At 59.4% G+C, this 57671-nt stretch carries 48 protein-coding genes and 3 pseudogenes (1 of these 51 running past the window's edge); 22 read left to right on the forward strand and 29 right to left on the reverse strand.

Annotated features, from left to right (window positions below; genetic code table 11):
* From ACWGXF_RS18255 to ACWGXF_RS18265, 3 genes and pseudogenes are all read right to left on the reverse strand, one after another.
* The coding region (locus ACWGXF_RS18255; protein ID WP_452102251.1) for a winged helix-turn-helix transcriptional regulator at positions 1–167 on the reverse strand (167 nt) is incomplete at its 3' end.
* An 88-nt stretch (positions 168–255) separates the two neighbouring features.
* Positions 256–797: pseudogene (locus ACWGXF_RS18260) on the reverse strand (transposase); the annotation flags it as partial.
* A 195-nt stretch (positions 798–992) separates the two neighbouring features.
* Positions 993–1943 carry a LysR family transcriptional regulator gene (locus tag ACWGXF_RS18265; protein WP_452102234.1) on the reverse strand — a complete coding sequence of 317 codons (951 nt, stop codon included), beginning with the start codon at positions 1941–1943 and terminating at the stop codon, positions 993–995.
* 142 nt (positions 1944–2085) lie between these two features.
* Here ACWGXF_RS18265 and ACWGXF_RS18270 point away from each other — a divergent pair, with 142 nt between their 5' ends.
* The 4 genes and pseudogenes from ACWGXF_RS18270 to ACWGXF_RS18285 all read left to right on the forward strand — a co-directional run.
* Positions 2086–2610 (forward strand): carboxymuconolactone decarboxylase family protein, encoded by a 525-nt coding sequence (locus tag ACWGXF_RS18270; RefSeq protein ID WP_452102235.1) that lies wholly within the window; start codon positions 2086–2088, stop codon positions 2608–2610.
* 32 nt (positions 2611–2642) lie between these two features.
* Complete coding sequence (locus ACWGXF_RS18275; RefSeq protein ID WP_452102236.1) at positions 2643–3692, forward strand: Bug family tripartite tricarboxylate transporter substrate binding protein; 1050 nt, start codon at positions 2643–2645, stop codon at positions 3690–3692.
* 13 nt (positions 3693–3705) lie between these two features.
* A pseudogene (locus ACWGXF_RS18280) lies at positions 3706–3860 on the forward strand (IS21 family transposase); the annotation flags it as partial.
* A gap of 39 nt (positions 3861–3899) precedes the next feature.
* Positions 3900–4348, forward strand: a pseudogene (locus ACWGXF_RS18285) (transposase); the annotation flags it as partial.
* A gap of 165 nt (positions 4349–4513) precedes the next feature.
* Here ACWGXF_RS18285 and ACWGXF_RS18290 read toward each other — a convergent pair.
* The 11 genes from ACWGXF_RS18290 to dsrO all read right to left on the reverse strand — a co-directional run bounded on the left by ACWGXF_RS18290 (position 4514) and on the right by dsrO (position 19889).
* Positions 4514–5278: an SDR family oxidoreductase gene (locus ACWGXF_RS18290; RefSeq protein ID WP_452102237.1), complete on the reverse strand. Its 765-nt coding sequence runs from the start codon at positions 5276–5278 to the stop codon at positions 4514–4516.
* 221 nt (positions 5279–5499) lie between these two features.
* Positions 5500–5892 carry a hypothetical protein gene (locus ACWGXF_RS18295; RefSeq protein ID WP_452102238.1) on the reverse strand — a complete coding sequence of 131 codons (393 nt, stop codon included), beginning with the start codon at positions 5890–5892 and terminating at the stop codon, positions 5500–5502.
* A gap of 86 nt (positions 5893–5978) precedes the next feature.
* Entirely contained in the window at positions 5979–8024 is a 2046-nt protein-coding gene (locus tag ACWGXF_RS18300) for a tyrosine-type recombinase/integrase (RefSeq protein ID WP_452102239.1), read from the reverse strand.
* Entirely contained in the window at positions 8017–10002 is a 1986-nt protein-coding gene (locus ACWGXF_RS18305) for a hypothetical protein (protein WP_452102240.1), read from the reverse strand. The genes ACWGXF_RS18300 and ACWGXF_RS18305 overlap by 8 nt, the downstream gene beginning before the upstream one ends.
* Positions 10002–11348 (reverse strand): hypothetical protein, encoded by a 1347-nt coding sequence (locus ACWGXF_RS18310; protein ID WP_452102241.1) that lies wholly within the window; start codon positions 11346–11348, stop codon positions 10002–10004. The genes ACWGXF_RS18305 and ACWGXF_RS18310 overlap by 1 nt, the downstream gene beginning before the upstream one ends.
* A gap of 289 nt (positions 11349–11637) precedes the next feature.
* Positions 11638–12177, reverse strand: a complete 540-nt coding sequence (locus ACWGXF_RS18315; protein WP_087863646.1) for a DUF1697 domain-containing protein — start codon at positions 12175–12177, stop codon at positions 11638–11640.
* Between the two features lie 333 nt (positions 12178–12510).
* Positions 12511–13218 carry a hypothetical protein gene (locus tag ACWGXF_RS18320; protein ID WP_452102242.1) on the reverse strand — a complete coding sequence of 236 codons (708 nt, stop codon included), beginning with the start codon at positions 13216–13218 and terminating at the stop codon, positions 12511–12513.
* Positions 13219–13297: 79 nt separating this feature from the next.
* A complete protein-coding gene (locus ACWGXF_RS18325; protein WP_004340813.1) occupies positions 13298–13972 on the reverse strand; it encodes a hypothetical protein in 675 nt (224 codons plus the stop codon).
* Positions 13973–14698: 726 nt separating this feature from the next.
* A complete protein-coding gene (locus ACWGXF_RS18330; protein WP_452102243.1) occupies positions 14699–17878 on the reverse strand; it encodes a molybdopterin dinucleotide binding domain-containing protein in 3180 nt (1059 codons plus the stop codon).
* 108 nt (positions 17879–17986) lie between these two features.
* Positions 17987–19027: an NrfD/PsrC family molybdoenzyme membrane anchor subunit gene (gene nrfD / locus ACWGXF_RS18335; RefSeq protein ID WP_256630435.1), complete on the reverse strand. Its 1041-nt coding sequence runs from the start codon at positions 19025–19027 to the stop codon at positions 17987–17989.
* A 13-nt stretch (positions 19028–19040) separates the two neighbouring features.
* Complete coding sequence (dsrO, locus tag ACWGXF_RS18340; RefSeq protein WP_034355836.1) at positions 19041–19889, reverse strand: sulfate reduction electron transfer complex DsrMKJOP subunit DsrO; 849 nt, start codon at positions 19887–19889, stop codon at positions 19041–19043.
* Between the two features lie 593 nt (positions 19890–20482).
* On the opposite strand from dsrO, the gene ACWGXF_RS18345 reads away from it, so the two are divergent.
* The 3 genes from ACWGXF_RS18345 to ACWGXF_RS18355 are packed head-to-tail and all read left to right on the forward strand — an operon-like array spanning position 20483 to position 21597.
* The gene (locus ACWGXF_RS18345) at positions 20483–20794 is read left to right on the forward strand and encodes a DUF883 domain-containing protein (protein ID WP_004340823.1); all 312 of its coding nucleotides are present in this window, start codon (positions 20483–20485) and stop codon (positions 20792–20794) included.
* Positions 20795–20819: 25 nt separating this feature from the next.
* Entirely contained in the window at positions 20820–21221 is a 402-nt protein-coding gene (locus ACWGXF_RS18350) for a phage holin family protein (RefSeq protein ID WP_012838300.1), read from the forward strand.
* Position 21222: 1 nt separating this feature from the next.
* Entirely contained in the window at positions 21223–21597 is a 375-nt protein-coding gene (locus ACWGXF_RS18355) for a hypothetical protein (protein WP_039051047.1), read from the forward strand.
* Between the two features lie 79 nt (positions 21598–21676).
* On the opposite strand, the gene ACWGXF_RS18360 is transcribed toward ACWGXF_RS18355, so the two are convergent.
* Positions 21677–22723, reverse strand: a complete 1047-nt coding sequence (locus tag ACWGXF_RS18360; protein ID WP_452102244.1) for a quinone-dependent dihydroorotate dehydrogenase — start codon at positions 22721–22723, stop codon at positions 21677–21679.
* 34 nt (positions 22724–22757) lie between these two features.
* On the opposite strand from ACWGXF_RS18360, the gene rpiA reads away from it, so the two are divergent.
* Positions 22758–23456, forward strand: coding sequence for a ribose-5-phosphate isomerase RpiA (gene rpiA / locus ACWGXF_RS18365; protein ID WP_054074229.1), 699 nt, complete (start codon positions 22758–22760; stop codon positions 23454–23456).
* Between the two features lie 121 nt (positions 23457–23577).
* Here the strand turns inward: rpiA and ACWGXF_RS18370 are convergent, their stop codons facing one another.
* The 5 genes from ACWGXF_RS18370 to ACWGXF_RS18390 all read right to left on the reverse strand — a co-directional run bounded on the left by ACWGXF_RS18370 (position 23578) and on the right by ACWGXF_RS18390 (position 30962).
* The gene (locus ACWGXF_RS18370) at positions 23578–24273 is read right to left on the reverse strand and encodes a glutaredoxin family protein (protein WP_452102245.1); all 696 of its coding nucleotides are present in this window, start codon (positions 24271–24273) and stop codon (positions 23578–23580) included.
* A 217-nt stretch (positions 24274–24490) separates the two neighbouring features.
* Positions 24491–26542: a M3 family metallopeptidase gene (locus tag ACWGXF_RS18375; protein WP_012838305.1), complete on the reverse strand. Its 2052-nt coding sequence runs from the start codon at positions 26540–26542 to the stop codon at positions 24491–24493.
* A 199-nt stretch (positions 26543–26741) separates the two neighbouring features.
* On the reverse strand, positions 26742–27596 hold the full coding sequence (gene folD, locus ACWGXF_RS18380) for a bifunctional methylenetetrahydrofolate dehydrogenase/methenyltetrahydrofolate cyclohydrolase FolD (RefSeq protein ID WP_039051043.1): 855 nt from the start codon (positions 27594–27596) through the stop codon (positions 26742–26744).
* Positions 27597–27744: 148 nt separating this feature from the next.
* The gene (locus tag ACWGXF_RS18385; protein ID WP_003055354.1) at positions 27745–28398 is read right to left on the reverse strand and encodes a response regulator transcription factor; all 654 of its coding nucleotides are present in this window, start codon (positions 28396–28398) and stop codon (positions 27745–27747) included.
* Positions 28395–30962: a PAS domain-containing sensor histidine kinase gene (locus ACWGXF_RS18390; protein WP_012838307.1), complete on the reverse strand. Its 2568-nt coding sequence runs from the start codon at positions 30960–30962 to the stop codon at positions 28395–28397. The genes ACWGXF_RS18385 and ACWGXF_RS18390 overlap by 4 nt, the downstream gene beginning before the upstream one ends.
* Before the next feature lie 309 nt (positions 30963–31271).
* On the opposite strand from ACWGXF_RS18390, the gene aceE reads away from it, so the two are divergent.
* The 8 genes from aceE to ACWGXF_RS18430 all read left to right on the forward strand — a co-directional run bounded on the left by aceE (position 31272) and on the right by ACWGXF_RS18430 (position 41359).
* Positions 31272–33986 (forward strand): pyruvate dehydrogenase (acetyl-transferring), homodimeric type, encoded by a 2715-nt coding sequence (gene aceE, locus ACWGXF_RS18395; RefSeq protein ID WP_054074231.1) that lies wholly within the window; start codon positions 31272–31274, stop codon positions 33984–33986.
* An 18-nt stretch (positions 33987–34004) separates the two neighbouring features.
* Complete coding sequence (gene aceF, locus ACWGXF_RS18400) at positions 34005–35696, forward strand: dihydrolipoyllysine-residue acetyltransferase (protein WP_004340842.1); 1692 nt, start codon at positions 34005–34007, stop codon at positions 35694–35696.
* A 115-nt stretch (positions 35697–35811) separates the two neighbouring features.
* Positions 35812–36687: a hypothetical protein gene (locus ACWGXF_RS18405; RefSeq protein WP_452102246.1), complete on the forward strand. Its 876-nt coding sequence runs from the start codon at positions 35812–35814 to the stop codon at positions 36685–36687.
* Positions 36688–36779: 92 nt separating this feature from the next.
* Positions 36780–38618 carry a dihydrolipoyl dehydrogenase gene (gene lpdA / locus ACWGXF_RS18410; protein WP_256630439.1) on the forward strand — a complete coding sequence of 613 codons (1839 nt, stop codon included), beginning with the start codon at positions 36780–36782 and terminating at the stop codon, positions 38616–38618.
* Positions 38619–38782: 164 nt separating this feature from the next.
* Positions 38783–38941: a hypothetical protein gene (locus ACWGXF_RS18415; protein WP_041744108.1), complete on the forward strand. Its 159-nt coding sequence runs from the start codon at positions 38783–38785 to the stop codon at positions 38939–38941.
* A gap of 171 nt (positions 38942–39112) precedes the next feature.
* Positions 39113–39361: a helix-turn-helix transcriptional regulator gene (locus ACWGXF_RS18420; RefSeq protein WP_012838313.1), complete on the forward strand. Its 249-nt coding sequence runs from the start codon at positions 39113–39115 to the stop codon at positions 39359–39361.
* On the forward strand, positions 39351–40649 hold the full coding sequence (locus tag ACWGXF_RS18425; protein WP_256630440.1) for a type II toxin-antitoxin system HipA family toxin: 1299 nt from the start codon (positions 39351–39353) through the stop codon (positions 40647–40649). The genes ACWGXF_RS18420 and ACWGXF_RS18425 overlap by 11 nt, the downstream gene beginning before the upstream one ends.
* Positions 40650–40882: 233 nt before the next feature.
* The gene (locus tag ACWGXF_RS18430) at positions 40883–41359 is read left to right on the forward strand and encodes a GFA family protein (RefSeq protein WP_080692925.1); all 477 of its coding nucleotides are present in this window, start codon (positions 40883–40885) and stop codon (positions 41357–41359) included.
* Positions 41360–41491: 132 nt separating this feature from the next.
* On the opposite strand, the gene ACWGXF_RS18435 is transcribed toward ACWGXF_RS18430, so the two are convergent.
* The 5 genes from ACWGXF_RS18435 to ACWGXF_RS18455 form a co-directional block, all read right to left on the reverse strand.
* A complete protein-coding gene (locus ACWGXF_RS18435; RefSeq protein WP_012838316.1) occupies positions 41492–42862 on the reverse strand; it encodes an MFS transporter in 1371 nt (456 codons plus the stop codon).
* A gap of 769 nt (positions 42863–43631) precedes the next feature.
* Positions 43632–43988 carry a zinc ribbon domain-containing protein YjdM gene (locus ACWGXF_RS18440; RefSeq protein ID WP_034362530.1) on the reverse strand — a complete coding sequence of 119 codons (357 nt, stop codon included), beginning with the start codon at positions 43986–43988 and terminating at the stop codon, positions 43632–43634.
* A gap of 130 nt (positions 43989–44118) precedes the next feature.
* Entirely contained in the window at positions 44119–45975 is a 1857-nt protein-coding gene (locus ACWGXF_RS18445) for a vWA domain-containing protein (protein WP_256630441.1), read from the reverse strand.
* Positions 45975–47042, reverse strand: a complete 1068-nt coding sequence (locus ACWGXF_RS18450) for an AAA family ATPase (RefSeq protein ID WP_452102247.1) — start codon at positions 47040–47042, stop codon at positions 45975–45977. Before ACWGXF_RS18450 ends, ACWGXF_RS18445 begins: the two co-directional genes overlap by 1 nt.
* 80 nt (positions 47043–47122) lie before the next feature.
* Entirely contained in the window at positions 47123–48034 is a 912-nt protein-coding gene (locus ACWGXF_RS18455; RefSeq protein WP_039051035.1) for a LysR family transcriptional regulator, read from the reverse strand.
* Between the two features lie 204 nt (positions 48035–48238).
* Here ACWGXF_RS18455 and ACWGXF_RS18460 point away from each other — a divergent pair, with 204 nt between their 5' ends.
* The 4 genes from ACWGXF_RS18460 (at position 48239) to ACWGXF_RS18475 (ending at position 53601) form a co-directional block, all read left to right on the forward strand.
* Positions 48239–49582 (forward strand): DUF3100 domain-containing protein, encoded by a 1344-nt coding sequence (locus ACWGXF_RS18460; RefSeq protein ID WP_256630444.1) that lies wholly within the window; start codon positions 48239–48241, stop codon positions 49580–49582.
* 15 nt (positions 49583–49597) lie between these two features.
* Complete coding sequence (locus ACWGXF_RS18465; RefSeq protein WP_046462437.1) at positions 49598–50773, forward strand: M20 aminoacylase family protein; 1176 nt, start codon at positions 49598–49600, stop codon at positions 50771–50773.
* Positions 50774–51173: 400 nt separating this feature from the next.
* Positions 51174–52457 (forward strand): cation:proton antiporter, encoded by a 1284-nt coding sequence (locus tag ACWGXF_RS18470; protein ID WP_004340874.1) that lies wholly within the window; start codon positions 51174–51176, stop codon positions 52455–52457.
* Positions 52447–53601 (forward strand): YbdK family carboxylate-amine ligase, encoded by a 1155-nt coding sequence (locus ACWGXF_RS18475; protein WP_004340876.1) that lies wholly within the window; start codon positions 52447–52449, stop codon positions 53599–53601. Before ACWGXF_RS18470 ends, ACWGXF_RS18475 begins: the two co-directional genes overlap by 11 nt.
* Before the next feature lie 151 nt (positions 53602–53752).
* On the opposite strand, the gene ACWGXF_RS18480 is transcribed toward ACWGXF_RS18475, so the two are convergent.
* Entirely contained in the window at positions 53753–53977 is a 225-nt protein-coding gene (locus tag ACWGXF_RS18480) for a hypothetical protein (protein WP_241781331.1), read from the reverse strand.
* Between ACWGXF_RS18480 and ACWGXF_RS18485 the strand changes: the two genes are divergently transcribed.
* Positions 53960–55003, forward strand: a complete 1044-nt coding sequence (locus tag ACWGXF_RS18485) for a GGDEF domain-containing protein (RefSeq protein ID WP_347611927.1) — start codon at positions 53960–53962, stop codon at positions 55001–55003. The genes ACWGXF_RS18480 and ACWGXF_RS18485 overlap by 18 nt on opposite strands.
* Positions 55004–55009: 6 nt before the next feature.
* On the opposite strand, the gene ACWGXF_RS18490 is transcribed toward ACWGXF_RS18485, so the two are convergent.
* The 3 genes from ACWGXF_RS18490 to ACWGXF_RS18500 form a co-directional block, all read right to left on the reverse strand.
* The gene (locus tag ACWGXF_RS18490; RefSeq protein WP_039051033.1) at positions 55010–55324 is read right to left on the reverse strand and encodes a DUF2322 family protein; all 315 of its coding nucleotides are present in this window, start codon (positions 55322–55324) and stop codon (positions 55010–55012) included.
* Between the two features lie 61 nt (positions 55325–55385).
* A complete protein-coding gene (locus tag ACWGXF_RS18495; protein WP_256630445.1) occupies positions 55386–56138 on the reverse strand; it encodes a hypothetical protein in 753 nt (250 codons plus the stop codon).
* A gap of 88 nt (positions 56139–56226) precedes the next feature.
* On the reverse strand, positions 56227–57078 hold the full coding sequence (locus ACWGXF_RS18500; protein WP_004340885.1) for a DUF2167 domain-containing protein: 852 nt from the start codon (positions 57076–57078) through the stop codon (positions 56227–56229).
* A 200-nt stretch (positions 57079–57278) separates the two neighbouring features.
* Between ACWGXF_RS18500 and ACWGXF_RS18505 the strand changes: the two genes are divergently transcribed.
* On the forward strand, positions 57279–57671 hold the start of the coding sequence (locus ACWGXF_RS18505; protein WP_256630446.1) for an aldo/keto reductase. The gene runs 462 nt beyond the window's last position; the window shows 393 of its 855 coding nt (coding positions 1–393); it begins with the start codon at positions 57279–57281; the stop codon falls past the right edge of the window.

Genomic DNA, 57671 nt, shown 5'->3' on the forward strand with positions numbered 1-57671 from the left:
TTGGTGGCAATGGTGCGCTGTGCAAGTTGAGGTTGCACAACGTCGGAGCGCAAATACTTGCGGATGGTATTGCGAGAGAGCCCAGTTCTGCGGGCGATCTCTCGGATGGACAGGTGCTCACGCAGAGCCCAGCGCCGGATGACACTCAAAGTGGCCACGTCAATCACTCCTGGTCTCCTGCTGCACAAGAAAGCAGCAGGCTAGGCTTAATGCGTGGGTCAGATTGAGATGGAAAAACCGGGGGCTAGTGGGTCACTTCTGGGTGGAAATCAACAGCAGCCCAAAGACTGCAAACCATCCGTGTGTTCTCTCCTTGACCCAGCGATGTTTGTCCAGCTTTCGCTGCTCTCGAATGCACTTCTCGAACATCATGGAGTCGTGCCTGTTGGCACCGCTTACGCGGAGCACAAACGGGATACCTCTCGCATCTACGACGAGGTGTCGTTTGGGACGAGCTTGCCTCTGTCTATGGGATTGGGCCCGCTTCCTAGTCCCCCGGGGGCTTGGTGCTGATGTGCCATCGATGCTGGCCCGGCTCCAATCAATTTGGTTATTTTCGGGCAGTGTTGCCATCATCGCCAGATGCAATTTCTGCCAGACGCCGTTGACATTTCAATCACGTAAGCGCTGCCAGCAAGTCATGCCGCTGCCGTAGCCTAAGGCCTGGGGGAGTTCTTCCCAAGGACTGCCTGTTTGCAGCATAAACAGGATACCGTTGAGAACTGCCTCATCTCAAACGGTGAGCTGGCGTGCGCCACCTTTGACGGAGGGTTTGAAGGCGGGATCAAGGGCTGCAATTGTCGCTACAGCTCTTTGTTAGCGGGTTGTCTTGCAATGAAGGCATGATGCATAAATGCTTCATGCCGCTCTCAAAGGGGCGTAGTGTTAGCGGCTCTAAGCCAGCGCCGCTTTATGGTCCTAGTACGCCGCTGAGGGGGTAGATTGTTTTAATGCGCTTTTGAAGATCTCAAAAGCCGTCTGTTGAGATTGGTTCAGTGCTTTTGGCGCTGAGGGGGCGAAGCAGGCAAAACCCAGCTCGAGTGTCTGGCTATAAGCTCCTGGCATATAGATTGAACTTCTTCCATGGCGGCTGTCGCTATGGTTGTGGGCTTTCCCATGCGCCTGGTCACGATGCCGACTGAGCGTAGCGGACCGTCCACGATTTCCGACATTTGCATGCTGCGAGCTTCGAGAATTGGCAAAACTCCAAGGTACGGCAGAACCGCCACACCTACTTCTTTTTTTACAAGTCCCGCTACCGTCGCGACCTGATCGACTTGCATCTTCGGACGGTACTCGATGCCGCGCTGCAGGTAGGCAGCGCTCATGTAACGCATCGCCGTGCTTGCATCTGTCAGGGTGATCAGAGGCAACTCCAGTAGGTCTTTGAGGCGCAGGCTTTCGGGCAGTTGCTTGCGCCATGCGCCGCTGGCCAGGAGAACGAAGCGGTCGCGCATCAACTCTTGGCACTGCAGTTCCGGATGTGACGGAGCGACCGAGGCGAGCGCAAAGTCCGCTTGGTAGTTCAGCACGCGCTGCAGACAGGCGCTGTTGGCGCAGTCATTCACTGAGATCTGAGGCCCTTCGAAGCGCTGCTCTAGCTCTGTGCACAGCCGAGGCAACACCACATACGCTAGCGAAGGCCAAGCAGCTATCGAGAGCTGCAAGGCTTCACGCTGCGCAGTAGACATCATTCGCATCAGGCCAGCGTCGTACTCGCCAACCACGGTTCGAGCGATGGATACCAGGCGCTGTCCTCCGGGTGTCAGGTGCACGCTGCGCGTGGTTCTTTCGAACAGAGGTAGGCCCAGCGAAGTCTCTAGGTCCTGTATGGCCTTGCTCAGCGACGGCTGCGTCATGAACAGTTGTTCAGCGGTCTTGCTGAAGTTCAAAGATTCGGCAAGGGCCAGAAACATTCGTAGGTGTCTGGGCGGAATATTCATTCTATTAATTCATAAATGCATAGAAACAAAGAATTTCAAAAATATATACCAGATCTTTAGGATTTGCGAAGTCCAGTGGCGGATGTGCTCACAAGTGCAGCAGCTTCGGATCGAACACCTTAGAAACCAGGAGTAAAAAAGTATGGCGCGTATTCCCTATGCAGGTGCCAACTGCAACGAGGTTCGTGCATTGACCGAGCGCATCGTGTCTGAGCGCGGCAGTGTTTTGCACCTCTACCAGATGCTGATGCACAGCACTCCTGTGGCAGAGGGATGGCTTAACTACCTGACGGCCATCAGACAAAAAACATCCATATCCGGTGCGATGCGCGAGCTGATCATCATGCGAGTGGCTCTCCTGAACAACGCTCCCTATGAGGCTGACCAGCATGCGCCGATCGCGCTGAAAGAGGGCATATCGCAGGACAAGCTCGACGCTCTAGTTGATTGGAAAAGCTGCCTATTGTTCGATGAGCATGAATGTGCAGTGCTGGCTTACACAGACGCTATGACCCGCCAGATTCAGGTTCCAGACGAGGTGTTCGGCTCAGTTTCGGCGCTGTTTGGGCCGGCACAACTCGTAGAGATTACCGCCACCATTGCAGCCTACAACATGGTCTCGCGCTTCTTGGAAGCGTTGCAGATTCACTCCCACGACGCGCGCTGATTTCCAAACAACTAGATCCAGGAGACAAACAGATGACAAATAATTCCGACCGCACCCACTCCAAGCGTTTTAGCAACGGTCTAGACTGGGTTCACCAACGCTTGCCCTTGAGCAAGCCGGTAGCGACAAAGTTGGCTCTGATTGCTGCATTGCTGTTGCCGTTTGGTGCCACGGCACAGGAGGTCTGGCCAAGTAAGCCGATCACGTTCGTGGTTCCTTTTCCTCCTGGTGGGCCAACTGACCTGATGGCACGGCTTATCGCTCAACCTTTGTCGAAGCGGCTGAATGTGCCAGTGGTGGTTGAGAACCGTGCAGGCGCAAGCGGAAACATCGGAACCGGGCAGGTGGTCAAGGCTAAGCCCGATGGCTACACCATTCTTTTGGCGGCCAGCGGCAATTTGTCGGCAAACCAGTATCTCTACAGCAAGCTCAGCTATGACCCTATCAAGGATCTAGCCCCTGTCATGCAGATATCTAAATTTCCGTTGGTTCTGGAGGTGTCTGACAAGAGTCCAATCAAAAACTTTCAGGACTACTTGAGCCAGGCCAAGAAGCCAGACAGTCGCGTGACATTCGGTTCTGCCAGCAACGGCACCCCTCAGCATCTCGGCGGCGAGCTGTTTAAGGCCAGAGCTAACGTAGAGATTTCGCACATTCCATACAAGGGTGCAGGTCCTGCCATCGTCGACTTGATGGGGGGGCAGATTACGAGCATGTTCGATATCCTGGGCAGCTCGATGCAGCATATAAAGTCAGGCAAGCTTCGCCCGCTGGCGGTGACTACGAAAAGTCGTTCAGCGCTTCTGCCGGATGTGCCGGCCATCAGCGAGCTCGGTTACCCGGATTTTGAATACTACGCATGGCATGGAGTTTCAACCACTGCCGGCACTCCCAAAGCGGTTGTGATGCGCCTGAATACTGAGTTGCGTGGCATCTTCAACGATCACGACTTTAAGGAAAAGTGGCAGGAGATGGGTTCGGAGGTGGTATCGGGTACGCCTGAACAGTTCGACAGCTTCATTCGCAGCGAGGCCCGCAAGATGGAGACTTTGATCAAAGGTCTAAAGATCCAGCTCGACTAATTTCGAGGCGGTTGGCGCATTGCGCAACGGCGCGCCGTTTGCCGAGTTGTCAGACGCGCTCAAACGGCCGCAAGCTTTGCGCCTCAGCTGCCAGGCGCCGATCGCGAGATGGTGGAAGTTCTTGCCTTGGCGTTGCAACACGATGAGCAAGCCGTCCTGGCCGCTGTCTAGTTGGCATTGGAGGATGGCGCACCTGTATCTTGGGTGGAAGGTGAATGGAAAGCCAAGAATCATGGCGCCGAGCGTCGGCACCATTGGCGCAAGGTGCAACTGGGTATAGACGTACAGACACTGCAGATATGAGCCATCGTTGTGACCACTATCGAAGTGTGTGATTCGTCAGTAGCGGCTGAGCGCTTTGTCCAAATGCCTAACCCTAAAAAACTTAGCCCGCTTCACGGGCGGCGGTGCAGATGACATACAAGATATGCATGCAGCATGTGACGACCGTAGCGGAATCCCAATCATCCCGCTATGTAAAGGAGCAAGACGGGGTAAAGGGGCCTTTACGCATCGCAACGAGGCCGCTAAGGCGTGCAAGCGACTGAGCCGCACTGCCTGGAAGCTCTGGAGTGGCTACCACCGCAGAAGCTTGGTGGCAACAAAGATGAATTGCTTTAAACGCCAGAGGAGAGAAGGTGATGGTCAGGAGCTTTGGCTAATCGTAGCTTTCGTCGCTGTTGTATTTGCCTAGCGTATCTTGGGCTGGCGAGTGAGCAGTTTGATGCCGACGGATCTCTTGTTCGATACGTCGGCGCGAGCTCTATACGTGGCAGCCAGAACGTGATGGAGTTTCGCCTGATTCCATCACGGATGGTCTACTAACCTCTGCCCACAAAAGGCATCTTGGTGGCCATGATGGTGTGGAACAACACATTGGCCTCAAGCGGTAGATTGGCCATGTAGAGCACGGATTGACCAACGATGCCGACGTCGATGAGGGGCTCCACGGCTATTTCGCCATTAGCCTGAGGCACACCATTGGCCATGCGAGATGCTAGGTCGGTCATGGCATTGCCGATGTCGATTTGGCCCACGGCGATGTCCCAGGCTCTGCCGTCTAAGGCTGCAGTCTTGGTGAGGCCCATGACTGCATGTTTGGTAGCGGTGTAGGCAATGGAGTTAGGTCGCGGTGCATGTGCTGAGATTGAGCCGTTGTTGATGATGCGCCCACCGCGCGGTGACTGCTCGCGCATCACACGAAATGCCTGCTGTAGACAATAGAACATGCCGTTGAGATTGACGTCGACGACCTCGCGCCATTGGGCGGGGGTCCAGTCTAGGAAGCTGCCTGGAGGGTTGCCACGTCCAGCATTGTTGAATAGCAGATCTACACGACCAAAATGCTGCACCGCTTGGGCAAACAGTTGCTCCACGGCCACTGGGTCACTCACATCGGTTGGTACGCACAGCACCCGGTCGCCGGCACCGTGGCGCTCTTGCGCCAGGGCCTGGACGTCTTCAAGCAAGCCTGCCCGCCTGCCTGCTAGCACCACGCTATACCCGTCGGCAAGCAGAGCCAACGCCACTGCTTTGCCAATACCCGATCCCGCTCCGGTGATGATCGCTACCTTCTTTACAGACACTTTGGAACTCCTTTCTCGCTGACTTGCTTGGAGCTTTTCCCGCTCCCACTAAATGTCGATTTGACAATGTACTTTGTCGAGACTGAAGCTTATCGATTGATCTGCGGAAATAGCCCATTCCGAGAAAGCCTGGAGCCCTGGAAGCCTGAGCAAGGCAATTGTCCGGATTGCCACGTAGTTCAGTACTGGGCTGATGCATACTTAGGCACGAATCGACGTTCTCATCTTGGTTTTGGCGCAAGGGTCAGGCGGGATGCTAATTGTTTGCGAAGTGTGTCTCTCTCGATAGTTACTTCAGCCAGCTGCCGCCTTAGAGAAATGAGTTCCAGTTGGTCTTCGTGATAGGCCTGCGCAATCGCTTCTAGTTCAGACTTCCATGCCTCTGCGCGATCGGTGACAGCCTTCCGCACATTTTTCTTACCTTTAGCGATTCCTTTTGTGAGCCGTGCAACCCACTCGTCCACCTCGACTTTAGTCGTCTGCTTGTGTTGAACACCTTGTAGTGTCACTTTGCTTACGTGTGCTCTCCTGCACACCTCAGCCTGGGTAAGCCGGCCTTTGTTGAAGGGGTACAAGCCTTCGTGTTCTTCGATCTCCTGCTCAATGGTGGACATGGCCTTTCGCAACTTCATTACGACGTCTGTGCTGCGCTGACGGGCAGTATCCAGCAATTGAACTGGTGGAGCTTTTCCTATGGGCGTCATACCGAGTCACTCGTTCGCTCTTGTTGGAGCAGCGCTGCAACTATGGGGTGAGCGCTCCAACGTTTTTCGAGATCTGGGAACCGACGTAGATTTGCTAAAACTTGGCCCCGCCAAAGCTCGGCAGTGATTTCATCGCCTTCGAGTTCTGCACGCTCCAAGTGAACTACCGATTCATTCAAGAGTCGATTCACATCGTCGTGTATGGCAGCCGTTTCCAGTCTGTGGTCACAGTTCCCACGGCATCGTGATGGCTCTGGATGTCCAACTCGCTTGTTGCAAGGGCCAGATTGCTGAGGCCCCTTTGTGCAAATCACTCCTGGTCGAACCAGACTCCATATCTTCCCGCTGAAAGTAAAGGTCTGAGCTAACATGTGGATGTCGTTTTCGCCGAATTGCTCTCCTCGACGGGCTCGCTCTTTTGCAACCGCCTTACGGATGCCAGTGGCGGCAGGGCCGCCATTGCTGTCTGCATTTTCGATCGCGTTCTCTGCAAGCATGATGATCTGGGCCTTGGCGACTTCTTCCATCTCCGAGCGAATGGCTGGGTCGGAGAGGATGTAGTACAGCGCCGCCTCAATTTTCTCGTGTCCGAACAAGTCCATAAGAATTTTCGGAGCACCGGCGACAATAGCTAAGGCTATAAGTCGTGCGATCGACTTCCGGAAGCGATGTGGATGAAGGGACATGTCATCCATCGCCTCAGTCAGGCCTAGCGATTTAACCATCCTCCTAAGGTGATTTAGGTAGCTTGCCGTCATTGGATGTCCTTTTGACCTTATCGTCATCCAAAGGGGGGGGGCATCTAAAGGTGCTAGATTGTTCTCCGCGCTATCTTCGTCATCAATGGAATAAAGAGGGCCCGTCCGGTCAAGTACTGCTGCTAATTCCTCTTGTTGTCGGAGTGCTGTGCCGCAAATAGAAGGAATTGGCCAGTCTCGCTCCTGCCCGTTATTAGTGAATACAAGCTTGTACGTGCGTCCCTGGATTCTTGTGACCTCGTCCTTCACCTCAGCAATACACCCACGTCGTAGGCTCAATGCCTCGCTAATGCGACCGCCGGTGCTCAGCAGGAAAACAAAGAGATGCGCCGTCTGTAATAGCGTGAGCAATTCGATGATATCGCTAGGGCGCTTTGGAGGCCATTCATTAGATTTAAATCGCCGACCTAGTTGAATATGAAACGGAATTTTAGTCAGCAGATTTCCCGATGGATCAATCCATTGCCGAGAGGCAAGAAAATCTCTTATCGCGCCGTCTCGCCGCAACCTCTGCATCTCATAGGAGTTTGCGGTCAGAGGCGTGCGATCCATGACTTCGAGCATTGAGCGGCCGCATTTAAGTAAGTCGGGGCCCAACTGCTCAACCAGCCAGATGACCCGCCATCCTGCCTGAGCAACGAAAGCGTCGGGCAGAGGCTGAAAGCCGATTCCTTGATATTTATGATTTTGTGGGCGTTCTTCGCCTTTCCGGTCAGCCTCAAAATAATCTTGAGCCGTGGTCAGGTTAGGAAGGTCGTACCAACCATATTGGAGGCTGAAGTGCTTCAGCTTCGACAATACCCCGTTAATTCTTCTTCCACGATTGATAGTGGCAAGGTCTTCCGGACTTAGGTGTGAAAGTACACAGCCCGATGTGCTACCGGGCTTGTTTAGTCCAGCCTGTGCCATCAACGCCACAATGCGCAAGTTGTCTTTCCAGGTCACCGGAGCCGCGAGAATACGTCCTTTTTGCGATGGCGTAGCGGCAAGGAAGTAAAGCAAGCCGAACCTCGTGACCTGAAGGACAGCCAGATCTTGTGCCTCAGGCGAGGCCCCAGTGGATGCGAACCGATCCGCGAGTTTCAGAAAGCGATTGTTCTGCGCTACGCCAGGGGGCATCCATGCGTGTGGTAATTCTATCCTGCCCCATTTGTTGCCAAGACCGAGCAGGTGCTGAATTTCCAAGCAGCGCTCTTTGGATGCAGTTATTAGGTCCTTTGGCGCGTAATTATTCAACACCACAGCTCGGTGATAAGCGGGCTCTTTTATGGCAGTGTCATTCATAAATCCCCTCAAATTGCAGAACAACGTGGCGACCATCCTGAATTTCACGGAGCCAGAATTTCTTTACGGCATCGACTTTGTTAGGTTCAAACAACTCCAAGGTTGTCTTGGTTGCTTCGACTTCTTCGGGAAAGGTCGACTGATACCAAGCTGTGAGCGGTACTTGGCCCTGAAGGAACTCAAGCTCAGCCATGCGCCTAGCGAGGTGTTCCAAACTATCTTCAAAGACGATGGCATGGGGGCAAAGGGTGCATCGTTGAACCCGGCACCCACAACCTTTGACATGCTCGGGTGAGATTTGGACCGGGGGATTTTGAAAATCCTTGCAGCCGGTGCCGACTCGCGTGCGGTCCTTATGAGCGGACCACCGCAGGCGTTGAACTTCAGTAACGACTCCACGTTCAACCAGGCCGCGCAGAATGGCTGGGTCCACGATCCTCCTGCTTCGGATTTCACTCCACATGGCCTCCTGGAAGCTGGCAACTTTGCGTTCCCCGTAGGCTTTCCATTGGCGTTTCCGTAAATAAGTCTTTAATGACTCGATGCTCGTGTGACCGGCAGCTAGCTTCGCTACCAGCCAGTTGTAGCCAGAGCCTTCGTAGCTGAACGCAATGAAAGCCTCTCGAAAATCAGAAATAGTAATAGACTCCGGGATAAGATAGACTTTTTTATCAATCTGTTTTGAAGCCAGAGACTGTTCTCGCTCGTTTCGCTCACGAATCCATTGTCGAAGAACGGGCTCGTGACTAATCGTACGATACGTATTGAGATCTAGTGCAAGTATGGAGTTCTCACGCGTGCAATCGACAAACAGCCACGGGGATTGAGCCAAACGACGCAACTTCGCAACCTCGATATGTTGCTCATCAGATTGAATCTTTTGAAGTTTTTGCTGTTCAGTGTCCAACTGTGCCTCTATAAATGCTCTTAATGGACGTGTTCTTTCAATGAGTCTCTGCACGATACGGCCAGGAGACAGCTCAGATTTCTCCAGGCCGACAGCGATCTGCTCGGTGTTGCCACGACTCTTGATGCTCACCACGAGATGGTGTTGTGGAGAGGTTGGATGAGGGCGAATCCATGAACCTTTTACGTCCAAGTCAATTGCCGTCTGAGCGTTCCAGCCAGTTTTTATCAGGAACAGCAATAGTGCGGCTTGGACATCAGCCTTCCGAGGGTAAAGACCAAATACAGGTAGTGCTAGGCTATTAAGTTGCGATGTGTGCTTTCGAGAAAGACGTAGCCCCGGAACGTTGATAGACAAGTGCTTTCCGGATGCTTCCAGATACGCTCGATAAGTTGCATGTACGTCACCTTCCGAGATATTTGTTTCTGCTGCTTCTAATGGAGCTAATACTCGACCGGAGGCGGCAAGAATATCCGCTGTTTCAAAACGGGAAAAGCATGCTCTAAGCCGAAATTTGAGGTCTTGGTAGATTGCAGCGATTGCCTTCTTGTCTGGCAAGCTGTTCTGAACCGGAGGATCCTTGGGAAACTCAACATGCAAATCAGGCAGTCCAGCGTCATTGCGCACGAGATTTAGTGGGCGTAGTAGACATTGGAGATATCTCCTGTCAATTCCTTCGCGCACTGCAAGAGCAGCGTGGAGCTCGTTGATGTGTGCCGCTTCAGAGACTGGCGCAAGGTCTTGGAGACGGTCGAAAAGCCGCCACCATTGTCTGAGTGCATGCAGAGTACCGTTGACCGTTTTCTTTGGAGCCGTCGCGAGTAAGACTCGGTAGTAAGGCGCCAGCTCGGCCACCAGTATGGGGCGGCCCTTAAAGCCAACACCATTTCGCGGATGACTGGCCACCCTGTTCAATGTGCCCACGGCAAACTCGTTCAAATCCAATATGCCGGGCCTGGTCAAATGCGATGTCACAATTCTCAGATTGGAAGCGGGAGGTGGGTTGCCGTCGACTAGGTCGAGTCCCACGGGCGTCGTGGCTTGGCGCTTTTTACGAGTGGGATCAACCATTAGGCATTGCTCTCTTGGCTGGAATGCAACATCGCTTCTAGACTTTGTTCGTAGGCGCAATGTAGGCTGCAAAGAATAAAAGTACGCTCAACCCAAACGAGATACAGCCTGCTAGTTTCTGGACTGAGATGCCCTAGCTGAGGTGTTATCACAAGGTTCAATGTGTCGGTGGCTGAATCGGAAATCCAACCACTAGGTAATAGGTCGTGGGCAAGTGCCATTGTTTTGGTACGGCACTCTAGGGCTTTGAGAAGTGTCTTGCATGCCCAATAATGCCGCCCAGCGTGTGGCGACCACCCCTTGTAGGGCAGTGCTTTGACTGCGGTCCATGCTTCATATATCACCTGTGGGGTGTACGGCAGACCAGTAGCATCTGAAAGGAACAGCTCTTTCAGCTTCTCTCTCTGGCGTTTGCGACGTTCCTCCTGAGTCTTTGCATTGCGCACATATTGCGCTCTGGCTTTGGGTCGACGTAGTTCTCTGTACGCATGAAGTCGTTCGGCGACGGAAATAGGCATTGCAATTTTGCGAGGAGGCCCTTCCTCTCCATCGGGACCTGGGTACTTGGGTCCCTTGGTGCCGTATTTGATAAGTACTTGCACCTGATCTCCAATGACCTCCCAGTCGGAACGGCTTAGGGGCAAGGTATCTACCCTCCACTGGATAAGTTCTTCTCGTCTGATAGCGGTGGATAGCACCAACTCGCACATGAGCGCTTTAGTGGCTCCGCGTTCGATTCGAACACTTGTGAGCCATTTACCTACTTCTTGGTCGGTGGGAATGCGAAGCGAGGCAGGAGACTCCCGAACTGCACCAGCTCGGGCTTGAGCCTGGAGGGGCCGATGTCCGCTAGCACCCATGCTCGAATTTGCGCGGACAAATGTAGACGATGCTATGACATTAAACGGAGATCTCAGTCCTCTATCTCCTGCCCAGCGAAGGAAGTAGCAAGCTTGCGATATTCGCTGATTTACGGTCGATCCTTTGAGCGGATGGCCTTTAATAGCCCACTCGCCTTTAAGCATCTCGGCCTGATATCCCTGGATCAGGTCCTCTGTGTATTTAAGTTTGCGCCAATCTTTGGCTCGATGTTCACACCATTCAATGAAGTTGATCAGCGCATTTGCGATGGTGCCCAGGGACTTTTCGGTGAGGTACTTTTTTCGCACAACGCGGAAGCTGGAGTTCGGTGAGGGGCTCCACTCGGCCAATCCGCGTTCACGAAGGTAGCGACTGGCTTCTGCGTGGTATCTCCAATTCGACGCAAAAATGACTGGAACGTGCGATACAGAAGCGTATCCCTTGGCTACCAATTGCTCTTTATCGGGCCAAAAAAGGTGAGCCATACGCTAAGAGTCCTTCACCTGTTGTGCTCCGCCGCACAGCGGTGCTGATACGTTTTTATATGCCAAGGCGGGCGCTGCGGCAAGCCTCTGGCCCTGAGCGCTCCGAGTGCAGTAACGCTCCTTCAGGACTCAGTCCCCATACAAAAGCGATGGGTTGTTGTAACAGCAGAACACTATGCATTCATGAGCAAGAGTGGATAGAAGGAGCCTGCCTGAGCCAAGACAAAGGATGAGATGTCAGGTGGCTGTGCCGCTTTCACCGCCTGCGTGCGACAGGCTCAAGCGGGTATCAGCGCTTTTTCCGTGTCGCAACTTCATGGCGTGCTGCCGCCATTTCAACCAATTGGGCAATCGTGTTGATATTTCTGGCCGTACCTTGAGCAGCTGCTGCAATCCTGAGCTTGGAACTGCCCATTCCAGCACCATAAGCCACATAGATCTCGCGCCGTCCCAACTGCAGTTGTTCGTCGTTGCGGCCTTTGATCTGGGTCAGCGCGTCTGTTGGTGGTGCTTCATCGAGAAAGATGGCAACAGTGCGGTTGCCCGGGGATTCGGGAAAGGGGTTGTTGGCCAGCACCTCCGTCATCTCCCGGGCCGTGCGCACGATGACATCCACGGGCTTACCCGCATAACTGGCCAGGCGTCGCTCCAATGCCGACTTGAGTTGCTGCTCGGTGCAATCTGCATCCAGCACCACATTGCCGCTGGCAATATAGGTCTGTACCTGCGCAAACCCTTCGGCCTCGCACATGGACTTCAACTCCGCCATGGGGAGTTTGCCGGTTCCGCCGACATTGACGGCCCGTAGCAGAGCGACATAGATGGGCATGACTGATAAATGGAGCGGATCTCGAAGGGGCAGGCGGAGAAATCCCACACGATGTGACGGAGCACCAAGGCGCAAAGAGGATGCTAGCGTATCGCAACAGCCCGCGAGATTAGGTTTGCCTGGATGGAGAGGGTTCAGGAGGACTTGCAGTCCACAATGGATCAGGCTGAGATGGATTTTCCCTTCCACGAGACAGAGATTCCACAGCAGCACCAACCGTGTTTGGCTTGGACCAGAGCCCTGGTCATTGCACGGATTGCTGCTGCATTTCACAGAATTCGCCCAGGCTCAGGCTGCCCTTGTGCCGCCCGCCAGGATTGGCCTGAGCGCTCGTCAGTTCGGATAGAGGCTTGCCGTTTGCCTGGACTCGATTGCCTGCTCGAGACTGGTGCCAGAAACGGCCTGCATGGTAGACGGTGCAGGACTGCCTTGTGCCGAAGCATCCGGCCCGTAGTTGTTGCGGCGCTCGTCTGCGGTCATGGATTGCGGGCATTTAGAACCCGTGATCTCCAGTGCCACGCGAGCGGCGGGATCCATGCAGTCCATTGCCAGAGAAGCTGCCTTCATGCCCTTGTTCCAGAGCTCACGGCTCATTTTCAGGCGTTTGCAATGCTCGTCCGTCCAGGTTGTGCCGAAGCTCACGCCAAAGCCAGGGCCATTGGCACTGCCGCTGCTGCTGCCCATGCAGGTGTCATTGCTGGTCGTGAGATTGGGGCCGTTCACGCTGGGAACGTTCTTCACGGTGTAAGTACCGCTGTACTCGACGATGTTCCTGGATGTCCCGGATACCGTGTTGTTCAGATTCTGGGTGGTGGTTCCGCTGGTCGTGATGTTTTGATCCGAGCTTGAGGTCGACCTGCTTTCGATGCTGGATACTGATCGGCTGTCCGCCGCGGCAACCGGATTCACGATGGTGATGGATTGATTCTGTTGTGCTCCCACTGACGAGGAGCTGGAGAGGCTTTGTGCACTGCTATCGGCATTCTGCGCAAAGCTGCACAAAGGGACACAAAGGCTTAGCAAGGCTATTGAGGCTTTCATGCTGTTTCTCCTTTGTCCCCGAGTCTTGACTTGGGACGCCTCAACTCGGGGGCAATACAACTGAGTTCACGGACTTTATCTAGTTGGCGGCCGAGTTCGCCCATCCATAAGCATTGCCCGAAGTTCCACCACCATTGGAGCCTCCGAAGGCTGTGCCCAGGCTGAAGCCGGTAGTTGTCGCGTTGCCGACAGAGGAGGCGCCGGAGTTATTGCTGGTCGAGGTTCCTCCCGGGCCCGAGATCGCCTGCGAGTTCCCGCCAAAGTTGGAGTTGGTATGGGCAGTGCTGTTCACCACCGCAATGCCGTTGCCGATGGATGCAGTTCCAGCCACATTGTTGGTGCTCGAGTTGGCGTAGCCTCCGGCGCCACCGCTGACCAACTTGCCGGGAGCGTGGCCGAGGTAATTGCTACCTACGTCCGAATGTGCGTTGGCGTTGGTGGTTCCGTAGCCGCCGGCAACGCCGCCTCCGCTGGTCGCAGCAAGACTGCTGACGGTTCCTGTGGTGGAGGCGCTTCCGCCGACACTCGATTGCCCCGAGGCCACAGGCCCCCAAGAGCCGGTGGTGCCGGTGCTGGTTCCAAAGCCGCTTGCTTGAGCGCTGGCCGTCGCACTATTGAAGCTCACAGCGCTGCCTGTGCCGGAGCTGGCAACCGAGGAATAAGTTCCTGAGGACGCATTGGTCCCCGTATTGGTCGCAGCAGATGCCACACCAGCCAAGGCAGCAACCGCCATGACAATCAAAGACTTTTTCATGATCATTCCTTTGAATAGCGAGTTCTCAAACCACGGGGATGAATTCAGGCGAAAGACCATTTGCCAGTGCACAATGATCAATGCCAACCGGAGTTGCGTTTTGGCTTCGCAGATGCCTGTTCCAAAACGTTCTTTCGGTTAATGGCAGTTTCAATAAGCCGGATGAAAACAGAAATACCTTGTTTGGGCACGAACTAGGATTCTGTTGATCTGCTATCGTTATTTGTGCAATTTATTGAAATATAGAACTGCATTGCTATCAACAATGAAGCGAAATCAGATGATTCCATTATTGTTTTTAAGTGTAAATTTCAAAACAATATAATTGTCTATATTTAGATGGCTGTATACGAATATTTTCCGAGAAGAAAGCAATCTTGTTCTTTTCGATTTTTAATACCAATATCCAGTGGTTTTTAATTGTAAATAATGTACTGTCCCATTTGATTGAATAGTATTTCGTGGATTTATTACCTTTTTTGAGTTTTCGGAGAAGCTGAAAGACGATCACTCAGGAGCGGTGCTTGTGGTTTGTCATGTCCGATGTCAGGGCGAGCCTAATCCGGCCCAGATTCTTGTTGCAAGCCAATGGCCGGCAATACGGTTGCTCCTTGCTAGGTTCAAGATATCGCCGCAAGTTGTTGGCAGTCGTTTCAATGCCATCCCTCGTAGGCGCGAGCGACGGGACTTTCCATCCCGATCGCCCGCCAGAGCTTTAGGCCCTTATCAAGCCTTTCTCACTCTCACTGGCAGCCCTTGCCTGACCACTGCCCCCGATACCCAGTCGATCCAGACATTGTCCTTGGCAGGTCGGGTCGGATCGACAAAGCCCAGAGCATTGAGATTCACGCCATTGCCGTGCTGTGGGTTGGCATGGGTGGGCTGGCCGTCAACCTTGTGGGCCACGGTGCCCAGTTGCTTGTGACCGTAGCCGTGCTCAATGGCGATCGCACCGGGCGCGATACCAGCGCGTACCAAGGCCACGCCTTGGAGTTTACCGCCAGGGGTGCTGAGTTCGATGTGGTCGCCATTGGCGATGCCCAGCTTTGCCGCATCGGCCTTGTTGATGCTCACAGGATTGTGCGGATGCACCTGGCGCAGGCGTGAGGCGGCGATGGACATGCTGCTCATCAAGTTGGACTTGTAGCTGGTCATGGTCAGCGGCCAGTCTTGCTCGGAAAACACTTGGCGCATGTCCGAGCCATCGGCCAGGCGCGTGGGGTACCAGGTGGGGCAGCCGCTGTAACGCTCGCCGGTCATGGAGTGGCGCATTCTGGACAGACCATCGTGCCAGAACGTGGCCGGGAACTTGGCCTGCAGCTTGAGCTGGTCGCCCTTCCAGGCGTCTTCGACCTTGTCGAAGCGACCGCCACGGCTCATGACCATGGCGACGCGGCGCACTTCCTCAGGGGCGACACGCTTTTGCAGCGACGGCATCCACTTCTCGAGGCCGGTGATTGCGATGTCGTCATCGCTGGCTTCGGGCACGGACTTGCCCGCCTGGTAGGCGATATTGCAGATGCCGCGCAGATAGAAGTCTTCGGCGTTTTCCAGATCGAGCGGCTCGCCGTCTTTGGTGGACATGGCATTCTTGCCAAAACCAGGCAGACCCAGTTGCTTGGCAACGGCAAAGACAAAGCTCTCGAAGCTGATGGGCTGACCGTCGGCCGTTTTAGCGGTAGCGGCATCGACGGTGGGCCAGCGCACCGTGCTGCTTTTAGCCACCACGTCGGCCCATGGCGCGCCAATGCCCCAGCTCTCATAGGTGACGGTGTCTGGCACGATGTAGTCAGCCAGCGCCGAGGTCTCGTTGATGAAAGGATCCACCGAGACAAACAGCGGCAGCTTTTTCACGTCCTTGACCGAGTCGGCCAGCGCATTCTCGAAACCGCACATGGAGTAGATGGGGTTGCTGATGTGGTTGATCCAGGCCTTGACCGGGTAGGGGTAGCCCAGCATTCCGGCGGCCAGCATCTCGCTGGAAAGGCCGCCGGGCGCGGGGTACCAGGGCGCCTTGGCGGGGTAGGGATTCTGGCCCGCTTCTTTCTTGCGTCGGAACTCGCTGGTCTTCTCGTAGGGGAACTTGGTGCGGGACAGGCTCACGCCCTTGGGTTTGACGGCACCTTCAAACTGCGCAAAGTTGTAGCGTGGGCCGGGGCCGAAGGGGCCAAATGGCCCTGCGTCCATCACCCAGCCGCCGCGTACGTTCAAGTTGCCGATCAGGTTGTTGAGCATGGCGATGGCGTAGGCGGTGTAAAAGCCGGAGCCATTCATGGTGCCGCCGTGGGAGTTGGCCACGGCCTGTTTGCCATGACTGGTGAACTCGCGCGCCAGGTCTTCGATCTCCTTTACGGGCACGGCGCAAAGAGCAGCGTATTCCTCCAGCGTCTTTTTGTGCGCTTCAGTGCGCAGTTTGACGAAGGCGGTGCAGACAGCAATCGGAGTGGGTTCTTCGGTCGCATCCGCAGCCTTGCGGGGAGTGAATTCACGCTCCACGATCAGCTCGGCGCTCTGGGCCACGGTGTGCGCGGCCAGCGATCCATCGGCCAGTTGCACTACAAACACGTCTTCGGCGGGTGTTTTTTCGTCCACTGGCTCCGGCATGGGCAGGCCAATGTCCGCGCCGCGCAAGAACTGGCCAAAGCGGGGGTGCTTGGGTTCGTTGATGAGCAAGTGCGTGGCGTTACTCCACGAGGCCTCGCCCACTGCTGCCATGGCGGTGGGGCCGGGCTGGGTCAGAAACTGCTTGTCATAGCGCTCGTTGTCGATGATCCAGCGGATCAGACCCATGGCCAGCGCCAGGTCGCTGCCTGGTTTGACGGGCAGCCAGCGGTTGTTGTCACCTGCCGCATGGCTGGACGAAGTGGGCAGCATGGGTGAAACCACTACATATTTATAGGTGTTCTCGCTACGCGAACGGGCTTCTGCCAGCTCGCGGCCCACGCGCTGGAACGGGTTGCCGGACTGGGCCGGCGAGGTGCCAATGAACAGGCCAAATCGCGAATTCTTCCAGTCAGGCTTGCCGTGGGGCATGCCGGCCATATCGCCCAGCGCCGCGCCCGTGCCCACACGGTAGGTCTGGCCGCAGTAGGAGCCGTGGTTGGACACATTGATGGTGCCGAACGATTGTTTGGCAAAGCGGTTGACCAGCGGGGTGCGACCTTCGTTGGCGGCCTCCGTCACCAGCAGCTGGTTGGACTTGGGGCCGTATTCGGGATTGGCTTCATCGATCAGCGTGTTGACGTCGCGGATGGCGCGCAGACCGTCCACATGGCCTTCGCCGAAGAGATCGCCGCCTTCGCAGATTTCCTGAACCAGCTCTTCGAGCGTGATGCTTTTCCACTGGCCGGAGCCACGTGGGCCCACGCGCTTGAGCGGCTTGAGCACGCGGTGGGGAGCTTTTTGGTGCTCGAGCATGGCCGAGCCGCGGGCGCAACTGGTGGCACGGCCTTCCAGGCCGTTGTCACCGCCCAGCATGGCATAGACCTCGCGCACCGGCGTTTCCATGGGCGCGGGGTGGGTTGTGGCCAGCGGGTGATAGGGGTTGCCGGCGATACGGATGATACGGTTGTCGGCGGTGTCGACGCGCACACGCACGCCGCACTGTGTCCAGCAGCCCAGACATGAGGAGGGGCTGACCACCTGTCCGGGCTGGGTCGTCAGCTTGCCGCTGGCGGGGTCGATACGGAATTCGGGCGTCAGCGAGTTGCCGCGCGTGGCGCTCTGGGTGGTTTTACCCGAGCTGCCGGAGATCAGCCCTTTGGCTCCCTTGGCCACGGTTTCGCCATAGCCTGCGGCAAAAGCCGCCAGGCCGCCAGCCACGGCGCCGCCGCGCAGCAGCAGGCGGCGACGGGCGACATTGGCGTCATCTTGAGATTGTTCAGGGGAGAGTTTCTTGTCTGTCATGGTCTTGCCCTTTGTGCTAGGGAAGGGCAAGCGCTGCAGCGTTTCTATGGTTTTGATAGCTGCTGGCGCCTGCGGGAATTGCGGTAGAGGCCTATTTAGCTTGAAGTGTTAGGCTGTGGCGAGGGGCTTGCGAGCGGGGAACAGCTCCAGCGCCCAGGTGGCCAGCGCAACCAGTGCCACGCATAGGCCTGCCATGCCCAGCATGCCCATCAGGCCCTCACCGCCCAGAGGCATGCTGTACAGATACAGGCCTGCTCCAAACTTGGGCACGCCCTGCACGCCCATGAACAGTGCCCAGCGGAAGGCCCAGGCCGATGCCGCCAGGCCGGTGCCCAGCACCAGGGTGTAGCCCTTGGCTGCCAGACGATGCTCGCCGCGCAGCAGGGCCATCACCACGACTGCGCCAAACACGGCCGAGCCCAGCATGGAGATGCGCCAGACAGGGAACTCATTGAACAGGCGCACAGCCATGTCAAATGAAGGGCTCTGGCCCGCGATGCCGGCAATTCCCCAGGTCAGGGCACTGGCAATCAGGCCGGTGGCCAGCCACAGGCCCAGATTGCGCAGCCCTTGCAGGGCTGCAGCATCGGGCTGCAAGGCTCGGGGCAGGAAGCGGTAGAGCACAAAGCCCATGCCCACAGTGGCCAGCCAGCCGCTGAGTGCCAGATTGATCGGTACCCACAGTGTGTTCCACAGTGGGCGCGAGCGGATGACCATGATTTCGGCTCCCGTATAGACCAAGATGCTGAGCGTGGACAGCACCAGTACAGGCACCAGCAGGCGCATCAAACGCTGCTTGCCAAGCCACCACAGCACGCACATCAACACGCACAGCCCGACAAACGTGGGCATGAGCACGGCACCCAGGCTCATCCACGACCAGGGCGTGAGGTGGGCATAGAAATGCCAGAAGCGCGCAGGCTGGTGCAGGTCGGCCAGCAGGGCCACAGGTGCGGCAATCGCACTCATGGCCAGCACCAGCACCGCTGTGGGCAGTAGACGCTGGAGCAAGCCTTGGGCCGGGCCGAACGCACAGGCCGAAGTCAGCAGTGCGGCCCCCGTGGCCATGCCGACCAGAAAGAAATACTGCACGGCCCATGGCAGCCATGCCGCTTCGTAGGCCGGGGTCAGGAGTTCAATGATTTGCATGAGGGCACTCCTTTCACAGATGTTCGGCAACAAGGCGAACCGTGGCCTGACCATCGACACCGTTCACAAACTCATCGGGCAGACCGATGTAGAAGACGTGCGGCTTGGTCTTCATGCCGGGCTTGAGGACCTTGATATCGTCCTTGTGAGCATTGATGCGCTGGTTGATTTCGCTGTGTGCGTCGTTCAGATCGCCAATCACGCGCGCGCCACCCACGCAGCTTTCCACGCAGGCGGGCAGCAGACCGGCTTCCAGGCGGTGTTCGCAGAAGGTGCATTTGTCGGCAGTCTGCGTTTCGTGATTGATGAAGCGCGCGTCGTAGGGGCAGGCCTGCACGCAATAGCCGCAGCCCACGCAGCGCTCGTTATCGACAAGAACGATCCCGTCGGTGCGCTGAAATGTGGCTTGCACCGGGCAGACGGGCACGCAAGGCGGTTCGTCGCAGTGGTTGCATAGCCGCGGCAGACTGACCATGGCGGCAGCCGTGTCGCCGGCCTGGTCGATTTCGTATTGCAGCACCGTGGTGCGGAACTGGCCGATGGGGGGCTGGTTTTCGACCGAGCAGCTCACTGTGCAGGCCTGGCAGCCAATGCATTTGCGCATATCGACCAGCATGCCGAAGCGCTTGCCTTGCATGCCGGGTCGGCGCAGGGGCTGGAAGCTGGGGTCGCCGGGCAGCGCTGCGCGGGCGCTGCCCGCAACACCGAGGCTGGCGGCCATGGCAATCAAATCCTGCAAAAAACCGCGCTTGGTGGGCGCAGTCACTGCCTGCTGAGGTGCCTGGGTAATGGATGGAGTGCTGCAGGTGCAGGCCGAACTGCTGGTTGCGCAGTCGGAGAGTTCTCGTTTCTGAAGTGGCATGGCCCTTCCTTTCATCGTCGCACTGGCACCAGAAAACCCTGATGCTTTAAACATAAAAGAGTATTAAATTAATATCTTTTATGTCTAATTGACTATATGAAAGTTGCCGTTTGCGCCACTTGATTTGAGTCAAGTCTTCGCTTGCTTAAGCGTTTTTTGAATGGAACTCCCGCAAGCAGATGACTTGTTGCCGAGCATGCAGCCACTTTATTAATGAACTGTTAAGCAATCAGTGTGTTGCCGTATGTAATCCGCTTTGCTTGGCGGCAGATGCTGGAGGTCAAGCTATGCATGCACGGCATGCCTGAGCTCGGGCTGAGGTCGCTCTGCTGCGCCAACGTAAAGGCTGCTGCAGCAAACAGATTGGTTTGGAGCCTTGAACGGCTTTATATTCCTTGACATGCGGCAGTTTCGTTGCTGTCCGACAGTGCCGCAGGCCCGTGAGTTTCTTGGAGACGGTGCGTTTTCTGTAAGATGTTCACATGCTGCAGGTTTTATGAGCGGTCGGCCCTGATGCTTGCTGTCTCGCAGCTATCTTGGTGCACTGCCAAGTGCATGCGATATTCCAATTTCGTCACATTGAAAGGATCGATATGTCACGCTCTGTTTCCGACGCCGTTTCCACCGCCCAAGACGATCTGGAAAAACTGGTCAGCGATCTGCGCGGTCTGCTGTCTGCCCGTGAACTGGACAAGCTTCCTGAAATCAGCGTGCTTCGTCAGCGCATCGACGACGGCATGGCCAACGTGCGCGAGTCTGCCGTGCGTGCGGCTCAGGACGCCGCTCGTCAGGCGCGCGAAGCTGCCGATGTGGCGGATCGTTATGCCCACGACGAACCCTGGCGCGTCGCCGGTGCCGCGCTGGCAGTGGGTGCACTGCTGGGTTTCATGCTGGGCCGTCGCTAAGCATTGCTGAGCTGCAAAAGGACAAGTGCCTGTGAATTTGATTTCACTACTAGGTCTTGATTCCCTGCTGGAGCGCTGGCGTGCCAATCTCAACGAGGCCGCGATCGCGGCCGAAGATCGTGTTGATCTTGCGCAGCTTGAGTGGCAACAGCACAAGCGCAGCATGCAAACGCTGGCGGTGCTGGCCATTGTGCTCGGCGCACTTACCGTGGTTGTGCTCATTGTCCTGTCCATGGCTGTGCTCGTGCAGTTCTGGGATAGCGAGCATCGTCAGCTGGTGGCGTGGCTGCTGGTCGGTGGCTGGGTTCTGGTCTGGGGCCTGGGGCTGTGGCGACTGCTGGCAGCTGTCAATCAACTCTCCAGTCCATTCAGGCTCACGCGGCGCGAGCTCAAATCGGATTGGCAGGCGATGAAGGAGAGGATTTAGCATGAACAGCATCTCTCCCGATTCGCGATCCACAGAGTTGGAGCCCGTCAAGCCCGCAGGCATGGATGCTCGGCTCTGGGATGAAGCGACCGCCGAGCAAAAGCTGGTGCTGTCGCGCATTGCCAAGCAACGCGCGCGCATCAAGGCCCGAGCCGCTGCCAAGGCGCAGGCGCTGGCCTTGCGCAGCACGCAGCCTGCGCATGTGGACGCCGATGCTCCCCTGCCCGAACGCCTGCTGTCTTTTGTGCGTCTGCATCCGCTGGCAACGGCGGCAGCGGGGGGCTTGCTCATGGTTCTCGGGCCGCGCAAGCTGATTCGCTGGGGCAGCGCAGCACTGCCCTGGATTCTCAAGCTGCAGCAGCGCGCACGCGGCTGAAGGGGGCCCAAAAAAACAGCCCGTCAAGCTCAGGCATGACGGGCTGTTTCTTTGTGCGCAGCCAGGCCACGCGTCAAGTTCAGTGCATATGGGCGATGGCCTGGGCGGCTTCGGTCACAAGATCGGGGCCGCGATAGATCAGGCCGCTGTAGATCTGCACCACATCAGCACCTGCGCGGATCTTGCTCACGGCGTCGGCGCCGCTCAGGATGCCGCCCACGCCAATAATGGGAAAGCGGCTGCCAAGGGCTGAGCGCAGCTGGCGAATGATCTGGTTGCTGGCTTCGAGCACGGGCGCGCCGGACAGTCCGCCAGCTTCTTCGGCATGCTGCAGACCCTTGACGGCATCGCGGCTGATGGTGGTGTTGGTGGCAATCACGCCATCCATGCCGTGGCGCTCCAGCGTTGCCGCAATCACGCCGACCTGCTCTTCATCGAGGTCGGGAGCGATCTTCACGAATACCGGCGTGCGCTTGCCATGCTGGCTGGAAAGCTGTTCGCGGCGATTGGCAATCGCACCCAGCAGAGCATCCAGCGCCTCGTCGCTTTGCAGGGCACGCAGATTCTTGGTGTTGGGTGAGCTGATGTTGACCGTCACATAGTCGGCATGAGGGTACACGCCGTCCAGCGCCTTGATGTAGTCGCTGGTGGCCTCTTCGATGGGGGTTGTGGCATTCTTGCCGATGTTCAGGCCCAGCAGCATGGCGCTGCCATTGGCGCGCACTTGCGAGCGACGCACATTGGCCAGAAATGCATCCAGGCCTTCGTTGTTGAAGCCCAGACGGTTGATCAGTGCATTCTTTTCGGGAATGCGGAACATGCGGGGCTTGGGATTGCCGGGCTGGGGGCGGGGCGTGACAGTACCCACTTCCACAAAGCCGAAACCCATGGCGGCCAGCGCATCGATGCAGCGCGCATTCTTGTCCAGGCCTGCGGCCATGCCCACACGGTTCGGGAACTTGAGGCCCGCCAGCTCGATGGGGTCGTTGATCAGAGGGCGCGCCCAGGCCTTTTGGAGCAGGGTATTTTGACCCTTGGCCATGAAATTCATGGTGAGGTCGTGGGCCGCTTCGGGGTCCATGCCGAAAAGAATAGGACGCGTCAGTGAGTAAGGAATAAGAGACATGGGGATAATCGCAGGATTACCTGGATTTTCCCTCATGACGACATCTGCTGCACCTCTTTCTCAAGATGAACTGAAAACTTTGGTCGGACAAGCTGCCCTGAAATATGTGGTCGCCGGTGAAATTGTGGGCGTGGGCACAGGCTCCACGGTCAACAAATTCATTGATGCACTGGCCACTATCAAGGATCAGATTCCTGGCGCCGTCTCCAGCTCCGTGGCCAGTACCGAGCGCCTGAAGGCCCTGGGCATCAAGGTGTTCGATGCCAATGAAGTCACCAGTCTGGCTGTCTATATCGACGGTGCCGACGAGATCGACGGCAAGGGCCATATGGTCAAGGGCGGTGGTGCGGCGCTGACGCGCGAGAAGATCGTGGCTGCGCTGGCTCAGCGTTTTGTCTGCATTGCCGATGAGTCCAAGCGCGTGCCGGTGCTGGGTAATTTTCCGCTGCCCGTGGAGGTCATTCCCATGGCAGCGGCCCAGATCGCTCGTCGCTTTGAAGCCATGGGCGCTGACGTGACGGCGCATATTCGCATGAAGGATGGTGCGCCGCTGGTGACCGACAACGGCCAGCATATTCTGGATGTCCGTGGTCTGAAGATCGCCGAGCCGCTGGCCTTCGAGTCCGAAGTCAACCAGTGGCCCGGCGTCGTGACCGTCGGCGTGTTTGCCCACCAGAAGGCTGCGGTGTGCCTGCTGGGAACCGCACAAGGCGTGCAGACGCTGGAATACTAAGCAGCAATCTGCGGCCGGAAAGCCATCTGCTTGTGCAGGTGGCTTTTTTTTGTGAAATTGATAGCTGCTAATGCCTTATGGGTAAGCGTTAGAGGCTGATTTAATTGAAAGTTTCTGCCCCCTAGAAGCGCAGGCCTGCGGGGTTTTCGGGCGTGGGCGCGCCAGGGGGCGGGGCTGCTGGCGCCGTGATGCGTGCAGGACGCTCGGCGGGCTTGGCTGCTTCGGCAGCGGCTGCTGCCGGCGCGGTCAGGGGCCTGGCTGCGGGAGCTTTGTAGCTCTTCGGCAACTGGGGCTGCTTGGGGTAGCCGGCCGCGCTCAGATACTGGTCCCAGCTGTCGGCGCCAAAACCCTTGAGGTGCTGGTTGCCGATGGTGGCAAAGGGCAGGCTGTCCTGCCCGCTGAGCTTTCTGAGCGCCGCCACATCGCTGCTGGTATCTATGCTGCGCTCGTTGAACGGGATGCCGCGGTTTTGTAGATGAGACCGGGCCTCGTCGCAGGGCTCGCAGTCCTTGCCCGTATAGATCGTGACGGGATAGCGGTTGGCAGTCTGGCGCAAGTCGTAAGGCAGTTGCGCGTTGGCCGAAGACGCCGGGCCATCGGCGTTGCTCACGGCTTCGGCACTGGGCTTGGCGTTGGGGCCGATGGCCCGGTCGGAATAGGTGACCCGCCCGTCAGGGCCCACGCTGCGGTAGAGATTCTGAGCCAGGCTGACTCCGCTCGCCAATGCGGCAAAGGTGGCTACAAGCATTGTCAGCAGCAGGGCGTTGCCGGAGGTCGGCTTCTCGGCCGAAGGCCGGGCAATGAAAGATCGTGACATCTCAATCTTGGTCAATGAAGTGGTTTGAGGGTGCAAGCGCCAATGGGCAGAGCATAGCTTGCATGGAGGACTGTCTGCTCCCATGCTCAGGCTTGTCTTGATCTGACCTCGTTGCGTGAGTCAGCTTGCGTCAGTCTTGGGTCTCTCTTATCGGGGCAATGGCAGGCATGAAAAAGCGCCCGGGCAGGGCGCTTTTGGGCAGGAGGCAGCAGAAGGCTCAGGCGGCCTGGCTCATGCCTTGGTGGCGAAGCAGGGCGTCAATCTGCGGCTCGCGGCCACGGAAGGCCTTGAAGGACTCCATGGCAGGGCGGCTGCCGCCGGCTTCCAGAATCGACTCGCGGTACTTGCGGCCGGTCTCGGGGTTGGGCGAGCCATCGGCCAACATGGTTTCTTCAAAAGCCGCATAGGCGTCCGCGCTCAGCACCTCGGCCCATTTGTAGCTGTAGTAACCGGCGGCATAGCCGCCGGCAAAGATATGGCTGAAAGTGTGTGCCATGCGGTTGTAGGCTGGCGATTGCAGCACGGACACCTCGGCGCGCACCTGGTTCAGCAGCGCCATGAAGTCGTCTGCCGGATTGTGCTCGGTGTGCAGGAGCATGTCGAACAGCGCGAACTCGATCTGGCGCAGGGTCTGCATGCCGGACTGGAAGTTCTTGGCCGCAATCATCTTGTCGTACAGCGCGCGGGGCAAGGCCTCGCCCGTGTCCACATGGGCAGTCATGTGCTTGAGCACATCCCACTCCCAGCAGAAATTTTCCATGAACTGGCTGGGCAGCTCGACGGCATCCCATTCCACGCCGGCAATACCCGAGACATCGCGTTCGTTGACCTGCGTGAGCATGTGGTGCAAACCGTGGCCGGTTTCGTGGAACAGGGTGATCACGTCATCGTGCGTGAGCAGCGCGGGTTTGCCGTCTACGCCGGATGCGAAATTGCAGACCAGATGGGCCACGGGCGTTTGCAGCTGATGGGTGTCGGGGCGCAGCCAACGCGTGCGCACATCGTCCATCCAGGCGCCGCCGCGCTTGCCCTTGCGCGCCTGCGGGTCCAGATAGAACTGGCCGACCAACTGTGGGCCTTGTGCGCTGGAGCGCTCGATGCGGTAGAACTCCACGCAGGGGTTCCAGACCGGAGCTTCATCGCGGCGGATGGATACTTCGAACAGGGTCTCGACAATCTTGAACAGGCCGGCCAGCACCTTGGGGGCTGGAAAATATTGCTTGAGCTCCTGCTCGCTGAAGGAATAGCGAGCTTCCTTGAGTTTTTCGCCGATGAAGGCCCAGTCCCAGGGTTGGGGGTCGGCAATGCCGAGCTCAGTCCTGGCAAAAGTGCGCAGATCGGCCACGTCCTTTTCGGCATAGGGGCGGGCGCGTTGCGCCAGATCGCGCAGAAAGTCTATGACCTGCTGGGGCGAATCGGCCATCTTGGGCACGATCGAGACTTCGCCGAAATTGCTGTAGCCCAGCAACTGGGACTCTTCCAGGCGCAGGGCGAGAATTTCCTTCATCACGGCGGTGTTGTCAAAGCGCTTGCCGTCGCCCTCGGCCTGGTCGGAGGCCCGGGTCACATAAGCCTGATAGATCTTTTCGCGCAGTGCGCTGCTCTTGGCAAACTGCATCACCGGCAGATAGCTGGGCATCTTAAGCGTCAGCTTGTAGCCTTCCTTGCCATCGGCTTCGGCGCCGGCCTTGGCCGCAGCGATCACATCGGCCGGAACGCCGTCCAGCTCGTCAATCCTGGCGTAATAGGCAAAGGCATCGGTGGCGTCCAGCGCGTTCTCGCTGAATTTCTGGGCCAGCTCGGCCGAGCGGGCCTGAATCTGCGCAAAGCGTTCCTTGGCAGCGCCCTGCAGTTCGGCGCCCGAGAGCACAAAGCCGCGCATGGCATGGTCCCAGGCGGCGCGCTGCTCCTTGTTGAGGCTGGCCGGGTCAATGGCCTTGTACTTGGCGTACAGGCGTTCATCGGCGCCCAGATTGGTCCAGAACTCGGTGACCTTGGGCAGGGCTTCGTTATAGGCAGCGCGCAACTCCGGGGTGTCGGCAACGCTGTTGAGGTGATTGATGGCCGACCAGGCTGTGCCCAGCTTTTCAGTCGCCACGTCCAGCACGGCAGAGATGGCCTCCCACTGTGCGGGGAAGTCCGGTGCAACCACGGTCTCCAGCGCCTCGCTGGCACGGGCCAGCAAAGTGTCGATGGCGGGTGCCACATCCGCAGGCTGAATGCGGTCAAACAAGGGCAGGGAGGAGGATTCGAGAAGTGGATTGCTCATGCTGTATTAAGTGCCGGCAAGGTCGGGAAAATCAAGCGCTCTCAGGGTATTTATTGCTATCGCCTTCATAGCGTCAGCCTGTGGTCAGAAGCGTGCTCGCGCCAGGACTGCGTGCAAGCGCCACCGCGCAGCAAAGCTGTCGTCCCCCTCATGCGATCAGAGCCAGAGAGGGAGAGGCCGCGGGGCGGCTCGGAGGGCGTCAGCCTGCGGCGCGCTCTGCCGATTCCATGGTGTTGACCAGCAGCATGGTAATTGTCATGGGGCCGACACCACCGGGCACAGGGGTGATGTAGCCAGCAACTTCCTTGACGCCGTTGAAGTCGACGTCGCCGCAGAGCTTGCCTTCGGCATTGCGGTTCATGCCTACGTCGATGACCACGGCACCGGGCTTGACCATGTCGGCGGTCAGCACATCCACCTTGCCCACGGCCGCGACGATGATGTCGGCCTGGCGTGTCATGGCAGCCAGATCGGCGGTGCCGCTATGGGTGACGGTGACCGTGGCATTGGCGGCCAGCAGCATCATGGCCATGGGCTTGCCCACGATGTTGGAGCGGCCGATGACCACGGCGTGCTTGCCGCGCAGATCCTTCATGCCGATGGATTCCAGCATCTTCATGCAGCCATAGGGCGTGCAGGCCTTGAAGCCGACTTCGCCGACCATCAGTGCGCCGGCGCTGGCCACGTGGAAGCCATCCACGTCCTTGGCGGGGGAGATGGTTTCGATGACCTTGTGGTCGTCGATGTGCTTGGGCAGGGGCAACTGCACCAGGATGCCGTGAATGCTGGGGTCGTTGTTCAGCGCTTCGACACGTGCCAGCAGTTCGGCTTCGGTCATGGAGGCATCGTACTTTTCCAGCACCGAGTGGAAGCCCACGTCTTCGCAGGCCTTGACCTTGTTACGCACGTAGACCTGGGAAGCCTGGTTGTCGCCCACCAGAACTACGGCCAGCCCGGGCGTGACGCCCTTGGCCTTGAGCGCTGCCGCGCGGGTGGCGACTTCCTTGCGCAGTTGTTCGGAGAGGGCTTTGCCGTCGATGAGTTGGGCTGTCATTGCTGGAGTACCAATAAAAAATGCTGCTAGCCCTTGATGAACAAGCACTAGCAGCTATCAGAATAGGAGTTGGCTAAAGCGCGAGGCCTGGCCAGTGCTCCTTGGATTATCTCGCGATTGGAGTGGCTTCCGATTTCGCGGGGAGCACTTAATTGACGGCAGCCGCCGCTTTGGCCGCAGCGCTGGTCTGGCCCTGGCCCAGTGCGATCTTGAGCAGATCGGCCACAGTGTTGGCGTTGAGCTTTTCCATGATGTTGGCGCGGTGGGCTTCCACGGTCTTGATGGAGATGCCCAGATCGTCGGCGATCTGCTTGTTCAGGCGGCCGGCAACGATGCGCTCGAGCACCTGGGCTTCGCGGCCCGTGAGCTTGGCCAGCAGCGCATCGCGGCTGGCGGCCTGCTGGTGGCCGGTAAAGGCTTCGCGGGCGTGATCCAGCATGCGCTCGACCAGACCCAGCAGCTCTTCTTCGTTGAAAGGCTTCTGGATGAAGTCCAGCGCGCCTTTCTTCATGGTGTTCACGGCCATGGGCACATCGCCGTGGCCGGTGATGAAGACGATGGGCAGAGGAGACTTGCGCTCAATCAGTCGGTCCTGCAGTTCCAGGCCGGTCATGCCGCCCATGCGGATGTCGACGATCAGGCAGGCCACTTCACGCGGGTCGTAGCGCGACAAAAAGGTCTCGGCGGAGTCAAAGCAACGCACGCGGTAGTCCTTGCCTTCCAGCAGCCATTGCAGCGAATCACGGACTGCTTCGTCGTCGTCAACTACGTAAACAGTGCCTTTTTTGGGAATCAAACTCATGCAATCGTCCTCTTTATGGGTTCGCTTGTCGTGGTGAGTGTTGTCGTCTCCACACCCGTTGCCAACGGTAGCCAGAATGAGAACCGGCAACCAGTGACTTCGCTTCCATTGTAGAGGTTCTCGGCATGCATTCGACCCTGATGTGATTCGACAATCGAGCGGCAAAGGTTCAGGCCTATGCCCATGCCTTCGCTCTTGGTGGAGAAGAAGGCTTCGAACAAGTGTTCCAACACTTCCGGCGGCAGGCCCTTGCCCGTGTCTTCCACGGTGAACTCCACACCCGGCAGGCTTTCAAAGACCTGAGGGCGCACGCGCAGTTCCACATTGCGTTGACCCAGCGGGCGGTCGGACATATCAATGGACTCAGCACTGTTTTTCATCAAATTAATGAGAACCTGCTCGATGAGGATGGCATCGGCCATTACTGGCGGCATGCGTTCGGCAATATGCGAGGTCAGCTGCACATTGCGGCGGCGCAGCTCGATACCGGCCAGCTCCAGCGCCTCGTTCACCATCTCGCCTACCTGGGCCAGCATGCGATTGGGCTCGCTCTTTTTCACGAAGGAGCGGATGCGCTGAATGATCTGCCCAGCACGCTGTGCCTGATGTGCTGTCTTTTCCAGTGCGAACTTCATCTGTTCGGGTGTGAGCGTGCCGTTTTCCAGGCGCGTCAGCATGCCGGAGCTGTAATTGCTGATGGCGGTCAGGGGCTGGTTGAGCTCGTGCGCCACGCTGGATGCCATCTCTCCCATGGTGATGAGGCGGCTGGCGGTCTGGGCCTTTTCAGCCTGAGCCGCAGCCTGTTCCTCGGCCAGGCGGCGCTGGGTGATGTCGGTGGCAATCACCATCTGGGCCAGGCGGCCGTCCACCCAACTCAGATAGCGCGAGCGGACTTCCAGCCATTTGCCCAGGCTGGGCACGAAGATCTCGGCGTTCTCGCTGCGTGCGGCAGTCAGCGTGTCCGTGGGCAAGCCCATGAGGCCGTCTTCGTTCTCGGCTTCGGGCTGGTGGCGAACCGGTAGCTTGCCAGCCTGGGCGACCAGTTGCAGATGTCCTTCGGTGTGCGAGCCAAACCACTGGCGGTACAGCTTGTTGGCAAATAGCAGTTCGGCACTTCCAAGAGGGGCCACGGAAACAGAGGCATCCAGCGCCTCCAGCACAATGGTGAAGCGCTCGTATGAGGCAGACAGCTGTTCGCGAATCCGGTTGGGCTCGGTAATGTCCGTCATGGACGACATCCACCCCGTATGCTGGCCGTGGGCATCAATCAGCGGCGATACATACAGGCGCGCGTCGAACAGGCTGCCGTTCTTGCGCTTCACACGTACCTGAAAGCCGCCAACGATGGTCTTGCCCGACAGCTCTTCGCGCAGCTGTGAATGCAGATTGTCGTAGTCGTTATCGGGCCAGTAGGAATAAGGTGGAACCTGGCCGACCAGATCCTTCTCGCTCCAGCCCGTCATCTGGCAGAAGGCCGCGTTCACATAGGTAATGCGACCGTGCAGATCCAGTGCTCGCATGCCCGTCAGCACGGAATTCTCCATGGCACGGCGGAAGTTGGTCTCGGCCACCAGGGCCTCCTGGGCACGCTGACGGCGGCGTGTGTGGCGCCAGGTGGCCAGCAGCAGCCAGGCCGTCATGGCCGACAAGGTGCCCACCAGCCAGAACAGGCCGCTACCGACTACGCCCAGCGAAGTCTGGTAGGCCTGGGCGCGCATCATCAGCGCCGTGCCCACCGGGGAGACGGGCACTTCGTATTCATTCGCAATGGCACGCCAGTGCAGCAGCTCGGTAGGCGTCTTGCGCGGTGCCAGCGGAGTGCCGGCCAGCACATGGTTGTCGGCATCGCGCATGGTGATGGCGTAACGGGCCATCACTTCCGTGGGCGTGCCATAGCGCAGCAGACTGTCCACCGAAAACTCGGCCAGCAGCTCGCCCTGGTAGCGGCTGTTGGCGCTGATTGGCACATGCAGTTGCAGCAGTGGCGGCAACTCATTGGGCTGGGCTTTTTCCTGCACATAGATGGGCTGCAGCATCTCGCGGGCCTGCTCATAGGCTTGCAGGGTCTCGCCCTGATGCAGGCTTTCGCCCACGGCACGCAACTGATCCGTGGCCACCGTCGGAGCTGACTGGCTGTACACAACCTGACGCTTGTCATTGATCCAGGTAATCGATTGCAGCTCGGGGTATTGGCTGATCAACGCTTCGGTGCGGCCGTCGAAGTCGGCTTTGCGCATCTCGCGGTTGCCGATGTCACGAGCCATGCGCATCAGTTGCTCCTGGCGCTCCAACAGGCGCAGGCGCACGCGTTGTTGGGCGTATTCCACGTCGCGGCGCAGTGCCTCCTGCTCGCGATCCACTTCTTCCGTGCGCAAATACCAGAACGACGCAATGATTGCAGCCATGAACATCAGCACCGACGCCAGCGGCGCGAGCGCGGCATAGCGATCCTGCCGGGTCGGCGACAGGCTGCGCCACCAGCTACGCCACCAGCGCACAGGGGATGCAACGGATTGCGCGCTTTTTGCGTCCTCTTTTTCTCGTTCGTGATTGCTTGTTTGCATGCCTCCAGTGTAGGGGAGAGACCTAGTGGAATCTGCGACTATTTCTGTCGCGTAAAAGACAATCTATGGAGGCTTCACTGTATGTGCATTTGCAGCATTTTTTTATATAGTGAAATCACAAAGCACAATTTGAAATTTGAAAAAAATGTGCGAAACTCGCCAGCGATCGACACAGTGAATCGGTTTAATCCGGGGAGCACCCGAAGGTGCTGTGCCACGCGTTATGCGGTGTGGCGCTTGCCGCACCCGTGTGATGCCGCACTCACTGCTTCGTGATAAAGCTACCCCCTCTCGAAGGAGACACTCACAATGACAGCTCAGACTGATCCCAAAGGCGCTGGCTTTCCTGCCGGCCTGGACCAACAAGAATCGCGCGAGTGGATGGATGCCCTCTCTGCGGTGATCGACCGCGAAGGTGCGGACTATGCTCACAAGCTGATCGAGGATCTGCTTGAACACGCTCGCCAGAACAGCGTGGACATGCCTTTCTCGGCCAATACCGGCTACGTGAACACCATCGAAGTCGACCAGGAAGAAAAGTGCCCCGGCAACCTCGAGATCGAAGGTCGTCTGCGTGCCTACATGCGCTGGAACGCCATGGCCATGGTGGTCAAGGCCAACCGCATTCACCCCCCTGAAGGCGGTGATCTGGGCGGCCACATCGGCTCCTTCGCTTCGCTGGCCAATATGTTTGCGGCCGGCTTCAACCATTTCTGGCACGCCGAGAACGAAAGCCACGGCGGCGACTGCCTGTACATCCAGGGTCACGTTTCGCCCGGCATCTATGCCCGCGCCTACCTGGAAGGCCGTATCTCCGAAGAGCAACTGCTGAACTTCCGCCAGGAAGTGGACGGCAAGGGGCTGTCGAGCTACCCCCACCCCAAGCTGATGCCCGACTTCTGGCAGTTCCCCACGGTGTCCATGGGCCTGGGCCCGCTGATGGCCATCTACCAGGCGCGTTTCCTGAAGTATCTGCACGCACGCGGCATTGCCAACACCGAAAACCGCAAGGTCTGGGTGTTCTGCGGCGACGGTGAAATGGACGAGGTGGAATCCCTGGGCGCCATCGGTCTGGCATCGCGCGAGAACCTGGATAACCTGGTTTTCGTGATCAACTGCAATCTGCAGCGCCTGGACGGTCCCGTGCGCGGCAACGGCAAGATCATCCAGGAGCTGGAAGGCGAATTCCGCGGTGCCGGCTGGAACGTGATCAAGCTGCTTTGGGGCAAGGGCTGGGACGAGCTGCTGGCCAAGGACAAGGACGGCGTGCTCAAGAAGATCATGATGGAGTGCAACGACGGCGACTATCAGGCTTTCAAGGCCAACGACGGTGCCTACGTTCGCCAGCATTTCTTCGGCCGCGATCCTCGCGCCCTGAAGATGGTCGAGCACATGTCCGACGACGAGATCTGGAACCTGCGCCGCGGCGGCCACGATTCGCAGAAGGTCTACGCAGCGTTTGCCGCTGCCAACGGCCACAAGGGTCAGCCCACGGTGCTGCTGGTCAAGACCGTCAAGGGCTTCGGCATGGGCAAGGTCGGTGAAGGCAAGAACAACGTTCACCAGACCAAGAAGCTGAGCGACGAGGACATCAAGGCCTTCCGCGACCGCTTCAACATTCCGATCCCCGACAGCCAGATCGCGGACATTCCCTTCTACAAGCCGGCCGACGATACGCCGGAAATGAAGTATCTGCACGAGCGCCGCAAGGCCCTGGGCGGCTACCTGCCACACCGTCGCCAGCAAGCTGACGAGCAGTTCACCGCTCCTGCGCTGGATACCTTCAAGGCCATCCTGGAGCCCACACCCGAAGGCCGTGAAATCTCCACGACCCAGGCTTATGTGCGTTTCCTGACGCAGCTGCTGCGCGACAAGAACATCGGCCCCCGCGTGGTGCCCATCCTGGTGGACGAAGCCCGTACCTTCGGTATGGAAGGCCTGTTCCGTCAGGTCGGCATCTACAACCCCCACGGTCAGCAATACACCCCGGTCGACAAGGACCAGGTCATGTACTACCGCGAGGACAAGGCCGGCCAGATCCTGCAGGAAGGCATCAACGAAGCCGGCGGCATGTCCAGCTGGATTGCTGCAGCCACCAGCTACAGCCATAGCAACCGGGTCATGATCCCGTTCTATGTGTACTACTCGATGTTCGGCTTCCAGCGCATCGGCGACCTGGCCTGGGCGGCTGGCGACCTGCAAGCGCGCGGCTTCCTGCTGGGCGGCACCTCGGGCCGTACCACGCTGAACGGCGAAGGCCTGCAGCACGAAGACGGTCATAGCCACATCCTGGCCAACACCATCCCCAACTGCGTGACTTACGACCCCACCTTCGCTCACGAAGTGGCCGTGATCATGCAAGACGGTCTGCGTCGCATGGTGCAGAACCAGGAAAACATCTTCTACTACATCACGCTGCTGAACGAAAACTACCCCATGCCTGGCCTGGAAGCCGGCACGGAAGAGCAGATCCTCAAGGGCATGTACATGGTCAAGCCTGGCCAGAAGGTGCCAGAGAGCGGCCTGCGCGTTCAACTGCTGGGCTCCGGCACCATCCTGCGCGAGTCCTTCTTCGCCCAGGAACTGCTGGAAAAGGACTGGGGTGTTGCCGCCGATGTCTGGAGCTGCCCGTCGTTCAATGAACTGACCCGCGAAGGTCAGGAAGTGGACCGCTTCAACATGCTGCACCCCCTGGAAGCCGCCAAGGTTCCGTTCGTGTCGCAGCAGCTGGCTGCCCACCCCGGCCCCGTGATCGCTTCGACCGATTACATGAAGGCCTACGCCGAGCAGATCCGTCCCTACATGCCCAAGGGCCGTACCTACAAGGTGCTGGGTACCGACGGTTTCGGCCGTTCGGACTTCCGCGCCAAGCTGCGTGAACACTTCGAAGTCAACCGTCACTACATCGTGGTGGCCGCACTGCGCGGTCTGGCCGATGAAGGCAAGATCAACGCCACGACCGTGGCCGAAGCGATCAAGAAGTACGGCATCAACGTCGACAAGATCAACCCGCTGCACGCCTAAGAAGGGGAGACAGATAACATGGCATTGACAGAAATCAAGGTCCCCGATATTGGCGACTTCTCCGAAGTCGGCGTGATCGAAGTGCTGGTCAAGGTGGGTGACACCATCAAGGTCGAGCAATCCCTGATTACCGTGGAGTCGGACAAGGCTTCCATGGAAATCCCCTCCAGCCAGGCTGGCGTGGTCAAGGAAATCAAGGTTGCCCTGGGCGACAAGGTCAAGGAAGGCTCCGTGGTCGTGATGCTGGAGACTGCCGATGCAGCTCCCGCACCTGCCGCCGCAGCGCCTGTCCCTGTTGCAGCACCCGTGGCCGCAGCTCCTGCCCCCGTGGCTGCAGCCCCTGTGGCCGCCGCTCCTGCAGCATCCTCCACCGTGGACCTGAAGATCCCCGATATCGGCGACTTCAAGGACGTGGCCGTGATCGAGATGCTGGTCAAGGTGGGTGACACCGTGACCGCCGAGCAATCGCTGTTTACCGTGGAGTCCGACAAGGCCTCGATGGAAATCCCTTCGCCCTCGGCCGGCACCATCACGGCGCTGACCATCAAGCTGGGTGACACCGTCAACGTGGGCGACGTCGTCGGCCAGATGACAGTGCAGGGCGCAGCTGCTGCCCCCGTGCAGGCCGCCGCTCCCGTGGCTGCACCGGTTGCCGCTCCTGTGGCTGCAGCACCTGCACCCGTGGTTGCAGCCCCTGTGGCCGCCACTCCTGCTGCCGCACCTGTGGCAGCGCCTGCAGCCCACAACCCCACCGTGGCGCCTTCGGGTCAGCTGCCCCATGCCTCGCCTTCGGTGCGCAAGTTCGCTCGCGAACTGGGCGTGCCTCTGGCAGAAGTCAAGGGCTCGGGCAACAAGGGCCGCATCACGGCGGAAGACATCCAGTCCTTCACCAAGTCGGTGATGGCCGGCGCCGTGCAGACCCTGGCTCAGCAGGCCGTGGCTCCCAAGTCTTCCGGCGGCAACGTCGGCGGTCTGGAAGTGCTGGCCTGGCCCAAGGTCGACTTCGCCAAATTCGGCTCTGTCGAGCGCAAGGAACTGTCGCGCATCAAGAAGATCTCGGGCGCCAACCTGCATCGCAACTGGGTGGTCATCCCCCACGTCACCAACAATGACGAGGCCGACATCACCGAGCTGGAAGCCTTCCGTGTGCAGACCAATGCCGAAAGCGCCAAGGCCAAGAGCGACGTCAAGGTGACGATGCTGGCTTTCGTGATCAAGGCCGTGGTTGCTGCGCTCAAGAAGTTCCCCGAGTTCAACGCCTCTCTGGATGGCGACACTCTGGTCTACAAGCAGTACTTCAACATCGGCTTTGCCGCTGACACGCCGAACGGCCTGGTCGTTCCTGTGCTCAAGGACGCCGACAAGAAGGGCATCCTGCAGATCAGCCAGGAAATGGGCGAGCTGGCCAAGAAGGCCCGCGACGGCAAGCTGGGCGCTGCGGACATGCAAGGCGGCTGCTTCTCGATCTCGTCTCTGGGCGGCATCGGCGGCACCAACTTCACGCCCATCATCAATGCGCCTGAAGTCGCCATCCTGGGTCTGTCCAAGGGCGCCATGAAGCCCGTGTGGGACGGCAAGCAGTTCGTGCCTCGCCTGATGCTGCCTCTGTCGCTGTCGTACGACCACCGCGTCATCGACGGTGCAGCAGCCGCACGCTTCAACGCCTACCTGGGCGCTGTGCTGGCCGACTACCGCCGCATCCTGCTCTAAGCAGCTGACGGGCAGACCGATTTTTAGCGAAATCGGCCTGTAGCGCTTATCTGAACTGCGCAAGCAGCTATCTTTTTAGATGCTTTGCGCTTCACCTTGCCAGCCCATGAGTGAGATGAAGAACCTGAGACAGCATCCCATCGAGCATCTGCGTGGCGTCATTCCCGGTATCCGGCCTTTTCCGGATGCGGCTGACGTCTTCGCCGAGCCGGTCGAGAAGTACGCGCGGCATTTTCTGCCGCTGGTCACCATCGATCTGGCCTTGCTCGACGATGCCTGGAGCGGGCCGATTCATCTCGTCGCCCCTTGCGAGCCCTACGAAGGGCAAGTCGGGGAGTGGGGGGGCGAGGAGTTTGGCAACGCGCTGCTCAAGCCTGACTGGCTGGCTTTCAAACTCGACGAACAAGGCAAGTACGAGCTGCTGGGCGACTGGCGCTATTTCATGCTGGAGCAGGATCGGGCCGACTGGGTGGAAAAATCGCTCGACTGGCGCGAGGTGCGCACCCAGCATCGTGAACTGGTCAAACTGGGCGTGGAGCCGCCGTTTGAGCTGCACCACGAGGCCAAGTACTCATGGCGCGATGTGATGGAGCTGCATTACGCAACCCAGCACGCAGCCTATGAGCAGGCCAGGCGAGACTTTCTGGCCCATGGCTGGAATGCCGCCAAGCCCTGGAATGACGCTGCTGAAGTTGCCAAGCTGCCTTTGTATGAGCCAGGCACGGACTGTTATGACTCCACTTCAGGGCGCTATCTGCTCGGCGTGCTGGGCGGGCCTGCGTGGGGTGGTAACTGGAGCAATCTGACCAACCCGCTGCTCAGCGGCATTGGTACGGATGACGGTATTCACCCCATTCACCCGGAAACGGGCGCTGCGTTCGAGTTCATCACCAGCACCTATGCCAACGAGTTCACGGGGCATGACTGCGAAATCCTGCTGTTCTACGAGCCCCAAAGCCGTACCGTGCTGCAGACCTTTGATTGGAGCTAAGGCGTCACCGTCCGGCTTCAAACCGAGAAAAATCGTTTTTGCTGCCTGATCCTTCAGGCGGCGCAGAGACAAAAACCAAGATAGGAGCGCATATGAGCCTCATCGATATCAAGGTACCCAACATCGGCGACTTCGCCGAAGTGGGCGTGATCGAACTGCTGGTCAACGCCGGCGACACCGTGTCCGTGGACCAGTCCCTCATCACCGTGGAGAGCGACAAGGCCTCCATGGAAATTCCTAGCAGCCACGCTGGCGTCGTGAAGGAAATCAAGGTCAAGGTCGGTGACAAGGTTGCCGAAGGCTCCGTCGTGCTGTCGCTGGAAGTGGCGGCCGGTGCTGCCGCACCGGCACAAGCCGCAGCGCCTGCGCCTGCCGCAGCCGCTGCCGCACCTGTGGCCGCCCCTGTGGCTGCTGCTCCCGCTCCCGTGGCCAGCAACTTTGCCGGCACCGTGGACATGGACTGCGACGTCGTGGTTCTGGGCGGTGGCCCTGGCGGTTACTCCGCAGCCTTCCGCGCTGCCGACCTGGGCCTCAAGGTCGTGCTGGTCGAGCGCTACGCCACCCTGGGCGGCGTTTGCCTGAACGTGGGCTGCATCCCCTCCAAGGCCCTGCTGCACGTGGCTGCCGTGATGGACGAGGTCAAGCACCTGGAAGTGGCCGGCGTGAAGTTTGCCGCTCCCGAAGTGAACATCGACCAGTTGCGCGGCCACAAGGAAAAGGTCATCGGCAAGCTGACCGGCGGTCTGGGCCAGATGGCCAAGATGCGCAAGGTCACCGTCGTGCGCGGCTACGGCAACTTCGTGTCTGCCAACCACATCGAAGTCGAAGAAACCACCGGTTCCGGCCAGGAAAAGACCGGCAGCAAGAAGATCGTTCAGTTCAAGAACGCCATCATCGCTGCGGGCTCGCAAGCCGTTCACCTGCCTTTCATGCCCAAGGACCCCCGCGTGGTCGATTCCACCGGCGCCCTGGACTTGAAGGAAGTGCCCAAGCGCATGCTGATTCTGGGCGGCGGCATCATCGGCCTGGAAATGGGCACCGTTTACAGCACACTGGGCGCACGCCTGGACGTGGTGGAGATGATGGACGGCCTGATGCAGGGCGCTGACCGCGATCTGGTCAAGGTCTGGCAAAAGATGAACGCACCGCGCTTCGACAACATCATGGTCAACACCAAGACCGTCGGTGCCGAAGCCACGCCAGAAGGCATCAAGGTCACGTTCGCTCCTGCCAAGGACGGCGTCACCGTGCCCGAACCCCAGACCTACGACCTGGTTCTGCAAGCCGTGGGCCGCACGCCCAATGGCAAGAAGATCAGCGCCGACAAGGCTGGCGTGGCAGTGACCGACCGCGGCTTCATCGACGTCGACATCCAGATGCGCACCAACGTGCCCAACATCTTCGCGATTGGCGACATCGTGGGTCAGCCCATGCTGGCGCACAAGGCCGTGCACGAAGCGCATGTGGCCGCCGAAGTCATCGCCGGCGAGCTGCAAGGCAACAAGGAACTGGCTTCCGCTGCCTTCAACGCCCGCGTGATTCCTTCGGTGGCTTACACCGACCCCGAAGTGGCATGGGTGGGTCTGACCGAAGACCAGGCCAAGGCACAAGGCATCAAGGTCAAGAAGGGCCTGTTCCCCTGGGCTGCCTCGGGCCGCGCCATCGCCAACGGCCGCGACGAAGGCTTCACCAAGCTGCTGTTTGACGATTCCCCCGAAGCTCACGGCCACGGCCGTATCCTGGGCGGCGGCATGGTCGGCACGCATGCCGGCGACATGATCGGTGAAATCGCCCTGGCCATCGAAATGGGCGCGGACACCGTGGACATCGGCAAGACCATCCACCCCCACCCCACGTTGGGCGAGTCCATCGGCATGGCGGCGGAAGTGGCGCATGGGTCTTGCACGGACGTGCCACCCGCACGTAAGTGAGCGTTTCGCTTGCTTAAAACAAAGGCAGCCTTCGGGCTGCCTTTTTTATATTTCATAGCTGCTTGTGCTTGCTGCATAAGCGCTTGAGACCGACTGATTCTCAGTTTTCTATCTGTGATCGTGCTGCTTTGAGTGCTTGAGTAAATGTGGTTTGCATTGAAGGCATGAGCCCGCTTGACTTTGCCGAGGTCGCGGTGAGCGCGGAGGGCTTGCACCCCAGCAACCATAAGCTGGGCGCTGCTGCCGGCAAGCCCGTGGCGGCGGGTTGGGGGTCTTATGAAGCCAACGCGCAGGCCGAAGCACAGCTTAAAGACTATTTTTGATAGCTGCCAATGCATGATGCATAAGCGCTGGAGCCTGTTTTATCTTGAATTTTTGGCGTTGGTGCTTGAGCTTGTCTGCCAATGAGTTTCCCGATCAGGAAATATCGATTCCTTTTCCGCGTGCTCTGCTTCATAATTTCCCGAACGGGAATTTCCAGGCTAGATCATCTTATGTCCACCATCCAAACAACCGAGCAACTGGGCGCGGCCTTGCGCACCGCCCGTAAACAACTGGGGCTGACCCAGCCCCAGCTTGCCTTGGCCGCAGGCGTGGGCACGCGTTTTATTGTGGATCTCGAGGCTGGCAAGCCCACGGTGCGGCTGGAGCATGTGCTGCGGGTGATCGATGCGCTGGGCGGGGAGTTGCAGTTGGGCGGCTTGCCGAATACAGCTTCTGAGGGCGCAGACCATGACGCATGAACTCGAAGTCTGGCTGTTTGATGGGCGCGTCGGCAGTCTGTCGCTGGTGCATGGGCGGCTGAGCTTTGCCTATGCGACCGACTGGTTGGCGCTGCCGCAGGCCACGGCTTTATCGCAGTCGCTGCCGCTGCAGGCTAAACCTTTTGACGATCATCAGACCCGGCCGTTCTTCGCCGGTCTGCTGCCCGAGGGGCAGATGCGGCGCCTGATTGCCCAGCAGTTTCAGGTGTCGGGCCAAAACGATTTTGCGCTGCTGGACCATATTGGCGGCGAATGCGCGGGGGCCGTGACCTTTCTGGAGCCGGGGCAGGCCTTGCCGCAGACTAACGGGGCTGGGGCGACCGGGGCACCGGGTGATGTGGAGTGGCTCAGCGATCAAAAGCTGCTCGCCTTGCTGGACGAGCTGCCGCGTCGCCCCATGCTGGCGGGAGATGATGGGCTGCGGCTATCGCTGGCAGGGGCGCAGGACAAGTTGCCCGTGGTGGTGGACGAGAGCATTCCGGGCGCAGTGCGTATCGGTCTGCCGCGTAACGGCGCGCCCAGCTCGCATATCTTGAAGCCCGCCATTCATGCTGTGGAGGACAGTGTGGCCAATGAAGGCTTTTGCATGCTGCTGGCTCAGGTCATGGGGCTGCGGCCTGCCAATGCCCGAATCCAGAGCGTGCTGGGCCGCTCGTTTTTGCTGGTGAAGCGCTATGACCGGGAGCTGAATGCTCAAGATCTGCACCAGCCGCAGTTGCAACGTCTGCATCAGGAAGACTTTTGCCAGGCGCTGGGCGTGGTGCCCGAGCTGAAGTACCAGAACGAGGGCGGGCCGGGCCTGGCGCAATGCTTTGCCCTGCTGCGCAGCGTGACCCGGCCCAGCGCGCCTCAGGTGCTGCGGCTGCTGGATGGGGCGATCTTCAATGCCTTGATTGGCAACCATGATGCCCATGGCAAGAATTTCTCGCTGCTTTATGGGGGAAGGGCGCCCGTGCTGGCACCGTTCTACGACCTGCTGGCTACAGCGATTTACCCCCAGCTGACGCCCAAGATGGCAATGAAGATTGGCAGCAAATACAAGTTCAGCGAGCTGGAGGCCAGGCACTGGGAGCAGTTTGCGGAAGAAGCAGGCCTTGCCAAGGCGGCGACGCGCAAGCGTTTGCAGCAGCTGGCGAACGAACTACCCGCTGCCGCGCGCAAGCTGCAGGCCGCGCCACCGCATGGTTTTGCGGGCAATGCCGTGGTGACGCAGATCGTGCAGCTGATAGAGCAGCGCTGCGCCTTGACGCTGAGGCGCTTGGCCTGAGCACACGCGTGATTTCACACCTAGATCGGAGCGCCGCGATGCCAGTTAAATTTCCCGATCGGAAAATATATATTTAAATCAGTTGTTGCAAGTTAAAAATTTCCTGATCGGGAAATTTTTAAGATTTATAGCTTCTTGCGCTGTTGCATGAGCGCTTGAGCTTGATTTGACCGATATTGGATGCCGTTGATTCAGCGCCAGCATATAAGAACCGTATTGATGGAGACAAACCCATGCTTAGCCCCAACCGCGATTTTTCCCGACCGCTCCAAGCCGCCTGCCACTGCGGCGCAGTGCGCTTTACCGTTCTGTTAAGCGATGGCCTGAACACCGCGCGGCGTTGCAATTGCTCGTTTTGCCGCATGCGCGGGGCCGTGGCGGTGTCGGCTGATTTGAGCGGAATCGAGGTGCTGCAGGGACAGGATGCACTGACGCTCTACCAGTTCAACACCGGGCAGGCCAAGCATTTCTTTTGCAAGCATTGCGGCATCTATACCTTCCATCAGCGACGCTCGTCGCCGCATCAGTACGGTGTGAATGTGGCTTGCATAGCGGGCATGAGCCCGTTTGACTTTGCCGAAGTGGTGGTGAGCGAGGGGCGCTCGCACCCCAACGACCGCCGCGCAGGCGCTGCTGCGGGCAAGTCTGTGGCGGCAGGCTGGCTGAGTTACAAGGCGAATCCCTTGGCCGAAGCGCAGCTTGAGGAATGATTTTGATAGCTGCTAACGCTTTACAGGTAAGTGTTAGCGATCGTTTTTAATGAATTTTCTGCGTTCGGCATCGAATCAGCCAGCCAGATAGATCCAGGTCGGGCGCTGCCTGGCAAGCGCGCCGGGGATGGCTTAGCTGCGCCTGGCCTTGGAGTCGCGCACTGTCACCATCAGCACCAGTGCCGAGAGGATCAGCATGACCAGCACAAGATAGATGCTGTAGTGCCGGTTGCCTGTGTGCTGGGTCAGCAGGCCGGCCAGCGTGGGGCTGGCGGCCGAGCCCAGATTGCCCAGGCTGCTGATGAGCGCTATGCCGCCGGCGGCCACGGCCGGTGACAGATAGTCGCTGACCAGGGCAAAGAACAGCGGGGGCAGGGCCGCAAGTCCGATCAGCGTGAAGGCCAGGGCAATCAGCGAGCCCTCAAGATGGCCGTGCATCTGCAGGGTGACGATCAGGCCGGCAATGGCCAGGCCGGTGGCGATGAACAAATGCCAGCGGCGGTCGCGGAACCGGTCGGAGCTGGCACCGAAGGCAATCATGCCGAAGAAGCCTGCGACAAAGGGAATGGCCGAGTAGATGCCGACATGCAGCACGTCCTGCACGCCCAGGCCCTGAATCACGGTCGGCATCCAGAAGACAAACAGATAGGTGGCACCGTGCATCATGAAATACACAAGTGACAGGGCATAGACCTTGGGGTCGCGCAGCAACTGGCCCAGAGAGGCGCTGCTGTGGGCCGCCTTGTGCCCGTGGCCGCCATGATGAGCAACTTGGCCGCCGTCGTTGGCGATGTTGTGTTGCAGGCGCGCTTTTTCGGCGTCTGTCAGCCAGCCGGCGTCGCTCGGCTTGTCCTGCAGATAGAAGTAGAGGATCAGACCCAGAATGCAGGCAGGAGGGCCCTGGATGAGAAACAGCCACTGCCAGCCATGCAGACCGTCGATGCCATCCATATATTTGAGAATGGCGCCGCACAAGGGGCCGGCCGCAATCGCCATGGCCATGACGGCTGAGAGAAAGATGGAGATCACGCGGCCACGGCGTGCCGAGGGGTACCAGTAGGTGAAGTAGAGAATGACGCCGGGAAAGAAGCCGGCTTCGAAGGCGCCCAGCAGAAAGCGCGCCACATAGAACTGCATGGGAGTGGAGACCCAGGCCATGGCGGTGGCGATGACGCCCCAGACCAGCATGATGCGCATCAGCGTCTTGCGCGTGCCAATCTTCTCCAGCAGCAGATTGCTGGGCACTTCAAACAGAAAGTAGCCTATGAAGAACAGGCCTGCGCCAAAGCCGTAGGCGGCGTCGCCGAAATCCAGCGTCTGCTTCATCTGGATCTGGGCGTAGCCGATGTTGATGCGGTCCAGGTAGGCGACCATGTAGCAGATCAGCAGCAGGGGCAGCAGCCGCCAACTGACCTTGGCATACAGCGCGTTGTCTGCATCGATGTCGTGGCTGGTGTCCTGCCTGGGCGTTGCGCCCGAAATGGTCGTCGCGCTTGGAGTCATGCTTGTCTCTTGGAAGTTGGTATGGGGCGCTGGGCGGTTCCTTGCGGCACGTCTTGCAGCATCACGACGTAGACGCTGCAAGCCGCTGTGCTAGGGCTATGCCGGGCTTTTGTTGTTGTCTTGAATACAGGGGGAACTGCGCAGAGGCCCACAGCATCAAGCCGTGGGACACAGGCTGCCAAGTCTTGCTGCCAGGACCTCACGAGGTCACGGCGGAGACTGTGGTTGTGACCAGTGATTGGATTGCTTGCCTTCGAGTTCCCGGTTCATTTCCTGCTATTGCCCTTCATGGCCTGGACCTGGCTGCGCACAGGTATGCATCAGCCTGTCTTGACCTCTGCGGGGGCAGAAATCAAGGTGTTCGAAGGGGCAATGTAGGGCTGGTGCCCTGAATGGACTTAACGCATGCCGCAATTCAGTTGCCAGATCATGACATCCGAGGGTAAGCCTTAGGGTCGGCCTTGCTGCGGCAAGGCAGCGGGAGATGCTGCGGTTTTGCGGGGCGATGGCGTGCGCCATCGAGAGCCATGCTGCGCCTGAACTCGCACTCGCACTAGCACGGGGGGCAGGCAGCCGTTTCATCTGCGGATAGCTGATGTGGCCGAGTATGTATTTTGATAACGGCCAGCGCGGAAAGGAGCCAGTTGGGCTTCTATTTGCACAAGCGGGTTGCCAGAGCTTTTGAGCCGCCACATTGTGCCAGCGGATACGCCCGGCATGGCTCCGGGCGTTGGGTGGATCGCTGGGTTCAGCGATGGGGAGTGCTGCCTCAGGCTTTTTTCAGAAACTCGGATTTGAGAATGAATGGACCCTGATCCGTCTTGCAGTCCACGTCATGGTCGCCGTTGTCATAGACCAGGCGAATGCCTTTGATCTTGGTGCCTTTTTTGATGACGGTAGAGGAACCTTTAACCTTCAGGTCCTTGACCAGCAGCACGCTGTCACCGTCGGCCAGCGGCGTGCCGTTGGCGTCCTTGATGATGCGGGGGCCGTTGTCTTCATCGGCAATGGCTTCTGCATGGGCCGACCACTCATAGGCGCAGTCGGGGCAGATCAGCAGATCGCCATCGGGGTAGGTGTTGTTCAGGCCGCATTGGGGGCAAGAGGGCAATGTCGTCGTGCTCAAGGATTGGCTTTCTTTCAAAATAGCAAGCACCAAGCCTAGCCGCAAAGCAGTAGTGGGTCGCCCAGGTGCGGATTGAGAGGCCTTTGCACGCCGATATGGACGGCATGCGCTGCATGAGCCTGGCTGGATTTCAGTCCATCACAAAGATGGGCGCAGCCGTGCGAAACGGCAGCTTGCGGCCGGGCGGCAGCAGATAGGCATGCTCGCGCGGCACGCGCAGCTGGTCGCATTGACCATCGGTGATGATGAGGATGGGGCCGTCCTTGGGAAAGTCGTCGTCCTGGAGCAGCAGATCCACGCCTGGTTGCAGCACGGTGCCGCCACGGCCTTTGAGGGCGATGCGCTGGGCAATGTCTGCGGCTGGCAGATAGCCCAGATCGTAGGCGGCAGCGTCGCAGCATATCAGGCGCACGGCGGGCACATCCTTGGCATCGGCGTAGCTTGCGATGGCGCCCAGTGCCTTGGCCAGAACATGGCGCTCCATGGAGCCCGAGGTGTCCAGCAGCACGCCGAAGGTACGGCCTTCCAGCCAGCGGCTGTCGGCCTGAATGCGGGGCCGGGGAATATCGGGCGTGGCGCTTTGACGGCGGCTGATGCGGGCATAGCTGCGCCGCGTCTCTACGGGCGGGAAATGGTGGTCGAACCAGCGCGCCAGCTCCACCTGCCAGTCAATCGGCGGCTGTAGCAGCGCGCGGATTTCCTTGATCAGCCCCGCAGGCAGCAGGCCGCGTGCGTCTTGCTCATGGCGCAGCAAGCCTTTGCCCAGCTGGGTGCGGCAGAATTCGTCGATATCGGTGTAGTCGCCAGCCTTGCGCTGGCCGCCCACATTGCGCTCCAGCATGTCGCCCTGGCCACCGGCCAGGGTGCGCAGCTTGCGCATGCGGCGCAGATCGCCCGCGATGCGGTCGTAGACCTCTTCCGCGCTGAGTCCGCGCAGCTCCGGGTCGTAGAGCAGGCCTATGCCCGGCGGCTGGCCCACGTCCATCTGAATCAGCCAGTCGTTGATGACGAAGTCGCAGGCCACGTTCCAGAGAAACGGCTCGCGCCCGCGCCGGCGCGGCAGATGGCGCAGGGCGACGTGCAGGACTTCGTGGGCGATGACGAAACGCAGCTCCAGCTCGGACAGGTGCGGGCCGGGGTTGATGTAGATAATGCGCAGCATCTCGTCGACCGCGGCGACGGCAATGTCCTCGCGCTCGCAGATGCTGGCGTCCTCCATGATGTCAAACGCCGCGACCATGCTGCCCAGCAGCGGAAAGCTGTCCATGAACCAGTGGCGTGCGCGGTCCAGCGCGCTACTGGCAGGCAGGCTCTGGCCAAACTCGCGGCGCACGCCCGCAGCCATTTCCACGGATTGGGTGACGGAGCGAGCCAGGCCCGCAGCAAACATTTCGGGCCAGTTGCCGTACCTGCGCCAGTACGGCTGAGGCTTGCTGGTGGATGAGGCCGGCTCAGGCCATTGCTCTGGCAAGGCCAGGCTGGGGTGAGCGCCGCCCTGGCCGGGACCGGCAAGACTCAGCGCCTGCGCCCAGGCGGGTATGCCCTGTTCGCAGAACTGGGCATACCACTGTGCCTCGTCGCGCTGGGGCAGTCCGTCGGGTAATTCCATGCCTTCGGGCGGACGTCCGAGCTTGATGGTCTGGATGAAGCGGGCCGTGACCACGTCGCAGGCCGCGCTCCATTGCGCCCAGTGGCTGCGGTCGCGCTGAAACAGCTCCAGCGCGTAGCTGAGCGTGGCCCGCCCAAGGCAATATGCCCATTCCTCGGGACTGGCCATGCGCTTGGGGTGGATGTCGATCTGGCCGGTAAAGCGCTGGTGGTTGAGGCTGGCCTGCGCCCAGCCATGGGTCGGACACTGTGAATGGGCGCTGCGCACAAAGCCCAGGCTGCGGCTGAGTTCGGTAAAGATGGGGTGTGCCTGCAGCATGGCCAGGCCTTGTGTATAGGCCTGGGTGGCTGGCGTTTCGCGCGTTGGCGGCTTGGCCATCAGGCTCTGGCTGCTTCGCGCGCTTCCACCAGGCGTGGCAGGTCGCGCACGATTTCCACCATATACCAGGCGGGCAGGGTCTGGCTGTCGCTTTCGGCGGTGACGATCTGCGCCATTTCCAGGCTGATCTGGGCCAGCTCCTTGAGCATGGCCTTGGAGCGGTGCACGGTCTGCTGCAGCTCGCCGCCGCTTTGCTGCTTGTCGGCGGGCAGGATCTTGAGCAGACGCGCACGGAAGGCCTGGGCCAGGAAATACAGCACATCCCTGTCCTGCGGCGCATGGGGCCAGTTGGCGTCGCCCTTGAAGATGGCGTCCAGACGGTGACGGTCGTCGGCCAGCTTGTAGAAGGCCTTGAACTGCGCCGCATGCTGGGGCGTGAGGCAGCCGCTGCACAGGGCTTCCAGCGTCTGTAGGTTCAGCGCATCGCCATAGGAGAGCAAGGCGTCGCTGAGCATATGCCAGGAGCGCGGCGTGGAAAACGCCTCTTCATGTTTGGGCGGCTGGCTCCACAGGTGATCGGGGCGCTGGGCCAGGTATTCGAGCACCAGGGTATGCAACTGGGCCTGCTGCGCCCATTGCAGCCACTCGCTGGCGCTGACCTTGAGGTGCACGTGAATCATGCGGTTGATCAGCGCCGAGGACATGGTGCGCACAATCGCGGAATCCTGGGCGCGGTTGCCAGCCGCAATCACGATGGAGCCCTCGGGCATCAGGTACTCGCCCACGCGGCGCTCCAGAATCAGGCTGTAGAAGGCTTTTTGCACATCCTGGCTGCAGGCGTTGAGTTCGTCCAGGAACAGGCAATAAGGCTGCTCGCGCGCAATCATGGCGGGCGGGCAGAAGCGGGTCACGCCGTCAATGATCTGTGGCACGCCCAGCAAGTCCTCGGGAGCGAGCTGGCTGCCCAGCAGGGACACGCAATCAAGCCCCACGCTTTGCGCAAAGTTCTGTACCAGTGCCGATTTGCCGATGCCTGGCGGCCCCCAGATGAACACGGGGCGTACGGTGGCGACGTTGAGAAGGAATTCGCTCAGTTGCGAGGGAGTGAGAGCCAGACTGGTTTGCATGCTGCGTGCAGTCTAAGGCAAGTGCAGCAGCGTCCTCAGCATGCTCAGGCGGCCTGGCCTGGAGTCTTGCGGGTCGCCGCTCATGGTTCCTGGAACGCCTGCATGCCCTGCATGCAATACAGCAGAAAGCGATTGGCAGCCGGGGACAGATGGCGGCCGGTGCGAGTGATGAGCTGCATCTCCGCATCCTGAAATGCAGCGTTGTGAATGGGAATGGCGCGCAGGCGCCCGCTTGCCAGCTCGGCCGTGACGGAGCAGGGCGGCAGCAGGGTCACGCCCTGGCCGCTGGTGACAAAGGCCAGCAGCACGCTGATGAGATTGCTGGTCAGCGCGGGGCTGAGGTGGATCTTGTCCTTGCGTTCGGCATATTCCACGAGCTGGCGAATGCCATACACACCTTGAAGCATGGCAATAGGCCATTGGCTGAGCTCCTGCAGCGAAGTCTGGGCAGCGCTGGCCAGCGGGTGCTGGGAGTGGACGATGGCGTGCATGGGCTGGCGCGCCGTACCGCGTGCGGTGATATGGCTGTCGGCGGGCGGGTAGTAGACCAGGCCGATCTCGGCAGCGTCCTCGCGAATCCGGCGCATGATCTCGGTCGTGCCGTAAATTTCCAGCGAGATGCTGACGCCCGGATATTGCTGGCGAAAATTGCGTATGGGCCCGTCGATAAGCTCCTGTGCAAAACCCTCGCCGCTGACCACGCTGACGCTGCCGCTGTGCAGCCCGCGCAGCGCATCGACCTTGGCCAGCATGTCGTGGCGGTGGGCCGTGTGTTCGCGATGATAGTCCAGCAGCAACTGGCCGGCCTCGGTAGGTACCACGCCGTTGCGATGGCGCTCCAGCAGAGCCAGGCCCAGTTCCTCTTCGAGCAGGCTGATCTGGCGGCTGACGGCCGAGGGCACGATGCCCAGTTTTTCGGCGGCGGCACGAACGGAGCCGCAGTAGACGGCTTCAAACAGATAGCGGGCGCGGGAGTCTTGAAAGGCGGACATGCCGTGATTGTCGTCGCCAAATTACATCTGTATTCATACGTATGTTCACTTTTTTAGAACAGAAAAAGAATGCGTATGCAATAAATGCATTGTTATATTCAGCGCCCGCATGGGTGAGCGCCAGCTTGGGCTGGCCGTGCCCATTTTCAGGGTTCAAAGCTATTTCAGCGCGTCGGCAGCGGTCGTCGTGTGCAAGGAAAGTTGATGCGTACAGAGGTGCAGCCGGCCAAGGCCGCGTTGAATGTGGGCAGCGTGGTGCAGGTATTTGCGCTGGCGCTGGTGATCGCGGCGTTGTCCGAGTGGCTGGGGCCGTTGCCCATTTCGCTGGGCGTGGGCAAGGTGGTGCTGCTGCCCATGATCTGGGCGCTGCTCATCGGCCTGGTGCTGGGTCTGCTGCGCAAGCGCATGCCCGGCCCGCTGCAACTGAGCCTGTACAGTCAGAATCTGGCCGCCGCCGTGCTGTCCTGCGCGCTGTTCCTGTTCATTGCCAAGCTGGGCCTGCTGGTCGGTGGTTCGCTGCCCAAGCTGGCGGAAGTCGGCTGGGGACTGGTGTTGCAGGAGTTGGGCAACTTGGTCGGTTGCGTGGCCCTGGGCATGCCCGTGGCGCTCCTGCTGGGGATCAAGCGCGAAGCGATTGGCGCGACGTTCTCCATCGGCCGTGAACCGGGCCTGGCCATCATCGGCGAGCGTTTCGGCATGGATTCGCCCGAAGGCCGCGGCGTGCTGGCCGAGTACATCACAGGCACTCTGATCGGTGCCATCTTCATCTCGCTGCTGGCCGGCTTTGTCTCCAGCCTCAATATCTTCCACCCGCTGGCCCTGGGCATGGGCGCCGGCGTGGGTTCGGGCAGCATGACGGCCGCCGCCGTGGGCGCGATCGCCGCCCAGCATCCCGAAATGAGCGACCAGATTGCCACCTTTGCCGCTGCCGCCAATCTGATCGCGACAACGGTGGGCACTTATCTGACGCTGTTCATCTCGCTGCCCCTGGCCTTGCGCGCCTATCAATGGCTGGAGCCGATTCTGGGCCGCAAGCGCAAGCAGGCCGTGGTGGAGCAGGCCGTGGATCTGTCGGCTGCCAAGGACGAAGAGCAGGCGCAGGTGCCGGCGCTGGGCCTGGGCATGCGCTTCGCTTGCTGGGTCCTGGTCGGCGCCATGGTGCTGATCGGCAACCGCATCGGCCATGGCGTGCCGGTGATGGATGCGCTGCCCGGCGTGCTGCTCATCATTGCTGCCGTGTTTGTCGGTGATCTGATCTACGTCGGCACGCGCCGCATGCTGCCTGCCGTGTGCTGGATCTCGTTCATCGCCATGGCCATGACATTCCCGCTCACGCCTTATGCCGCCGAAGTGGCTGCGCTCACCGGCAAGGTCAACTTCCTGGCCATGATCACGCCCATGCTGACGTTCGCGGGCCTGTCGCTGGCCAAGGACATCCCGGCCTTCCGCCGTCTGGGCTGGCGCATCGTCGTGGTTTCGCTGCTGGCCAATGCCGGTGTGTTCCTGGCTGCGACCCTGATCGCCCAGACCTTTGTCCATACGCTGTAAAGCCGGAGCACGACCATGATGAACACCATCAAGTGGCCCGGCCAGCAGGAACTTCAAGCCTGGCGCCATGACTTTCACCGTCATCCCGAAACCGCGTTTCAGGAGCACCGCACCAGCGCACGCGTGGCCGAACTGCTGAAGAGCTTTGGTCTGGAAGTGCACACCGGCCTGGCCGGTACGGGTGTGGTTGCCGTGCTCAAGGGCAATATGGGCGCAGGCCCATCCATCGGCCTGCGCGCCGATATGGACGCGTTGAATGTGACGGAGCTCAACCAGTGCGAGCATGCGTCCACGCACGCCGGCCGTATGCATGCCTGCGGCCATGACGGCCATACCAGCATGTTGCTGGGGGCTGCCCAGGCTCTGGCCTCGGCGCCCGATTTTGCGGGGACCGTACATTTCATCTTCCAGCCCGCCGAGGAAAACGAAGGTGGCGCGCGAGCCATGATCGAAGCCGGCTTGTTCAAGCGCTTCCCCATGGACGCGGTCTACAGCATGCATAACTGGCCTGGCCTGCCTGTGGGAACGGCAGCGGTGCATTCCACGGCCGTGATGGCGGCCTTCGACATCTTTGACCTGACTCTGACCGGCAAGGGTTGCCATGCCGCCATGCCCCATCTGGGCAAGGACGCACTGCTGGCTGCCTGCCAACTGGTGACTCATCTTCCCGCGCTGATTGCGCGCGAGCAGGAGGTTCACAAGCCGGCCGTGCTTAGCGTGACCAGCTTCAACGCCGGCGATACCTATAACGTGATGCCCGAAGTCATCAAGCTGCGTGGCACCGTGCGCTGCTTTGACATGCCTCAGCGTGCGCGCATCGAACAGCGTTTTCGCGATGCGATTGCCGCGACCTGCGCGCTGCACGGCCTGGAGGCCCATCTCGACTACCGCGTCAGCTACCCCGCAACCATCAACAACCCCCAGCATGCCGAAGTCTGCGCCGAGGTGCTGACCAGCGTGCTGGGCGAGGGCAAGGTGCGCCGCGATATGGTGCCCAGCATGGCCTCGGAAGACTTTGCCTTCATGGCGCAGGAATGCCCGGGCGTCTATATCTGGCTGGGCAATGGCGAGGACAGTGCCTCGCTGCACAATCCAAAGTACGACTTCAATGACGCCAATCTGCCGCTGGGCATGCGTTACTGGGTGGCGCTGGTGGGTGCGCTGCTGAAGGACGGCAAGCTGCCAGCCTGACAGCGCAGTTTTGCCATACATGCCTACGCCGGGTCAACGCAGAGTTGAGCCCGGCGTTTTTCATGATCCGCTGGTTTGCAAAACTGCACCAAGCAATGCATTCGGTCACAGAAATGTCGGAAGGCTGACACCCTGTAACGCCATTGGATGCAGGAGCTCTATGATGTTTGTAGCGCTCCGAGATAGTTTCTGTCGTTATCTCAACAGGAGTTGGGGCGTGCGTGGCGGCCGCCTTGATCCTGTGGGTGAAGAGTTGGTTGCGCAATAGCAGGTGTTGCATTCCGGCGCATGGCCGGGATTTCACGCGGCGCTGACCGCATCTCTTTCGCAACGCTGCCTGCACCAACCCTGGTGACGCGACTTGTTGCACTGTCCGGGTCTTGATACAGGAGGGCGCTATATGCCGTTCGGCAATCTGGAGGCGGGCATCTGGCCTGCCGGCTTTCCACCGCTGCTGAGCTGGTGCGTGCTGGTTTCGGCCGCCGCCTTGCTTGGTCATCTGGTTCATCGCTTTACCGGCTATCCACGCATGCTGGGCTACACCATGGTCGGTCTGGTGGCCGGCTGGGTGGGGTTTGGTGACCTGCCCTGGCCTTTGCAGGGCAGTTCGGCGCTGCTGCTGGAGCTGGCCGTGGGCGCGAGCCTGTTGCTGGCTGCATCTCAAGTTTCCCTTCCCTGGCTGCTGCGTCAGCCCTGGCTGCTGCTGCAAAGCCTGGGCGAGTCGTTGTTGACTCTGGTGGTGGTGACCGCCGCCTTGCTGGCTCTCGGCTGGGGCTGGGCCGTGGCGCTGGCCGTCGGCGTGATATCCATGGCGGCATCGCCGGCCGTGCTGCTGCGCATTGCCGATGATTTGCGTGCCAGCGGTGCAGTGACGGATCGCAGTCTGCTGCTGGCAACCATCAGCACCTTGCTGGCGCTGCTGGGGGCGCTGGTGCTGACGGTAGTATTTGTTCCTGCCGCCGCTGCGGCGGGCGGCGGCCTGCAGTTCTCGGCTGCGGGACTGGGGCGTTTGCTGCTCAGCCTGCTGCTGACCCTGTTCTGGGCCTTGCTGGTCACGGCCGCTTTCTGGCCGGTGTTGCGTTGGCAGTCATCGCGCAGCGACAGCACGGCCTTTTATCTGCTCGCGGCAATGACTGCGGTCTGTCTGCTGGCAGAGCAATGGGGTGGTTCGGCCGCGCTGGGCTTTATGGTTGCGGGGCTGATGCTGCGCAATCTCAGTCCCATGCCATTGATCTGGCCCCAGGCCTTTCAGGCGGCCAATGCCATGCTCAATCTGCTGATGTTTGTACTGGTTGCCAGTATGGCAGCCCAGGTCGGCATGTCGTTCGCTCTTGTTTCGGTAGTGGCTAGCGCCGTACTGGCAAGGGCAGTCGGCAAATTTTCTGCAGTTTTGCTATTGGGGCACGGCACGGCCATAGGCTGGCGCAGACAGTGGCCCGTGGCCTGCGGACAGTTTGCGCTCTCGGGGGTAGCCCTGCTTATGGTCTCTGCTCTGGTGTCGCAGTGGACTGCTTTCAATGCCAGCGTGGCCCAGCAGCTCGCGGCCATTGCCTTGCCCATGATTGCCTTGTGTGAGGTACTGGGTGTGCTGCTGGCTGCCACGGCGCTGTGGCGCAGCGGCGATGCCCATCGCGGCGTGGGCCGCGCAGCCTTGCAAAGAGGGGAGAGGCGTCATGACGCATGAAGTCGAACACATTCAAACGGCAGCGGCCGATGGTCTGGGCGAATTCGCGCCATCTCAGGCGTTGACGCTGGGCGTGGAGCTGGAGCTGCAGTTGCTCAACACCCATCACTACGATATGACGCCTTATGCGCCCGATATGCTGGCTCTGCTCAAGAACGCCAAGGTTCCGGGCTCCATCGTTCCCGAGGTGACGGCCAGCATGATCGAAATCTCGACCGGCATTTGTAGCGATGCACAGGACGCGTATGAGCAGTTGGCGGTCACACGCGATGCCCTGGTCAAGGCGGCTGACCGGCTCAATATCGCGCTGGCCGGCGGCGGTACGCACCCGTTTCAGCAATGGCACCAGCAGCGCATCTACGACAAGCCGCGCTTCAAGGAGCTGACGGCGCTGTATGGCTATCTGACCAAGCAGTTCACCATCTTCGGCCAGCATGTGCATGTGGGCTGTCCCAGTGCCGATGATGCGCTGATGATGTTGCACCGGCTCTCGCGCTATATCCCGCATTTCATTGCGCTGTCCGCATCCAGTCCCTTTGTGCAGGGGCAGGACACGGCGTTTGACTCCGCGCGCCTGAACTCGGTGTTCGCATTTCCGCTCTCGGGGCGTGCGCCATTTGCCTTGCACTGGGAAGACTTCGAGCGCTATTTTGTCAAGATGGCTGCCACGGGCGTGATTCACAGCATGAAGGACTTTTACTGGGATATCCGTCCCAAGCCGGAGTTCGGCACTGTGGAAGTTCGTGTCTTCGATACGCCGCTGTCCATCCATCGCGCAGCGCAACTGGCGGCCTATGTTCAGGCGCTGGGCGCCTGGTTCCTCAGTGAGCAGCCCTTTGAACCCAGCGAAGACGACTATCTGGTCTATACCTATAACCGCTTCCAGGCCTGCCGCTTTGGTCTGGACGGCACCTATGTGGACCCTGCCACCAGCGAGCAACTGCCGCTACGCGAGCATATCGAGCAGACGCTGGGGCGCATCACCGGCCATGCGCCGGCATCCGGCAAGAGCGCTTTGCAGGAGCTGGCCCAGGTGCTGCAGGGCGGCAACGATGCGAGCTGGCTGCGCGAAAGCTATGCCCGGGTGCAGCAGTTGCCGGAGGTGGTGCGCCAGGCGTCGCTCAGATTCGCTGGCAGGCCCTGACCGGCGTTGACATTATCGGCTCGGCGCAAGGCATTAGAGTTGCCAACACTTAAGAGTGGGGGGAAAGGCTTGAGTAAAGCCTGGACCAGACCTGCTTTGTTGATCCGCAGGTCCGGCTGTTCTCATTGCCTGGACCAGGCGGCGCCTAGCTTTATCGGATATGAGCGATTTCATGGTTGCGACCGTCATCCTTGGCATGCTCTGCGTGCATCTGTTGTGTTTTTGCGTTCTGTTCATGCTGATCAGTCGCAGGCTGCCCGGCAGAAAAATGGGCATGGAGGTCTTTGCGCTGGGCAATCTGCTGCTTGGTTGTGCCTATATATTGCAGTTGTTGGGCGGCAAGCCTGGCTGGAGTGTGATGAGCCTCGTCAATCACACGCTGACGCTTTGCGCGCCGGTAGCGTATGTGCTGGGTGCGATGCGGTTTTTCAATCGGCCGACGCCGGTATGGCGTCCGCTGCTGATTTTGGCACTGGCCTACAGCGCGGCTCAGGTGCTGGTGCAGTCTACGCTTGGTCTGGAGGCGCGTCAGGCCATGTTGGCTGCGGCATGCACTTTGCTGTTTCTCTGCATGACGATCACTTTGCTTTGGGGAACGCGCAGCTTTGCCAGGAATATGGCCGTGGAGATGGTGGTGTTTGCCATCCTGATCGCGGGCATATGTGGTCTCAATGCCATGAAGCTCATGCTGATCCTGAAGGGTGGGCTGCAGGCTTTGGACATGAACAGCCGTTTCCAGATGGTGTTCTATATCTATATGTCTTTTCTCGGTACGGTGATTCCGCCAGGCGCTGTCTGGCTGGCGTTGCGCCGTCTCACCGACGAACTCGGCAGCATGGCAGCGCAGGATCCGCTGACCAAGCTGCTCAATCGTCGTGGTTTGCTAGATGGGCTGGAGGCGCATTTCGCAGCCAGGAAAGCCGCTCCGGTCCACCTCTTGATCGTGGACATTGACCATTTCAAGCGCATCAACGACAACTATGGGCACCAGTTTGGCGACAACGTGCTGTGTCGCGTGGCAGAAGCGATTCAGCAAAGCACGCGCAGGAGTGATCTGAAATGTCGTCTGGGCGGCGAGGAGTTTCTGGTTCTTTGCCCTGGCCTGAAGGGGGATGAAGTTCTGCAACTGGCCGAAAGAATACGTGCGGCGATTGCGGAAATCGCGATACCTGGCATCAGCCTGCACGGCTCTGTCACTTGCACGGCGACGATTGGTGTTTCCAATCCGTTCATCACTTCTCAGGCATTTGACATCACGCTGCAGCAGGCCGATGCCGCTCTTTATCGAGGCAAGAGCGCCGGGCGCAACCGCGTTCAGCGTGCGGACCCCGAATACCTTCTGCCTCAGGCGCTAGAAAGCAAGGCAAGAAGGTCAAGCCTTTCTAACCGGGAAAGGGCCTGAAGACGCTCAGGCTGCAATCACCGTTACGGCATAACCCTTGCCGCTTGCAATCACCTCCAGCAGCCGATCGATATTGGGGTGAGCGCCGGGGCGTGCCTTGGCGTCTTCGGTGTGCTCTGCAAACAGCTGCAGACCCTCTTCGGCGGCGGCGACATTGATGCTGCCATGTTTTGCGTAGAGGGCGTTGTAGACCGTGACAGAGCCGGCCTTGCCAGGCGCATTCGGAATGCTTGCGGCAAGCTTGCCGTCGGAGCCGATCAGCTGTAGCTCGGCGACATGGGCGATGGAGGGAAGTTGCTTGAGGTTGTCGGCAAAGGCCATGGTGTGCTCGCGATGGTCGCTGTGATGGAAGCCGCTATTGTGAGGCAGTCTGATGGCGTGTTCAGCTGCGGGCGCTGTTTTGCTCCAGCACCCGCAGCGCCTGCTGCATCTGCGCAAGCGTTGGCGCGTACTCGGGCAGCTCGGCAATTTCATCCATTTCGCGCTGCATCAGCTGCTGAGCCTGTGCTGCAAGGTCCTGCCACTGTGCGGCGCTCATGAGGGCCTGCGCCGCCTGCAGCAAATCGGCTTCAGTCTCGTAGGACAGCGAAAGCTTGCGCACCACATTGAGGGCAAATGGCGGGCACAGCAAAATCTGAAACGCCGTGGAGCGCGCGAAGGCCCGATTGCTGTGGCCCTGCTTGCCGTGGCGCAGGGCCAGCCAGCTCAGGCAGGCCGTGCTTAGATAGATCAGCGCGAGTGCGATCAGCTGCAGCAGTTCGGAATGCAGCACCAGCAAGGCAGCGGGAAGACAGAGAAACAGCAGCGCAGCCAGCAGATACAGCGGCAGCGCAAACGCTTTGAAACTGCGGGAATGTGCCTCCACTGCCTTTGAAAATACCGCCTCACCGGGCAGGTGAATCCGCGTGGTGCTCCAGCGCTGCCGGTAGACGGGCTGGTGTAGTGCAAGAACAGGCAGCCATAGCAGGCGATTCTGACGCAGCTCGAAGCCCCGGCTGGCCAGCTGTGCCCGCCATCCCGAGCGTAGCGGGCGCAGCAAACCCTCTTCTGGCTTGAGCAGCAAGGCCGCGTCATAAAGATAGAACAGGACAATGGCCAGAACTACCTGCAGCTGCGTGGAGATCGTGAAGTACAAGACGGCTTTCGAGACAAGACAAACCCCGCGATCTTAGCGATGCGCGGGGCGGGGTTACAGGGGTTGAAGCCGCGACCGACCGACTGTCTTATTCTGCGGCTTTCTTGCGGCCAAACAATTTGCCTATGCCTGCGAACAGCGCGACCGCTGCGGCTGCAATGATCTTCCAGCCTGCTGCCAGAAAGCCTGCAATCGCACCCCAAAGGCCTTTCTTTGTGGCCACTGCGGCAGCTCCGCCGAGCACCAGTGCACCCAGGCCGATGGCGGCGACCTTGTCACCGTTCTTGAACTCGGCATAGGTCTGGCCACTGTTGTAGTCGAAGCCGGCGAGTACTTTCTTGAATTCATCGGTGTTCTGGGCCAGTGTGGCGGTGTCGGAGACCAGGGTGGCAGTCATCACGCCGCTGCGGCCCAGAATGCGCGAGGTGTAGTTGACATTCTTCTCGCCCGACTCGCCGCGCAGACGCAGACCCCATTCCAGTCGCTTGGTGGCTGTGTCGTAATGTGGGGGAACCTGCCAGCCATCGGTGTACAGCGCTTCAAGACCCAGCTTCTTGCGCTGTTCGTTGCCGGCCTTGTCGCCTGACTGCATGGATTTGAGCAAGTCGTCGGCATCGATTTTTTCGTCGTCCTTCACGTAGCCAGTGTCGTCATACGAAAACACGGCAAACCAGTCCAGCGATTTGGGGGCTATCAGAAAGTGATCGCTGCTGGGTGGGTTTCCAAATGCCTGCAACAGCTTGGATGTGTCGGCCTCGCCGAGAAAGGCATAGCCCGATGGAATCTTGACGCTGGCCTTGTCAGCGATTTCTCCCTTGCCGCTTTCCTGCCAGCGCAGGGCCTTGATTTCAGGCGGTAACTCCTGAGTGGCTTCGGTCTTGGCCCAGACGCCCAGAGAAAGTGACAGGCCGAGAACGGCTGCCGCGATGGACTTGAACATTCAATGAACTCCCGTGTTATGAATTTATTGAGGATTGCTATTGGTAATAGCGAACTTGATTTCACATTCGCATTCGAATCATCAATCGTTGATTCGCACGCGAAGCATAACGCGGCTCAAACTGAGCTGACAAAATTAGCAGGATTGATAGAGCAAAGCGTCAGTAATATCGGACAAAAAGCATGTTTTAAAGATTTTTCATGGGGATTGATCATATGCACAGTGCCATATCATTCTTGCAGGGACATGCCAATCTGGGCATGGGCAGCTGGCACCTTGGCCAGGGACGGCGTAGCCGGGACGAGGAGAAAGCGGCCTTGCTCACCGGATTGCAACTCGGCCTGAGCGTGATCGACACCGCCGAGATGTATGGCGACGGCCTTTCCGAAGAACTGATTGGCGATGTGCTGCGTGACTGGTCGCCAAGTCGGCCCCGGCCTTTTCTGGTCAGCAAGGTTCTACCCATGCATGCCAGCCGCAAGGGAGTGATGCGTGCGTTCGAGGCCAGCGCCCATAAGCTGGGAGTGGGCTGTATCGACCTCTATTTACTCCACTGGCGCGGAAATACGCCGCTGGCCAAGACGGTAGCCGCG

This window comes from Comamonas sp. HJ-2 (genome assembly GCF_053615495.1).

What these genes read in the sequence shown, in the direction of transcription:
- ACWGXF_RS18265 (WP_452102234.1), bottom strand. Translation starts at nt 1,943, where the DNA reads ATGAATATTCCGCCCAGACACCTACGAATGTTTCTGGCCCTTGCCGAA.
- ACWGXF_RS18270 (WP_452102235.1), top strand. Translation starts at nt 2,086, where the DNA reads ATGGCGCGTATTCCCTATGCAGGTGCCAACTGCAACGAGGTTCGTGCA.
- ACWGXF_RS18275 (WP_452102236.1), top strand. Translation starts at nt 2,643, where the DNA reads ATGACAAATAATTCCGACCGCACCCACTCCAAGCGTTTTAGCAACGGT.
- ACWGXF_RS18295 (WP_452102238.1), bottom strand. Translation starts at nt 5,892, where the DNA reads ATGTCCACCATTGAGCAGGAGATCGAAGAACACGAAGGCTTGTACCCC.
- ACWGXF_RS18300 (WP_452102239.1), bottom strand. Translation starts at nt 8,024, where the DNA reads ATGAATGACACTGCCATAAAAGAGCCCGCTTATCACCGAGCTGTGGTG.
- ACWGXF_RS18305 (WP_452102240.1), bottom strand. Translation starts at nt 10,002, where the DNA reads ATGGTTGATCCCACTCGTAAAAAGCGCCAAGCCACGACGCCCGTGGGA.
- ACWGXF_RS18310 (WP_452102241.1), bottom strand. Translation starts at nt 11,348, where the DNA reads ATGGCTCACCTTTTTTGGCCCGATAAAGAGCAATTGGTAGCCAAGGGA.
- ACWGXF_RS18315 (WP_087863646.1), bottom strand. Translation starts at nt 12,177, where the DNA reads ATGCCCATCTATGTCGCTCTGCTACGGGCCGTCAATGTCGGCGGAACC.
- ACWGXF_RS18320 (WP_452102242.1), bottom strand. Translation starts at nt 13,218, where the DNA reads ATGAAAGCCTCAATAGCCTTGCTAAGCCTTTGTGTCCCTTTGTGCAGC.
- ACWGXF_RS18325 (WP_004340813.1), bottom strand. Translation starts at nt 13,972, where the DNA reads ATGAAAAAGTCTTTGATTGTCATGGCGGTTGCTGCCTTGGCTGGTGTG.
- ACWGXF_RS18330 (WP_452102243.1), bottom strand. Translation starts at nt 17,878, where the DNA reads ATGACAGACAAGAAACTCTCCCCTGAACAATCTCAAGATGACGCCAAT.
- nrfD (WP_256630435.1), bottom strand. Translation starts at nt 19,027, where the DNA reads ATGCAAATCATTGAACTCCTGACCCCGGCCTACGAAGCGGCATGGCTG.
- dsrO (WP_034355836.1), bottom strand. Translation starts at nt 19,889, where the DNA reads ATGCCACTTCAGAAACGAGAACTCTCCGACTGCGCAACCAGCAGTTCG.
- ACWGXF_RS18345 (WP_004340823.1), top strand. Translation starts at nt 20,483, where the DNA reads ATGTCACGCTCTGTTTCCGACGCCGTTTCCACCGCCCAAGACGATCTG.
- ACWGXF_RS18355 (WP_039051047.1), top strand. Translation starts at nt 21,223, where the DNA reads ATGAACAGCATCTCTCCCGATTCGCGATCCACAGAGTTGGAGCCCGTC.
- ACWGXF_RS18360 (WP_452102244.1), bottom strand. Translation starts at nt 22,723, where the DNA reads ATGTCTCTTATTCCTTACTCACTGACGCGTCCTATTCTTTTCGGCATG.
- rpiA (WP_054074229.1), top strand. Translation starts at nt 22,758, where the DNA reads ATGACGACATCTGCTGCACCTCTTTCTCAAGATGAACTGAAAACTTTG.
- ACWGXF_RS18370 (WP_452102245.1), bottom strand. Translation starts at nt 24,273, where the DNA reads ATGTCACGATCTTTCATTGCCCGGCCTTCGGCCGAGAAGCCGACCTCC.
- ACWGXF_RS18375 (WP_012838305.1), bottom strand. Translation starts at nt 26,542, where the DNA reads ATGAGCAATCCACTTCTCGAATCCTCCTCCCTGCCCTTGTTTGACCGC.
- folD (WP_039051043.1), bottom strand. Translation starts at nt 27,596, where the DNA reads ATGACAGCCCAACTCATCGACGGCAAAGCCCTCTCCGAACAACTGCGC.
- ACWGXF_RS18385 (WP_003055354.1), bottom strand. Translation starts at nt 28,398, where the DNA reads ATGAGTTTGATTCCCAAAAAAGGCACTGTTTACGTAGTTGACGACGAC.
- ACWGXF_RS18390 (WP_012838307.1), bottom strand. Translation starts at nt 30,962, where the DNA reads ATGCAAACAAGCAATCACGAACGAGAAAAAGAGGACGCAAAAAGCGCG.
- aceE (WP_054074231.1), top strand. Translation starts at nt 31,272, where the DNA reads ATGACAGCTCAGACTGATCCCAAAGGCGCTGGCTTTCCTGCCGGCCTG.
- aceF (WP_004340842.1), top strand. Translation starts at nt 34,005, where the DNA reads ATGGCATTGACAGAAATCAAGGTCCCCGATATTGGCGACTTCTCCGAA.
- ACWGXF_RS18405 (WP_452102246.1), top strand. Translation starts at nt 35,812, where the DNA reads ATGAAGAACCTGAGACAGCATCCCATCGAGCATCTGCGTGGCGTCATT.
- lpdA (WP_256630439.1), top strand. Translation starts at nt 36,780, where the DNA reads ATGAGCCTCATCGATATCAAGGTACCCAACATCGGCGACTTCGCCGAA.
- ACWGXF_RS18415 (WP_041744108.1), top strand. Translation starts at nt 38,783, where the DNA reads ATGAGCCCGCTTGACTTTGCCGAGGTCGCGGTGAGCGCGGAGGGCTTG.
- ACWGXF_RS18420 (WP_012838313.1), top strand. Translation starts at nt 39,113, where the DNA reads ATGTCCACCATCCAAACAACCGAGCAACTGGGCGCGGCCTTGCGCACC.
- ACWGXF_RS18425 (WP_256630440.1), top strand. Translation starts at nt 39,351, where the DNA reads ATGACGCATGAACTCGAAGTCTGGCTGTTTGATGGGCGCGTCGGCAGT.
- ACWGXF_RS18430 (WP_080692925.1), top strand. Translation starts at nt 40,883, where the DNA reads ATGCTTAGCCCCAACCGCGATTTTTCCCGACCGCTCCAAGCCGCCTGC.
- ACWGXF_RS18435 (WP_012838316.1), bottom strand. Translation starts at nt 42,862, where the DNA reads ATGACTCCAAGCGCGACGACCATTTCGGGCGCAACGCCCAGGCAGGAC.
- ACWGXF_RS18445 (WP_256630441.1), bottom strand. Translation starts at nt 45,975, where the DNA reads ATGGCCAAGCCGCCAACGCGCGAAACGCCAGCCACCCAGGCCTATACA.
- ACWGXF_RS18450 (WP_452102247.1), bottom strand. Translation starts at nt 47,042, where the DNA reads ATGCAAACCAGTCTGGCTCTCACTCCCTCGCAACTGAGCGAATTCCTT.
- ACWGXF_RS18455 (WP_039051035.1), bottom strand. Translation starts at nt 48,034, where the DNA reads ATGTCCGCCTTTCAAGACTCCCGCGCCCGCTATCTGTTTGAAGCCGTC.
- ACWGXF_RS18460 (WP_256630444.1), top strand. Translation starts at nt 48,239, where the DNA reads ATGCGTACAGAGGTGCAGCCGGCCAAGGCCGCGTTGAATGTGGGCAGC.
- ACWGXF_RS18465 (WP_046462437.1), top strand. Translation starts at nt 49,598, where the DNA reads ATGATGAACACCATCAAGTGGCCCGGCCAGCAGGAACTTCAAGCCTGG.
- ACWGXF_RS18470 (WP_004340874.1), top strand. Translation starts at nt 51,174, where the DNA reads ATGCCGTTCGGCAATCTGGAGGCGGGCATCTGGCCTGCCGGCTTTCCA.
- ACWGXF_RS18475 (WP_004340876.1), top strand. Translation starts at nt 52,447, where the DNA reads ATGACGCATGAAGTCGAACACATTCAAACGGCAGCGGCCGATGGTCTG.
- ACWGXF_RS18485 (WP_347611927.1), top strand. Translation starts at nt 53,960, where the DNA reads ATGAGCCTCGTCAATCACACGCTGACGCTTTGCGCGCCGGTAGCGTAT.
- ACWGXF_RS18490 (WP_039051033.1), bottom strand. Translation starts at nt 55,324, where the DNA reads ATGGCCTTTGCCGACAACCTCAAGCAACTTCCCTCCATCGCCCATGTC.
- ACWGXF_RS18500 (WP_004340885.1), bottom strand. Translation starts at nt 57,078, where the DNA reads ATGTTCAAGTCCATCGCGGCAGCCGTTCTCGGCCTGTCACTTTCTCTG.